The organism is Methylobacterium oryzisoli, from assembly GCF_046557895.1.
Taxonomy (GTDB): Bacteria; Pseudomonadota; Alphaproteobacteria; order Rhizobiales; family Beijerinckiaceae; genus Methylobacterium; species Methylobacterium oryzisoli.
Window position 1 is genome coordinate 29,345 of record NZ_JBKIBX010000030.1, and the last position, 41,534, is coordinate 70,878.

At 72.4% G+C, this 41,534-nt stretch carries 50 protein-coding genes and 1 pseudogene; 19 read left to right on the forward strand and 32 right to left on the reverse strand.

What is annotated here, in order from left to right; translation table 11 throughout:
* Nucleotides 1–9 precede the first annotated feature (9 nt).
* From ACKUB9_RS23515 to ACKUB9_RS23535, 5 genes are all read right to left on the reverse strand, one after another.
* Nucleotides 10–1,239 (reverse strand): flagellar hook protein FlgE, encoded by a 1,230-nt coding sequence (locus ACKUB9_RS23515; RefSeq protein ID WP_407527455.1) that lies wholly within the window; start codon nt 1,237–1,239, stop codon nt 10–12.
* A 93-nt stretch (nt 1,240–1,332) separates the two neighbouring features.
* Nucleotides 1,333–2,691 carry a flagellar protein export ATPase FliI gene (fliI, locus tag ACKUB9_RS23520; protein WP_407527457.1) on the reverse strand — a complete coding sequence of 453 codons (1,359 nt, stop codon included), beginning with the start codon at nt 2,689–2,691 and terminating at the stop codon, nt 1,333–1,335.
* Nucleotides 2,692–2,694: 3 nt separating this feature from the next.
* A complete protein-coding gene (gene flgF / locus ACKUB9_RS23525; RefSeq protein ID WP_407527460.1) occupies nt 2,695–3,420 on the reverse strand; it encodes a flagellar basal-body rod protein FlgF in 726 nt (241 codons plus the stop codon).
* Nucleotides 3,421–3,524: 104 nt separating this feature from the next.
* Complete coding sequence (locus ACKUB9_RS23530) at nt 3,525–4,796, reverse strand: DUF1217 domain-containing protein (RefSeq protein WP_407527463.1); 1,272 nt, start codon at nt 4,794–4,796, stop codon at nt 3,525–3,527.
* Between the two features lie 62 nt (nt 4,797–4,858).
* The gene (locus ACKUB9_RS23535) at nt 4,859–5,356 is read right to left on the reverse strand and encodes a hypothetical protein (protein WP_407527466.1); all 498 of its coding nucleotides are present in this window, start codon (nt 5,354–5,356) and stop codon (nt 4,859–4,861) included.
* A gap of 208 nt (nt 5,357–5,564) precedes the next feature.
* Between ACKUB9_RS23535 and ACKUB9_RS23540 the strand changes: the two genes are divergently transcribed.
* Nucleotides 5,565–5,894, forward strand: coding sequence for a PilZ domain-containing protein (locus ACKUB9_RS23540; RefSeq protein ID WP_407527469.1), 330 nt, complete (start codon nt 5,565–5,567; stop codon nt 5,892–5,894).
* Here ACKUB9_RS23540 and ACKUB9_RS23545 read toward each other — a convergent pair.
* On the reverse strand, nt 5,876–6,556 hold the full coding sequence (locus ACKUB9_RS23545) for a response regulator transcription factor (protein ID WP_407527472.1): 681 nt from the start codon (nt 6,554–6,556) through the stop codon (nt 5,876–5,878). The genes ACKUB9_RS23540 and ACKUB9_RS23545 overlap by 19 nt on opposite strands.
* Before the next feature lie 548 nt (nt 6,557–7,104).
* Here ACKUB9_RS23545 and ACKUB9_RS23550 point away from each other — a divergent pair.
* Nucleotides 7,105–8,022 (forward strand): DUF3616 domain-containing protein, encoded by a 918-nt coding sequence (locus ACKUB9_RS23550; protein ID WP_407527475.1) that lies wholly within the window; start codon nt 7,105–7,107, stop codon nt 8,020–8,022.
* Between the two features lie 72 nt (nt 8,023–8,094).
* Here ACKUB9_RS23550 and ACKUB9_RS23555 read toward each other — a convergent pair whose 3' ends face one another.
* The 9 genes from ACKUB9_RS23555 to ACKUB9_RS23595 form a co-directional block, all read right to left on the reverse strand.
* Nucleotides 8,095–8,400, reverse strand: a complete 306-nt coding sequence (locus ACKUB9_RS23555; protein ID WP_407527477.1) for a hypothetical protein — start codon at nt 8,398–8,400, stop codon at nt 8,095–8,097.
* 262 nt (nt 8,401–8,662) lie between these two features.
* Nucleotides 8,663–9,988 carry a bifunctional folylpolyglutamate synthase/dihydrofolate synthase gene (locus tag ACKUB9_RS23560; RefSeq protein WP_407527479.1) on the reverse strand — a complete coding sequence of 442 codons (1,326 nt, stop codon included), beginning with the start codon at nt 9,986–9,988 and terminating at the stop codon, nt 8,663–8,665.
* A 58-nt stretch (nt 9,989–10,046) separates the two neighbouring features.
* Entirely contained in the window at nt 10,047–10,175 is a 129-nt protein-coding gene (locus ACKUB9_RS23565; protein WP_407527482.1) for a PIN domain-containing protein, read from the reverse strand.
* A 73-nt stretch (nt 10,176–10,248) separates the two neighbouring features.
* The gene (locus tag ACKUB9_RS23570; RefSeq protein ID WP_410825922.1) at nt 10,249–10,518 is read right to left on the reverse strand and encodes a hypothetical protein; all 270 of its coding nucleotides are present in this window, start codon (nt 10,516–10,518) and stop codon (nt 10,249–10,251) included.
* Nucleotides 10,519–10,579: 61 nt separating this feature from the next.
* The gene (gene accD / locus ACKUB9_RS23575) at nt 10,580–11,479 is read right to left on the reverse strand and encodes an acetyl-CoA carboxylase, carboxyltransferase subunit beta (RefSeq protein ID WP_407527487.1); all 900 of its coding nucleotides are present in this window, start codon (nt 11,477–11,479) and stop codon (nt 10,580–10,582) included.
* Nucleotides 11,480–11,489: 10 nt separating this feature from the next.
* Nucleotides 11,490–12,329 carry a tryptophan synthase subunit alpha gene (trpA, locus tag ACKUB9_RS23580; RefSeq protein ID WP_407527490.1) on the reverse strand — a complete coding sequence of 280 codons (840 nt, stop codon included), beginning with the start codon at nt 12,327–12,329 and terminating at the stop codon, nt 11,490–11,492.
* 81 nt (nt 12,330–12,410) lie between these two features.
* Nucleotides 12,411–13,361: an ABC transporter ATP-binding protein gene (locus ACKUB9_RS23585; protein WP_407527493.1), complete on the reverse strand. Its 951-nt coding sequence runs from the start codon at nt 13,359–13,361 to the stop codon at nt 12,411–12,413.
* Between the two features lie 16 nt (nt 13,362–13,377).
* Nucleotides 13,378–13,734: a hypothetical protein gene (locus ACKUB9_RS23590; protein ID WP_407527496.1), complete on the reverse strand. Its 357-nt coding sequence runs from the start codon at nt 13,732–13,734 to the stop codon at nt 13,378–13,380.
* A gap of 45 nt (nt 13,735–13,779) precedes the next feature.
* Complete coding sequence (locus ACKUB9_RS23595) at nt 13,780–14,664, reverse strand: LysR family transcriptional regulator (RefSeq protein ID WP_407527499.1); 885 nt, start codon at nt 14,662–14,664, stop codon at nt 13,780–13,782.
* Between the two features lie 113 nt (nt 14,665–14,777).
* On the opposite strand from ACKUB9_RS23595, the gene ACKUB9_RS23600 reads away from it, so the two are divergent.
* From ACKUB9_RS23600 to ACKUB9_RS23610, 3 genes are all read left to right on the forward strand, one after another.
* On the forward strand, nt 14,778–15,383 hold the full coding sequence (locus ACKUB9_RS23600) for a cysteine hydrolase family protein (protein WP_407527502.1): 606 nt from the start codon (nt 14,778–14,780) through the stop codon (nt 15,381–15,383).
* 63 nt (nt 15,384–15,446) lie between these two features.
* Nucleotides 15,447–15,782, forward strand: a complete 336-nt coding sequence (locus ACKUB9_RS23605; RefSeq protein WP_407527505.1) for a DUF2293 domain-containing protein — start codon at nt 15,447–15,449, stop codon at nt 15,780–15,782.
* Nucleotides 15,783–15,863: 81 nt separating this feature from the next.
* Nucleotides 15,864–18,053 (forward strand): primosomal protein N', encoded by a 2,190-nt coding sequence (locus tag ACKUB9_RS23610; protein ID WP_407527507.1) that lies wholly within the window; start codon nt 15,864–15,866, stop codon nt 18,051–18,053.
* Between the two features lie 10 nt (nt 18,054–18,063).
* Here the strand turns inward: ACKUB9_RS23610 and ACKUB9_RS23615 are convergent, their stop codons facing one another.
* Entirely contained in the window at nt 18,064–18,267 is a 204-nt protein-coding gene (locus ACKUB9_RS23615; RefSeq protein WP_238236292.1) for a Trm112 family protein, read from the reverse strand.
* 74 nt (nt 18,268–18,341) lie between these two features.
* Nucleotides 18,342–18,707: a flagellar biosynthesis regulator FlaF gene (gene flaF, locus ACKUB9_RS23620; protein WP_407527511.1), complete on the reverse strand. Its 366-nt coding sequence runs from the start codon at nt 18,705–18,707 to the stop codon at nt 18,342–18,344.
* 174 nt (nt 18,708–18,881) lie between these two features.
* Between flaF and ACKUB9_RS23625 the strand changes: the two genes are divergently transcribed.
* Nucleotides 18,882–19,127 (forward strand): hypothetical protein, encoded by a 246-nt coding sequence (locus ACKUB9_RS23625; protein WP_407527514.1) that lies wholly within the window; start codon nt 18,882–18,884, stop codon nt 19,125–19,127.
* 55 nt (nt 19,128–19,182) lie between these two features.
* Here ACKUB9_RS23625 and ACKUB9_RS23630 read toward each other — a convergent pair whose 3' ends face one another.
* The 10 genes from ACKUB9_RS23630 to ACKUB9_RS23675 form a co-directional block, all read right to left on the reverse strand.
* Complete coding sequence (locus ACKUB9_RS23630) at nt 19,183–19,329, reverse strand: hypothetical protein (RefSeq protein ID WP_407527516.1); 147 nt, start codon at nt 19,327–19,329, stop codon at nt 19,183–19,185.
* A gap of 95 nt (nt 19,330–19,424) precedes the next feature.
* Nucleotides 19,425–19,736, reverse strand: a complete 312-nt coding sequence (locus ACKUB9_RS23635) for a hypothetical protein (protein ID WP_407527519.1) — start codon at nt 19,734–19,736, stop codon at nt 19,425–19,427.
* 148 nt (nt 19,737–19,884) lie between these two features.
* Complete coding sequence (locus tag ACKUB9_RS23640) at nt 19,885–20,406, reverse strand: metallophosphoesterase family protein (RefSeq protein ID WP_407527522.1); 522 nt, start codon at nt 20,404–20,406, stop codon at nt 19,885–19,887.
* A 25-nt stretch (nt 20,407–20,431) separates the two neighbouring features.
* Nucleotides 20,432–21,451 (reverse strand): TonB family protein, encoded by a 1,020-nt coding sequence (locus tag ACKUB9_RS23645; RefSeq protein WP_407527526.1) that lies wholly within the window; start codon nt 21,449–21,451, stop codon nt 20,432–20,434.
* 7 nt (nt 21,452–21,458) lie between these two features.
* Complete coding sequence (gene tolR, locus ACKUB9_RS23650) at nt 21,459–21,923, reverse strand: protein TolR (protein WP_407527529.1); 465 nt, start codon at nt 21,921–21,923, stop codon at nt 21,459–21,461.
* Between the two features lie 117 nt (nt 21,924–22,040).
* Entirely contained in the window at nt 22,041–22,727 is a 687-nt protein-coding gene (locus ACKUB9_RS23655) for a MotA/TolQ/ExbB proton channel family protein (RefSeq protein ID WP_407527532.1), read from the reverse strand.
* Nucleotides 22,728–22,784: 57 nt separating this feature from the next.
* The gene (locus ACKUB9_RS23660) at nt 22,785–23,255 is read right to left on the reverse strand and encodes a Tat pathway signal protein (RefSeq protein ID WP_407527534.1); all 471 of its coding nucleotides are present in this window, start codon (nt 23,253–23,255) and stop codon (nt 22,785–22,787) included.
* A gap of 280 nt (nt 23,256–23,535) precedes the next feature.
* A complete protein-coding gene (locus tag ACKUB9_RS23665; RefSeq protein WP_407527537.1) occupies nt 23,536–24,636 on the reverse strand; it encodes an ROK family protein in 1,101 nt (366 codons plus the stop codon).
* 106 nt (nt 24,637–24,742) lie between these two features.
* Nucleotides 24,743–25,099 carry a photosystem reaction center subunit H gene (locus tag ACKUB9_RS23670; RefSeq protein ID WP_407527539.1) on the reverse strand — a complete coding sequence of 119 codons (357 nt, stop codon included), beginning with the start codon at nt 25,097–25,099 and terminating at the stop codon, nt 24,743–24,745.
* A 174-nt stretch (nt 25,100–25,273) separates the two neighbouring features.
* Nucleotides 25,274–25,687: a response regulator gene (locus ACKUB9_RS23675; protein WP_407527542.1), complete on the reverse strand. Its 414-nt coding sequence runs from the start codon at nt 25,685–25,687 to the stop codon at nt 25,274–25,276.
* A gap of 237 nt (nt 25,688–25,924) precedes the next feature.
* Between ACKUB9_RS23675 and ACKUB9_RS23680 the strand changes: the two genes are divergently transcribed.
* From ACKUB9_RS23680 to ACKUB9_RS23700, 5 genes are all read left to right on the forward strand, one after another.
* Nucleotides 25,925–26,938, forward strand: a complete 1,014-nt coding sequence (locus ACKUB9_RS23680; RefSeq protein WP_407527545.1) for a WD40 repeat domain-containing protein — start codon at nt 25,925–25,927, stop codon at nt 26,936–26,938.
* 4 nt (nt 26,939–26,942) lie between these two features.
* Nucleotides 26,943–27,230: a hypothetical protein gene (locus ACKUB9_RS23685; RefSeq protein WP_407527548.1), complete on the forward strand. Its 288-nt coding sequence runs from the start codon at nt 26,943–26,945 to the stop codon at nt 27,228–27,230.
* Nucleotides 27,227–27,946 (forward strand): glutathione S-transferase, encoded by a 720-nt coding sequence (locus ACKUB9_RS23690; protein ID WP_407527550.1) that lies wholly within the window; start codon nt 27,227–27,229, stop codon nt 27,944–27,946. The genes ACKUB9_RS23685 and ACKUB9_RS23690 overlap by 4 nt, the downstream gene beginning before the upstream one ends.
* Nucleotides 27,947–28,048: 102 nt before the next feature.
* Nucleotides 28,049–28,801, forward strand: a complete 753-nt coding sequence (gene map / locus ACKUB9_RS23695; protein ID WP_407527553.1) for a type I methionyl aminopeptidase — start codon at nt 28,049–28,051, stop codon at nt 28,799–28,801.
* 112 nt (nt 28,802–28,913) lie between these two features.
* Nucleotides 28,914–29,873 (forward strand): DMT family transporter, encoded by a 960-nt coding sequence (locus ACKUB9_RS23700; RefSeq protein ID WP_407527556.1) that lies wholly within the window; start codon nt 28,914–28,916, stop codon nt 29,871–29,873.
* A 60-nt stretch (nt 29,874–29,933) separates the two neighbouring features.
* Here ACKUB9_RS23700 and ACKUB9_RS23705 read toward each other — a convergent pair whose 3' ends face one another.
* Nucleotides 29,934–30,806 carry a tetratricopeptide repeat protein gene (locus ACKUB9_RS23705; protein WP_407527559.1) on the reverse strand — a complete coding sequence of 291 codons (873 nt, stop codon included), beginning with the start codon at nt 30,804–30,806 and terminating at the stop codon, nt 29,934–29,936.
* A 74-nt stretch (nt 30,807–30,880) separates the two neighbouring features.
* Complete coding sequence (gene mutM / locus ACKUB9_RS23710; RefSeq protein ID WP_407527562.1) at nt 30,881–31,774, reverse strand: bifunctional DNA-formamidopyrimidine glycosylase/DNA-(apurinic or apyrimidinic site) lyase; 894 nt, start codon at nt 31,772–31,774, stop codon at nt 30,881–30,883.
* A 129-nt stretch (nt 31,775–31,903) separates the two neighbouring features.
* On the opposite strand from mutM, the gene ubiE reads away from it, so the two are divergent.
* The 6 genes from ubiE (at nt 31,904) to ACKUB9_RS23740 (ending at nt 36,637) form a co-directional block, all read left to right on the forward strand.
* Nucleotides 31,904–32,662 (forward strand): bifunctional demethylmenaquinone methyltransferase/2-methoxy-6-polyprenyl-1,4-benzoquinol methylase UbiE, encoded by a 759-nt coding sequence (ubiE, locus tag ACKUB9_RS23715; RefSeq protein WP_407527565.1) that lies wholly within the window; start codon nt 31,904–31,906, stop codon nt 32,660–32,662.
* A gap of 28 nt (nt 32,663–32,690) precedes the next feature.
* Entirely contained in the window at nt 32,691–34,244 is a 1,554-nt protein-coding gene (ubiB, locus tag ACKUB9_RS23720; protein ID WP_407527568.1) for a 2-polyprenylphenol 6-hydroxylase, read from the forward strand.
* Between the two features lie 138 nt (nt 34,245–34,382).
* The gene (locus ACKUB9_RS23725; RefSeq protein WP_407527570.1) at nt 34,383–34,793 is read left to right on the forward strand and encodes a type II toxin-antitoxin system RelE/ParE family toxin; all 411 of its coding nucleotides are present in this window, start codon (nt 34,383–34,385) and stop codon (nt 34,791–34,793) included.
* A complete protein-coding gene (locus tag ACKUB9_RS23730; RefSeq protein ID WP_407527572.1) occupies nt 34,790–35,098 on the forward strand; it encodes a helix-turn-helix transcriptional regulator in 309 nt (102 codons plus the stop codon). The genes ACKUB9_RS23725 and ACKUB9_RS23730 overlap by 4 nt, the downstream gene beginning before the upstream one ends.
* A gap of 15 nt (nt 35,099–35,113) precedes the next feature.
* Nucleotides 35,114–36,334: a bifunctional phosphopantothenoylcysteine decarboxylase/phosphopantothenate--cysteine ligase CoaBC gene (gene coaBC / locus ACKUB9_RS23735; RefSeq protein ID WP_407527575.1), complete on the forward strand. Its 1,221-nt coding sequence runs from the start codon at nt 35,114–35,116 to the stop codon at nt 36,332–36,334.
* A gap of 96 nt (nt 36,335–36,430) precedes the next feature.
* The gene (locus ACKUB9_RS23740; RefSeq protein ID WP_407527578.1) at nt 36,431–36,637 is read left to right on the forward strand and encodes a hypothetical protein; all 207 of its coding nucleotides are present in this window, start codon (nt 36,431–36,433) and stop codon (nt 36,635–36,637) included.
* Between the two features lie 13 nt (nt 36,638–36,650).
* Here the strand turns inward: ACKUB9_RS23740 and ACKUB9_RS23745 are convergent, their stop codons facing one another.
* Together ACKUB9_RS23745 and ACKUB9_RS23750 are read right to left on the reverse strand one after the other, a co-directional pair.
* Nucleotides 36,651–38,177 (reverse strand): malonate--CoA ligase, encoded by a 1,527-nt coding sequence (locus ACKUB9_RS23745; protein WP_407527581.1) that lies wholly within the window; start codon nt 38,175–38,177, stop codon nt 36,651–36,653.
* Nucleotides 38,178–38,269: 92 nt separating this feature from the next.
* Nucleotides 38,270–39,679, reverse strand: a complete 1,410-nt coding sequence (locus ACKUB9_RS23750; protein ID WP_407527614.1) for a malonyl-CoA decarboxylase — start codon at nt 39,677–39,679, stop codon at nt 38,270–38,272.
* A gap of 344 nt (nt 39,680–40,023) precedes the next feature.
* Here ACKUB9_RS23750 and ACKUB9_RS23755 point away from each other — a divergent pair, with 344 nt between their 5' ends.
* Nucleotides 40,024–40,680, forward strand: a complete 657-nt coding sequence (locus ACKUB9_RS23755; protein WP_407527583.1) for a GntR family transcriptional regulator — start codon at nt 40,024–40,026, stop codon at nt 40,678–40,680.
* 6 nt (nt 40,681–40,686) lie between these two features.
* Here the strand turns inward: ACKUB9_RS23755 and ACKUB9_RS23760 are convergent, their stop codons facing one another.
* On the reverse strand, nt 40,687–40,890 hold the full coding sequence (locus ACKUB9_RS23760) for a hypothetical protein (protein WP_407527586.1): 204 nt from the start codon (nt 40,888–40,890) through the stop codon (nt 40,687–40,689).
* Between the two features lie 330 nt (nt 40,891–41,220).
* Between ACKUB9_RS23760 and ACKUB9_RS23765 the strand changes: the two are divergent.
* Nucleotides 41,221–41,534: pseudogene (locus ACKUB9_RS23765) on the forward strand (MFS transporter); the annotation flags it as partial.

Sequence of the window (41,534 nt, forward strand, 5' to 3'; positions counted from 1 at the left end):
CGCGGCGCGTCAGCGCTTCAGGTTCATCAGCGTGTCGAGCATCTCGTTGCTCGTCATGAACACCTTGGAGTTGGCCGTGTAGACGGTCTGCGACTCGATCATCGCGGTCAGTTCGGTGCTGACGTCGACGTTCGACTGTTCGAGCGCCCCCGACTTGATCGTGCCGCGCCCGCCCGCCGTAGCGAACCCGACCTGCACCGAGCCTGATTCGGGCGTGGCCTCGAACACGTTGCCGGCCCGCGGCGTGAGGTTGTCGGGGCTCGCCACGTCGCCGAGCGGCACCTTGAAGGCGGCGACCCGGCTGCCGTCCTCGTAGATGGCGTAGACGGTACCGTCCGATCCGAACTCGGTTCCCTTGACGGCGCTCGCCGCGCTGCCGTTGGCTTGGCCCTTCAGGTCGTAGGCAGCCGCGAGCTGGGTGACGCCCGACATGTCGAGGGCGACCGAGCGGCCGCCAAGGGTGATGGTCGCGGTGCCGGCCGAGGTCAGGCGGCCGTCCGCCCCGAAGGTCAGCGCCGTCGACCCGGCGAGCGGCGTCGCCGGGAAGCTGGCGGGATTGGCCGAGTCGTAGATGCTCGCCGACCACGTGTTGGCGGCGGTCTTGGTGAGATAGACGTCGAGGATGACCTTGCGGCCCTGGGGGTCGTAGGTCGCGAGCTGCGTCTTCTTGCTGTAGGCCGTGCCCGCGGGCGGCGCCGTGCCGGCCGGGATCGCCGGCGCGTCGGCCGGGAGGTTGCCGGTGATCTCGCCCTGCGTCGAGGGCTTGGCCTGCATCCCGAGCGAGGCCAGATTCACCGGGACGAGGCCGTCGAAGGTGTTGAGCGTCGGGGTCGGCTCGCCGTTGGCGAGGCTGTAGCCCATCAGCGTGAAGCCGCCCGCATTGACGAGGTTGCCGGTGGGGCCGTCGACCACGAAGTTGCCCGCGCGGGTGAGGTAGGGGCGGTTGCTGCCGTCCTGCACCACGAAGAAGCCCTTGCCCTGGATGGCGAGGTCGGAATTCGACGTGGTGGCCGCGATCGGCCCGTCATCGCCGATCGACCGCCGCAGGACGGTCTCGACGGCGCCCGAGTTGTAGACGCCGCTGTCGGAGCCCTCGATCAGCAGCGAGGAGAACTCGGTGGAGGTGCGCTTGTAGCCGGTGGTGCTGGAGTTCTGGACGTTCTCCGAGATGGTACCGATCCGGTTCGACTGCGCGTTCATGCCGGACACGCCGGTCCGGAGCACGCCAAAGAGACTCATGCTGCTGCCTCGAAGGTGGGAGCGTTGGGACGCACTAGACGGAAGGTGGCTTGCGCGGGGCTTGGATGGCGGCCGGGCCGGGGTCCGGCGGCCTCACGCGCGCAGCGCCTGGGCGAGTTCGAGGAAGGCGTCGCGGCTCGGCGCCCCGCCGGGCTCCTGGCGCAGCGCCTCGTAGATGCGCGGCACGAGCCCGACGGCCTGGTCGAGGTCGGCATCGGTGCCGGCCCGGTAGCCACCCATCAGGCGCAGGTCCCGCGTCTCCTCGAAGCGCGCCATCATCCCCTTGAGGCGGCGCACGAGTTCCCGCTGCTCGGGGGACCAGACGTGCTCGGCCAGCCGCGAGATCGAGCCGAGCAGGTCGATCGCCGGGTAGCGGCCCTGGTCGGCGATGGCCCGGTCGAGGACGATGTGGCCGTCGAGCGTGCCCCGGATGCTGTCGGCGACCGGATCGTTGTGGTCGTCACCGTCCACCAGCACCGAGAAGATTCCGGTGATGCTGCCCTGGCCGTCGCCGCCGGGGCCGGCCCGTTCGAGGAGCCGGGGCAGGTCGGAGAAGACGCTCGGCGGGAAGCCGCGCGCCACCGCAGGCTCGCCCGCCGCCAGCGCCACGTCGCGGGCGGCATGGGCGTAGCGCGTTACCGAATCGACGATGAGCAGCACCGCCTCGCCCCGGTCGCGCAGGTGCTCGGCCACCGCCATCGCGACCTTGGGCGCTTGGCGGCGCATCATCGGGCTCTCGTCTCCCGTGGAGACCACGATCACGGCGCGCGCGCGGCTCCCGGCCAGCGGTCCGTCGAGGAACTCGCGCACCTCCCGGCCGCGCTCGCCCACCAGCGCCACCACCACGCTGTCGAAGCCCTCGGCGCCCGCCAGCATCGCCAGCAGGGTCGACTTGCCGACGCCCGACCCCGCGAAGATGCCGATGCGCTGGCCGGCGCAGAGCGGCGTGAACAGGTCGATCGCCCGCACGCCGGAGCGCAGGGGCTGGCGCAGCCGCGCCCGGCCCATCGCGGCGGGCGGGTCGGCATCGAGCGGCACCGGAGCCGGCCCCGGGGTGAGCGCCCCGGCCCCGTCGATCGGCCGGCCGAGGGCGTCGATGACGCGCCCTTTCCACGCGGGATCGGGACGCAGGGCCGCGGCGCCGAGCCGGAAGGCGCGCGTGCCGATCCCCGCCTCGATGCGGGCCTCGAAGGGCTTGAGGGTGGCGCCCGCGGCATCCACCCGCACCACCTCGCCGATCTGCACGCGGCCACCCGCCTCGAAGCCCATGCGGTCGCCGAGCCGCACGAAGGGCGCGACACCCCCGACCCGGCAGGCGCTGGCCGTGACCTCGCGGATCGGGCCGCCCACCCGCACGAGCGGCACCTCGGCGCGGGCCGCCGCCAGGGCGGCGTCGAGGCGCGAGAGGGCGTCGGCAGGGGACTCGCAAGGGATCTCGGAAGGGGTTTCCACGCGTCAGCTCGCCGAGCCGAGGGAGCGGATGGCGCTCTGCAGCGAGGATTCCGATTCCGCGACCGTCGTGGCGGCGTTGTCGAAGGCCCGCTGGATGCCGATCAGCTTGGTGAGTTCGAGCACCGGGTTCACGTTGGCGCCCTCGATATGGCCCTGGATCACGCCCAGCCGGCTGAAATCCTGCACCGGACGGGCCGGCTGGCTCGACGCCACCGCGCCACTCGCCGCGCGGGTCAGGCTGCTCGTCGCGTCGATGGTGAACAGGCCCACCGCGCCCACTTGGTTGCCGTTCTGCTGGATGCTGCCGTCGCGGCCGATCACCGGCGGGCCGGCCAGGGGATCGAGCAGGATCGGCGATCCGCCCGGATCGAGGATCGGCTGGCCGGCCACGCTGCGCAGGCGGCCGTTCGCGTCCATCGTCATGCGCCCGTCGCGCGTGTAGAGCGGCCCCTTGGGCCCTTGCACGGCGAGCCACGCGTCGCCCTGCACCGCCACGTCGAGGGGCGCGTCGGTGCGGATCGTCGGGCCGGCGCGGCGCGAGATGTAGCTGTCGCCCGCGGTGGCGAAGGCGACCGGTCCGGTCTTCGACCCGGCGAGGATCTGCTCGAACTTGGTCTCCTCGGCGCGGAAGCCCGCCGTCGCCGCGTTGGCGACGTTGTGCGCCACGGTGGTGAGGCGTTTTTCCAGGGCCATCTGCGCGGAGAGCGCGACGTAGAGTCCGGTCTGCATGGCGAGAGGATCGTCCGACGGAGGGGTCACCGGTTCGTCGCAGACAATGCGACGCTATCGAAAGCGTGGGGCAGGCGCCGATCGCCGCGCGACCGGAGCCTGCCCTAGAGTCTCGCCCGGCTGCGCTGCAGGCCGAGCAGCAGCGCGGCGTCGCTCCCGCCCCCCGAGAACAGGGCGGTGACGGGCGAGTCGCCGGCGTTGTTCTGCGCGTCCCAGATCGCCGCGAAGCGGCGCACGAAGGCCTCCACCTTGGCCGGGTCCCTGAAGCTCGCGACGTCGATCTTGGCGGAGATCAGCGCCGCGCGCCGGGCAAGGGATTCCTGCGTCGCCGCGCCGCTCGTGGCGGGAAGGCCGATCACCGTGTTGGCGACCTGACTGAGCGCGGGGTCGCCCAGGATGTCGTAGGCGCTCTTCAGGCCGGAGGCCTGCCGGGCGAAGTAGAGGGCGAGGCGCACGCCCGTATCCTCGACGCCCGCATCGGTCTCCAGGGTCTGGCGCAGGTAGGCGTCGGTGACGGCCTTGGCCTTCGCGTCCGGCGCGAGACCGGTGCCGAAGCCGATGTCGAGCGCGGTCTGGTCCTGGCCCGAGAGCGGCAGGTTGCGCACGGCGAGCGTGCGGATGGTGCCGCCCGCCGGATACGGCGAGATCACGGTGTCCGCCGTGACGATCTCGGTCCCGGTGAAGCCTCTGGTCTCCATGAACAGGCGGCCGGACACGCCGATGCCGACTTGGACCAGCCCCTTGAGCCCGGCCTCGCCGGAGGCCTCGATCTGCGCGTTGATCGCCGCGACGAGCTCGGTCGGCGACACCCGGGAGATGACTTCGGCGGAGGGAGCGAGGGAGGCCTTGTTCAGCACGATCGTGACCGACTTGGTCGTGCTGGCGTCGAGCCGCGAGGAGATCGAGAAGCGCACCTCGGCGGTGCCCGAGAAATCGAAGGTCTCGGGCAGGACGACCCCGCCGTTGAGCTGTGCGGGCGTGCCGGCGAGGAGCCCGGCATTGGCTTCGCTCGTGGCCGTGATCGTCTTGTCGGCGCCGGTCGCGCTCGCTCCCGTGGCGAAGTCGAAGGCCCGCGCGAAGGCGACGTAGCGGGCATCGGCGAGGCGGTTGGCGAAGCTCGCCGGCGAGGCGGAGCCCTCCGTCAGCACCTTGCGCATCAGCGCCTTGGCGTAGGTCATCTCCTCCAGGCCGTACGCCTTCATCGCGTAGGTGTAGAGGCGCGTGTCCTTCATGAAGTCGTCGATCGACTTCACCTTGCCGATATTCGCCTGGAAGTAGGCGGTGTCGCGCGCGATCACGGGATCGGCGGCCTTGCGCTTGAGCGAGGCGCCGAGATCGCGGGCGATGAGCTGGTAATTGGTGAGGGTCGAGGCCATGCGCGGTCTCCTGGGGCGGGCTTAGGGAGCCACGCTTGCCTCGGGCTTGTCGGGGAGGGCGGTCACGGCCCGGCGGCGATGATGGTCTGCGAGGTGACGACGACCCAGCCGGTTCCGGCCGGCAGGATCGACAGGACCCGCCCGGCCCCGGGCAGCTCCGTGCCGGGGACGGCCTGCAGCGTGCGCCCGGCCCCCTCGATCAAGGCGACGCCGCCCGCCACGGCCTTCAGCCGGTAGCGGTGCTCGGCCGGTCCGGCATCGGGGCGGGGCGGGGCGGCGGGGGGCGGCGCCTCGGGCAGGGAGCCGGTGATCATCGGGTCGAGATCGGTCAGATCGTCCTGTGCCGCGACACCCTTCTTCCAGGCCATCGGCCCGATTCCGGCCGGCACCACGGCGCGCACCGCGTAGGGGCGCACGCCCCCGGCGATGGTCACGGCCGCGAAGCTGCCGGACACGAGCGCGAGGGACGCGACGAGGGCGAAGGCCGTCCGTTCCGCCGCGGCGTCGCGCGCACGGCGCAGCAGCGCGGCGGCGGTGAGCGGCGAGTCGCGCTCCGGCACGGGCGCCCGCGGCGAGGGGCGGGGAGGGCGCCGAGGGGAGGACGGGAGGGAGGACATGGCCGCCGGAACCGTGGTTCGGGAACGAAGCGGGGGATCAGCGAGGGATGAGCGGATCGGGTGAAGGTCGCGTTAACCCTGTGCGGCTACCTCTGCGGGCGGGCGAGGCCGCACGCAGCCCGTCGGCAGGATGGCAGCACGGCAGGCGGGCATGGACGCGCAGACCACGCAGAGGACCGGGACGGCGCGCGATCCGCTGGCCGGGCGGCGCCACCGGGTGATGCTCCAGGGCCGCGCCCAGATCGCTCCCGACCACTTGGTCCCGTGCGTGGTGCGCGACCTCTCCCGCGCGGGGGCCAAGATCCGCATCGAACGAACCCTGCCGCTGCCGGAGCGCTTCGCCCTCTACATCGCCGGGCACGACCTGCGCAGCGTCTCGGCGGCGCTGCGCTGGCGGCGCGGGGATTTCGCGGGCGTGGCCTTCGCGGATCCGCCAGAGGGCGAGCCTGAGGGGCACCTGCGTCAGCCGACGAAGCTGTAGCCGACCATGCGCTTGGCATCGATCGGATCGCGGCCGAGCCGCATCCGCAGCTTCTTGCGCAGCTTGCTGACGTGGCCCTCGACCACGCTCTCCTCGACGTCGCTCGCGAGATCGCCGTAGACCGCCGCGAAGATCTGGCTCTTGGTCAGCCAACGACCGCGGTTGCGGGCGAGGTATTCGAGGATGTGGCGCTCGCGCCGGGGCAGCATCATGCTGTCGCCGTCGACCTCGGGGTCGCGTCCGTCGAAGTGCACCACGAGGCGCTCGGCCTGCTGCGGGGCGGCCACCCGCGTCTCGGCCCGGTTCATGCGGCGGCGGATGGCCTCGGCCCGGGCGAGGATCTCGCGCACGTGGACGGGGCGGCGCACCACGTCGTCGATGCCGGCGGTGAAGAGGTCAAGGGTCTGGGCCAGGGACCGCGTCTCGCTGAGCGCGATGATTGGCGCCTGCGTCAGCCGGCGGATCGTCGCCGTGTGGGCGGCGCGCTCGCCGCACTCGCCGAGCAGGAAGCCGTCTACGTCCCGGACGTCGCCCTCGGCATGCGCGCCGAGCCAGGCGCCGAACTCACCCGCGCCCACGCCGCGCGAGGCCACACCCTGTTCGCTGAACCCCGCCACGTATTCAGCGGCAACCCCCTGCCGCTCATCGACGACGATGTACATTCCCGCTGCCCCCGGAGCCTCTTCGAGACTTGAGATGCCTCCGGAGCCTCGCCTGTTCTTCGGCGTTCCCGGTTCCGGAGGAAGGACGACGCGCCGGACCCGCTGCGTTGCCGGCCTGGACCTGTCGAGATCTTCAGGCGGCCGATGACGCGCGGGATGACGCGACGTCCCCTCTTTCGCGTGGCGTGGTTAATTAATGGTTAACGATGCGACCCGGGCCTTAACAGGCGCGACACCGGCAGTCCCTTGCTCGGACAGGTGCTGCAAATCGGCAGCACATCGTGGCCTCCTGACCCTGCGACGGCAGCGGCAGTCCCGATCGGATAGCGTGCGGGACGCCTCGCAGGAACGACGAATAGGGTCGCGCCCGTCGACAACATCGCGACATCGTTCGAAAGACTTATGCCCTTGGTCTGATCCGAAGACATCGGCCGCGGACGCGACCCTTGCCTCGTCGGCATTCCGGGCCGCCTGCTCTCAGCATGACAAGAAATTGATTGACTTAGATCGGCCATTTTGGCCTAATCCGAGCAATGGGGAGGGTCTGTATGATGTTGTCGCGCATCCTGATCACCCTGATCATTGCCTGCCAAGCTGGTGAGGTCGCTGCGGAAGCCAGCCGTTATCATGGTCTGTGCGAGGCATCCGCCGCTGCATACCTCGATGAGAAGCGCTTTGCGGTTGCCAGCGATGAGACCAACCGCATCCTGATCTATGAACGCGGCAGACCGGAATGGATTGACGTCGTCGATTTCGAGGAGTTTACGGGACTCGACAAATCCGATCTTGAAGGCGCCGCCGTGGTCGGCAAGCGCATCTATTGGATCAGTTCCCATTCCTTTAACAAGGACGGCGAGGACAAGCCGAAGCGCAAGCTGCTGTTTGCGACCGACATCACGGGATCCGGCAGCGCCTCGCCCCTCAAGCCGGTCGGCAAGGCGTACGGAGCCCTGCGCGACCCGCTCGCGAAGGCGGCGATGCTCAAACCCGCCGAGATCGATATCGAGGGCTTGGCAGCCGCGCCTGGCGGCGGCCTGTTCATCGGGTTCCGCAGTCCCTTGCAGGACAAGAAGGCGCTCGTCGTGCGCCTCGACAACCCGGGCGGCGTCATCGACGCGGGCGAGGAGCCGCGCTTCTCGCCCCCGCAGGCTCTGGATCTCGGCGGCAGGGGCATCCGCAGCCTGGAGCGTGTCGACGGCACGGGTTCGTACCTGATCGTCGCGGGCCCGGTCTTCGACGCCGCGGGCGGCTTCGCGCTCTACCGGTGGTCAGGCAAGGACGGCGCACCTAAACTGATCGAAGGCGACCAGTTCGACAAATTGATACCCGAGGCCTTGCTGGCCGTTCCCGGCACCTCGACCGTGCAGGTGCTCAGCGACGACGGCAAGGGCTGCGCCGGCAACGACGAGAAAGCGCCGCGCGCCGAAAACACCTTCCGCAGCATCGACATCGACGTGAAGCCCTGAAGGCCCGCGGAGCCCAGAATGCGGCTCCGTCGCGGGACGATCCGGGCTGCCGAGGCCGGCTCAGGGCCGCTCTCAGGGCGCCTTCTGCCAGCCGCTGCGGCCCTCGCCGAGACCGTGCATGCGATAGTGCACCAGCGGGTTGATGCCCGCCGCCGCGACGTCCGGGTTGGCCGAGAGATAGCCCGAGGTGCTGAACTGCGCGGAGGGATCGCGCCCCTCCTTCCAGCCGAAGACGAGGTAATGCTCGAGCGGGTCGCAGCCGTGCGCCGCGACGTCCGGATAGGTGTCGAGATAATAGACCGGGTCGAAGCCGCCCATCGCCCAGGACGCGCGGGACAGTGCGGCGGATTTCGGCTTGCGGCCCAACAGGGAGATCATCGGCTCACTTTCATCCGGCTGTGCTGCGTAGCCCCGGCTTGCTGAACGGGCTCTGACTGAATGGGCCCGATCCCGCCGCGTGGCCATGCGGTTCGCGTTCGCCCCCGGCCATCACCGTAGGGCAGATGCGGGCGGCAGACCATACGCACGAAGGACGCGCGGCTCCGGCCCGTTCCAGCCCGAGCCTTCCCTGCGCAGGGAGCCCTGCCGGTTCATTGCGGCCGAGGTGAGGCGGCTGGGCGCGATCCGCAACGCGCGCCGTTCAGGTCGGCGGCGTGCCGTTGGCGGTCAGGACCGCCCCCGCGAGGTAGAGCGAGCCGCAGATCAGCACCCGCGGCGGGCGTTCCCAGGCCCGGTTCTCCAGGGCGACGAGCGCGGCCTCGATGCTCGGGGCGGTCTCCGCCGCGAGGCCGACGGAGGCGGCGATCGCCGCGACCTCCTCGGCCGGCCGGGCCGCGATCTGGCTGCCGATCGGCACGGCGACCACGAATCGGGCGAGGCCCACGAAGTTGCGCAGGAAGCCCTCCGCGTCCTTGGTGCCGAGGAGCCCGGTCACGAGGACGAGGGGCGCGTCGCCGCGCTCCTGCAGGTCGGCCATCGCGGCGGCCAGGATGCGCCCGCCATCGACGTTGTGGCCGCCGTCGAGCCAGAGTTCGGCGCCCGCCGGCATCAGGCCGGCGAGGCGTCCGCGGCTCAGGCGCTGCAGGCGCCCCGGCCAGTCCACCTGGGTCAGGCCGGTCTCGTAGGCCGCCGTGCCGAGATCGCCGAAGCCGGCCGCCCGCAGGGCCGCGATCGCCGTGCCGGCATTGACGATCTGGTGGCGCCCGGCGAGGCGGGGGCGCGGCAGGTCGAGGAGACCGTCCTCGTCCTGGTAGACGAGGCGCCCGTGCTCCTCGTGGACCGAGAAATCCTGGTTGCCGACCAAGACCGGCGCGGCCCGCACCGCCTCCGCGCGGGCGCAGAGCACCCGGTCCGCTTCCGGGTAGTCCTGCGGGGCGATCACGGCCGGGCAGCCGCGCTTGAAGATGCCGGCCTTCTCGGTCGCCACCGCCTCGACCGTGTCGCCGAGGTACTCGGCGTGGTCGCGCCCGATCGGCGTCACCACCGCGGCGGCCGGCTGATCGATCACGTTCGTGGCATCGACCCGCCCGCCGAGCCCGACCTCCAGCAGCAGCACGTCCGCCGGGCACTCGGCGAAGAGCATCAGGGCCGCGGCGGTGGTGATCTCGAACACCGTGATCGGCTCGCCCGCATTGGCGGCCTCGCAGCGCGCGAAGGCCTCGGCGAGACGGTCCTCGGGGACGTAGCGGCCGCCGCCGACCCGCCCCAGGCGGATGCGCTCGTGGAAGCGCACGAGGTGGGGGGAGGTGTAGACATGGGCCGCCAACCCGCCCGCCTCCAGGATCGCCCGCATGGTGGCGATGGTCGACCCTTTGCCGTTCGTGCCCGCCACGTGGATGACCGGCGGCAGCCGCCGCTCCGGGTGGCCGAGCGCCGCGAGCAGCCGCTGGATGCGACCGAGCGACAGGTCGATCGTGCGCGGGTGTAGGGCCAGGAAGCGCGCCATCAGCGCGTCTGAGGACTCCATCGGTCGGTCTGTCTCGCAGTGGCGGAGCGAAGAAACGCGCTATCGGCCCGATCGCCGATCAGGTCCAGATGCGGATCACACCCAAGCCATCCCAACCCGTTTCGAGCGACACGACGGCGAGGTTCTCGATCAGGGCCTGGGCGACGATCATCCGGTCGAAGGGATCAGAGTTGCCGAATTCCAGCAAGCCCGACTTGAGGGCGTGGGCTGCCGTGATCGATCATTCCGCCAGAGCAGGGCATGGGTGATGATAAGGAGCCTCAAGGCTCTTCCCAACAGCGCAGATCCTCGTCGGTGAGCGGATCGAAGAAGGATTCGCCGATTCTGAACCGGCCCGCGAGAGCCCCGAACGGACGCGGCGACGCCTCGCGGCTCTCGGGCGCGGCGTGGCGTTCGGGCAGAGCCGGGGAGGCGCCCGCTTCCTGCAAAGCCGCCGCGATGCGCCGCAGGTCATCCGCGAGATCGTGCAGGGCCGGGCCGGGCGCCTCGACGCCGGTTCCGTGGTGCCCGTGCTGCTTCTCGTCCATCATGGCGGCAAGTTGGTCGGGTCCGCCCCGCTTTGCAACGCCGGGCGACCGCGATCCGGATGGCCTATGCCGGCACCGGCTCCGTCCCGGCCGCCACCTCCGCCGGGGCCTGCATCAGCAGCCCGCACAGCCGCGCGATGGTCGCGCGCAGGTCGCGGCGGTGCACGACCTGGTCGATCATGCCGTGCTCCTTCAGGTACTCGGCCCGCTGGAACCCGTCCGGCAGCTTTTCGCGGATCGTCTGCTCGATCACCCGCGGGCCGGCGAAGCCGATCAGGGCGCCGGGCTCGGCGAGGTGGATGTCGCCCAGCATCGCGTAGGAGGCGGTGACGCCGCCCGTGGTCGGGTTCGTCATCACCACGAGGTAGGGCAGGCGCGCGGCGTTGAGGCGGCGCACCGCCACGGTGGTGCGCGGCATCTGCATCAGCGACAGGATGCCCTCCTGCATCCGCGCGCCGCCCGAGGCCGCGAACAGCACGTAGGGCGTGCGCTTGTCGAGGGCGGTCTCGGCGCCGCGCACGAAGGCCTCGCCCGCCGCCATGCCGAGCGAGCCGCCCATGAAGCTGAAATCCTGCACGGCGAGCGTCATCGGCAGGCCGCTGACGCGGCCGAAGCCGATCTTGAAGGCGTCCGTCATGCCGGTCTTGGCGCGGGCGTCCTTGAGGCGGTCGACGTAGCGCTTCTCGTCGCGGAATTTCAGCGGATCGGTCGCCACCTCGGGCAGCGGCACGTCGAGCCACGTGCCCTGGTCGAACATCATCTTGAGCCGCTGCTGGGCGGTCATCCGCAGATGATGCTCGGAGCCCGGGATCACGAAATGGTTGGCCTCCACCTCCTTGTGGAAGACCATCTGCCCCGTCTCCGGACATTTCACCCAGAGGTTTTCGGGGGTCTCACGCTTGAACAGCGTCTTGATCTTCGGACGAACGACTTCCGAGATCCAGTTCATCGGCTCGACCTTCATGGCCGTCTCCTCACGCCGCCTGTCCGTTGCGTCCCTCGCGCACGCCGGCCGCGAGGTCGCGCACGAGGGCCGTCACCGCCGACACGCTGCCGGAGGTCGCCCGGCCGTCGAGGTCGAGCGAGCGGGCGAGCGCGTCCACGAGGGCCGAGCCCACCACCACGCCGTCGGCGGCGCGGGCGATGGCCGCGGCATGCGCCGCGGTCTTGACGCCGAAGCCGACCACCACCGGCAGGTCGGTCCGTGCCCGGATGCGGGCGACCGCCTCCGCCACCTCGCTGAAATCCGGGGTCGCCGCGCCGGTAATGCCGGTGATCGACACGTAGTAGACGAAGCCCGCGGTGTTCGCGAGGACGGCCGGCAGGCGCTGCGCGTCCGTGGTGGGCGTGGCGAGGCGGATGAAGGCGAGGCCGGCCGCCCGGGCCGGCAGGCACAGCTCGTCGTCCTCCTCGGGCGGCAGGTCGACGACGATCAGGCCGTCGATCCCGGCCGCCAGCGCGTCCGCGAGGAAGCGCGCGACGCCGTACGTGTAGAGCGGGTTGTAGTAGCCCATCAGGATCAGGGGCGTTTCTCGGTTCTCCTCCCGGAAGCGGCGCACGAGATCGAGGGTCTTGGTCACGGTCTGGCCGGCCTTGAGCGCGCGCAGGCCCGCCGCCTGGACCGCCGGGCCGTCCGCCATCGGGTCGGTGAAGGGCAGGCCGAACTCGATGACGTCCGCCCCGGCCGCGGGCAGCGCCCGCAGCACGGCGAGAGAGGTCTCGGGATCGGGATCGCCCGCCATCACGTAGGTGACGAGGGCGGCGCGCCCATCCGCGCGGCAACGGGCGAAGGTGTCGGCGAGGCGGGTCGTCATCTCATGATTCCTCGGGCGTCCCGGGCGGTCCGGCCCGTCGCGCGGCCGCCGAGCGGCCAGGCAGCACGCCGCGCTACACCATCAGGCGCGCGAGGTGAAGCCGCCGGATTCCCGCGCCGCCTCCCGCACCCCGTCGAGGGTCAGGATGCCTTCTGCCCCCTCGATCACGGCTGCCGCGGCCCCGCTCGCCAGGAGGAGCGTCAGGGCGTCCTTCAGCGAGGCGTCGGCGGGCAGGCGCGGCGCCTGCGCCTGCGCCCCCGCTTGGCAGGCCGCGCGGGCGGGGATCAGCGCGAGGCGCCGCAGCAGCCGGTCGCCGCCCACGAACTCCGCCGCGAAGGCATCGGCTGGCTGAGCGAGCAGGGTCTCCGGCGGGTCCGCCTGGACGAGGCGGCCCGCCCGCATCAGCGCGACGCGATCGCCCATCCGCACCGCCTCGTCGATGTCGTGCGTCACCATCAGCACGGTCTTGCCGAGCCGGCGCAGGATGGCGCGGATCTCCCCCTGGAGGCGCCCGCGCACCAGCGGATCGACCGCGCCGAACGGCTCGTCCATCAGCAGCACCGGCGGATCGGCGGCGAGCGCCCGGGCCACCCCGACGCGCTGGCGCTGGCCGCCCGACAGCGCGTCCGGCCGTCGGTCGCGGAAGGCGGCGGGGTCGAGCCCGACGAGGTCGAGCATCGCGTCGACCCGCTCGGCCACGCGCCGGGCCGGCCAGCCGAGCAGGCGCGGCACCGTGGCGACGTTCTGAGCGACGCTGTAATGGGGAAACAGCCCGATCCCCTGCAGCACGTAGCCGATCCGGCGCCGGAGCCCGATGGGGTCGAGCCCCGCCACGTCCTCGCCCGCCACGCACACCCGTCCGGCGCTCGGCACGACGAGGCGGTTGACCATGCGCAGGGTCGTCGATTTGCCGCAGCCGGACGGGCCGATGAGGACGCAGGTGCTGCCCTCGGCCACCGCGAGGTCGAGCCCGTCCACCACCGGCCGGTCGACCCCCGGATAGGACTTGGCGACGCCCTCGAAGCGGATCATGCCCGCGGGCCGCGCCTCAGCACCCGGAGCAGATCGAGCCGAGGGTGCGCTTCATGCGCTTGTCCCACGCCTTGTCGCGGTCGGCGGCCTTGCGGGCCGCGGCGGCCGCCTCCTTGTTCACGGCATCCCTGCGGGCGCTCGCCTGCGCCGCGGTGGGGGCCGGGGCCGGCGCAACGGCGTCCGGGCGGGGCTGGCGCCGGCCCGGCGCGCCGGCGGCGGCGGGCGGCGGCGAGAGGCCGGGCGGGCTCCCGGTGGTCGGCTGTTGCTGCACGAGGCCCGGCGGGCTCTCGGGCGTCGGCTGCTGCGCGTGGACGAGACCCGGCAGGGCCGCGAGCCCGAGGCCGATGATGGCCTTGGCGAGAGAATGACGCATGATCTCGGCTTCTTCCTCGGGCGGAGCGCCGCGGAACTGGGGTATTCATCCTACTGGCATGTCGCCCCCAGGGCCAGCGGTGGACCCGGCAAACAGCCCCTCGATCCAGGCCGCCACCGCGCGCACGGCCGGCGCGTCCGCATCCTCCGGGTGGCCGATGAGGTAGACCGGCCGGCTCACCGCCGGACCGTCCCCGAGGCGCCGCAGCCGCGGATCGCCCGCCGCCATCACGTCGGGCAGCACGCTGCGCACCCCGCCCGCCAGCGCGAGGCGGCGCAGGGTCTCCAGCCGCGAGGCCCGGTGCCGCGGTCCGGGGCGGCCCGCCTGACGCTCGGCATGGCGGACCTCCGGAAGGTGGCCCTGCGCCGCGTCGAGCGCCGCCCAGGGCAGGCGCTCCGGCGCGGCCGCGCCGGCCGCCGCGTAGACGCCGTAGTCGAGGCGGCCGATCTCGCGGGCGCCCGGATGCGGCGCGGTGAGCGGCCCCAGGCGCACCGCGAGGTCGGCCTCCCGTCGGGTGAGGCTGAGGTTGCGGTCCTCGGCGATCAGTTCGAGCCCGAGGGCGGGGCGGTCGGCGACGAGGCGCGGCGTGGCGGGGGCGAGGAGGTGGTCGCACAGCACCGCCACCGCAGTCACCCGCACCACGCGCCAGCCCGGGCCGTCCGCCGCCTCGGGGTCGCGGCGCAGGGCCGCGCCGGCCTCGCGCAAAGCCCGCTCCGCGGTCTCCAGGCCCGGCAGGAGGTCGCGGCAGGCCTGGGTCGGGACGAGAAGCCCGCCGGCGCGGCCCAGCAGCGGGCGCCCGAGATCCGCCTCAAGCCGCCGCACCCGCCGCCCGGCGGTCGTCGCGTCGACCCCGAGCAGGGCCGCGGCCGTCGAGAGCCGGCCCGTGCGCGCCACCGCGAGCAGGGTCCGCCACGCCTCCCAATCCTCCATCGATCGCCCCCGGCAGGAGCTGCATCCATGCAGCTCTCGCGCCGGATCTTGCCGCTGGTCGGGCACGAATGCACGTGGCACCTCTTGCGCACACACCGGAATGGAGCCGAGCCGTGAGCGAACCCAGAACCCTGCTGCAGATGGCGGGCGCCTCCCTCGACCCGCCGCACCTCGCCGACGCGGTGCTGGTCGTCATCGACGCGCAGGGCGAGTACGCGCCCGGCGGCGGCCTGCCGCTCTACGGTTTCCTCGCGGCGCTCGCGCGGTGCACGGACCTGCTGGAGGCCGCCCGGGCGGCCGGCGCCCCCGTGCTCCACGTGGCGCACCGGGGCCGCAGCGGCGGATTGTTCGACCGCGAGGGCCCGGGCGGCGCGATTCGCCGCGAGGCCGCGCCCGCGCCCGGCGAGCCGGTGGTTGAAAAAACGCTCCCCAACGCCTTCGCGGGCACCGACCTGCAGGAGCACCTCGCGGCGCTGGGGCGGCGGGAGCTCGTGCTCGCGGGCTTCATGACGCACAATTGCATCAGCTCGACCGCCCGAGCCGGGCTCGACCTCGGCTACCGCGTGACGGTGGCGAGCGACGCCACCGCGACCCGCGCCCTGCCGGACCCCCTCGGCGGCCCGCCGCTCTCGGCCGCCGAGGTGCGGCGCGCGGCGCTGGCGGGCCTCGCGGACCGCTCCGCCCTCGTCGTGACCACGGCCGCGCTCCTCGCCGCCTGAGCGCTCGCGCTGGCGGGCGAAGGCCCTATGATGGGCCGGACCACGCCCGCGACGGAAGCCCGGATGAGCGCCAGCCGCAAGCCGCCCCACGGCGTCGATCGCCGCCGGATGGTCGCCGACGCCCTCGACCGGCTGGCGCCGCGGCTGCCGGAGTTCGAATCCGAGGCGATCCTCGACCGGGCGCTCGCGAGCCCGGGCCTGCGGGGCGCGGCACCCGAGACCGCGGCCTGGCTCGGGATGGTGGCCTATGCCCGGCACGTCTTCACCGAGTACGACGCGCTCCTGGACGAGGGCTACGACCAGGACAGCGCGCGCCATTTCGTGCTCGACGACCTCAACGCCGTCCTGGCGGAGTGGGGCGTGAAGCGGCGCATCGGCGAGGAAGCGGAGGAGGCGTGAGGCGCGGGCGCGCGAGCGCGGCCGTCCCTATATAGGGAGGGCACCCGTGTGCTCCCGCACCCCCTCCCAGAAGCCCCCCTCATGAGTGTCGCGGTCGCCGAAATCCTGATCCCGCTCGCCCTCGACACGGCCTACAGCTACGCCGTGCCGGCCGGGCTCGACCTCGCCGAGGGCGACGTGGTGCAGATCCCGCTCGGGCCGCGCGAGACGGTCGGCGTGGTCTGGTCTCTGCGCGAGGGAGCCTCGGGCGGCAACCTACGGCGCGTCACCGCCAAGGTGACGGACGAGGGCCTGCGGCCCCCGCTGCGCCGCCTCGTGGACTGGATCGCCCGCTACACCCTGGCGCCGAAGGGCTCGGCACTGGCGATGGCGCTGCGCCTGCCGGAGGAGGGGGCGCGCACCGAGATCGCCCGGATCGGGGTGCGGGCGACGGGCGCGGCCCCGAGCCGGATGACACCCGCGCGGGCCAAGGTGATCGCCGTGGCGGCGGACGGGGCGGTGCGCGGCAAGCGGGCGCTCGGACTGGAGGCCGGGGTGAGCGCGAGCGTGGTCGAGGGGCTGATCGACGACGGAGTGCTCGAAACCGTGGCGCTGGCGCCCGAGCGCGTCGCGGAGCCGCCCGATCCCGACCATCCGCACGCGCCCCTCTCGGGGCCACAGGGCGAAGCGGCGGCGGCGCTGATCAGCACCCTCACGGCGCCCGCGCCCGACGGCACGGCCGGGGAGGGGGGCGTGACCCTCCTCGAAGGCGTGACCGGCGCGGGCAAGACCGAGGTCTACTTCGAGGTCGTCGCCGAGGCGGTGCGCCGGGGCGTGCAGTCGCTCGTGCTGATGCCAGAGATCGCGCTCACGGCCCAGTTCCTCGACCGGTTCGCGGCGCGGTTCGGGGTGCGGCCGGCCGCGTGGCACTCGGGCATCGGCGGGCGGCGGCGCGAGCGCATCCGGGCCGGGGTCGCGGCGGGCGAGATCCCGGTGGTGGTGGGCGCGCGCTCGGCCCTTTTCCTGCCCTTTCGCACGCTCGGCCTCGTCGTCGTCGACGAGGAGCACGAGGCCGCCTACAAGCAGGACGACGGCGTCTGCTACCACGCCCGCGACATGGCGGTGGTGCGCGCCAAGCTCGAGAACGCCGCCGCGGTCCTGGCCTCGGCCACGCCCTCCATCGAGACGCGGGTCAACGCCGCGCGCGGGCGTTACCGCCGGGTGCTCCTGCCGGAGCGCTTCGGCGGCCGGCGCCTGCCCGAGATCGCGGCCGTGGACATGCGCCGCGAGGCGATGCCGCGCGGGCGCTACCTGTCGCCAACTCTCACGGCGGCGATCGCCGAGACCAACGCGCGCGGCGAGCAGGCGCTGCTCTTCCTCAACCGGCGGGGCTATGCGCCGCTCACCCTGTGCCGGGCCTGCGGCCACCGCTACCAGTGCCCGAATTGCTCGACATGGCTCGTGGAGCACCGCTTCCGTCGGGCGCTGGTCTGCCACCATTGCGGCCACGCGGAGCGGCGGCCGGAGGCCTGCACCGCCTGCGGCACCCTCGACAACCTCGCGGCCTGCGGCCCGGGGGTCGAGCGCATCGCCGAAGAGGTCGCCGCCACCTTCCCGGACAGGCGCGTGATCGTGCTCTCCAGCGACTTCCCCGGGGGCGCCGAGCGCCTGCGGGCGGAACTGCAGACCGTGGCGGAGGGCGGCTGCGACATCGTGGTGGGGACGCAACTGGTCGCCAAGGGCCACAACTTCCCGCACCTGACCCTGGTGGGCGTGCTCGACGCCGATATCGGGCTCGCCTCGGGCGATCCGCGCGCCGCCGAGCGGACCTTCCAGCTCCTCCAGCAGGTGACGGGCCGCGCCGGCCGCGGCGAAAAACCCGGCCGCGCGCTGGTGCAGACCTACCAGCCCGAGCATCCGGTCATCGCGGCGCTGATCTCGGGCGATGCGGAGCGCTTCTACGCCGAGGAGACGGCGGCCCGGGAAGTCGCAGGCCTGCCCCCCTTCGGCCGGCTCGCGGCGCTGATCGTCTCGGCGGCGGAGCGGGAGGCGGCCGAGGCGCATGGCCGGGCGCTGGCGCAGGTCGCCGATCCGCCGCCGGGCGTGATGGTGCTCGGCCCCGCGGAGGCGCCGCTCGCGCTGGTGCGCGGGCGCCACCGCTTCCGCCTCCTCGTCAAGGCCGAGCGCGAGGTCGACATCCAGAGCTACCTGCGCGACTGGCTGGCGCGCGGACCGAAGGTCCGCGGCAGCGTGCGCGTCGGCATCGACGTCGACCCGCAGAGCTTCCTTTAGGGCGCCTTCGCTACTCGGCGAGCGGCCGCGCCTCTTCCGGCAGCATGATCGGGATGCCGTCGCGGATCGGGTAGGCGAGCTTGGCGGAGCGGCTGATCAGCTCCTGGCGCGCGGAATCGTATTCCAGCCGGTCCTTGGTCAGGGGGCAGACCAGGAGTTCGAGCAGCTTGGGATCGATCCGCGTCGGTTCGACGGGCAGCGGCGTATCGGCCATCGGGCGTGTCCTCGTGGGCGGCCCGCGCCTCCTAGAGCATTCCCGGCTGCGAGGGAACGGGAGGCCGGCGCCCCTCAGGGCGTCCCGCGCAGGCCGCTGGCGAGTTCGCGGTTGATGCGGATCAGCGCCGTGAGCTTGTCGGCCGCGGGCTCCACCATCGTGTCCATGGTGCGCGTGAACACGAAGGCGCCGAGGCGGGCCATCGACTGCTTGAGTTCGGCGGGCAGGGGAGCTTCGGGCTCGGTGGCGGCGGTCGAGAGCACGGTCCAGACCTTCTGGTTGAAGCCGAGCGCGTCGTTCAGTCCGGCCTGCTGCTCGGTCCAGTTGTCTTGGATCAACTGGAGCCGGGCGGCCGCCTTGATCAAGACGGCGGCCTCGGCCTCACGCGGCGACAGCGCCGCTTGCGAGACCTTGGCGTAAGCATTGGCCGCGTAGCTCATCCGTGCAGATCTCCTGGCGGGCGCCCGGACTCGCGCCGCTCCCCGCGGTGTCGCACGGAAATCTTAAGCATGAGTTGTTACGCCTCGGACAGTTCGGCGGACCGGCAAGCGGCCCCTCTGCCCTGAAACCGCTACGATGTCGGCCCAAGGATGGTCGGTCCTGTTGAACCTGCCATGATGAACTTCGTTCTCGGAACCATCGCCGGTGCCATGATGGCCGCCATCGCGACGATCGCGGCGGTCCGCAATCCGGACGTCCAAGTCCGGCTGGGCTTGGTGCGGCCGGAGGTGCCGGTGGTCGCTGTGCGGCGCCCGGACCCCGTCTGTCCGCCCGCGCCGTCGGTGCTGGCGGGAGCGCCGGTCGGTCATCCCGACCTGCTGTTCGCCAAGCGCCGGTTCTGGTCGGTGGCGCCGAAATAGGCCCTCGGAGGGGCCTTGCGGCGGGCCAGCGCCGGGTCGCGTCCGACGAGCCGTGTCACATCGCGCTGAGCAGCACCATCACGACCGTGGTCGCCGCGGTGGAGCCGAGGAAGCCGCACAGGGCCGCCTTGAACGAGTGGGGGCCGGCCACGGCAGCGTCGGTGCGGGCGGCGGTCTCGGTGCGGACGGTGGTGGAGGTCATCGGTGTCGGGTCCTGAAAGCTGTGGGCTGCGGGGCAGCGCGTGATGACAGTGATGGGCGAAGCAGGCTCGGCCTTATGTGCGGGACCGCACGCGGTCAGTCGCAGCGGAAGGCGCGCTTCTCCTGGCGCACGGAGCGCAGGGCGCCCCTGAGGTCGATGGCGGCGAGGGCGAGGCCGCAATCGTCGAAGCGGTCGCGGGCATCCTCGTAGCGGTCCTCGACGTCCCCGAGGGTGTCGCAGACCCGGTCGCGGTCGCCGAGTCGCGCCTCCTGGCGGGCCTGGAAGCGCAACGCCGCCGCCTCATCGAGCTTGCGCTGGGCCGGGACGCAGGCCGGCTGGGCGAGCGACGGGGCCGCTGCCGCGACGACAAGCGCGGCCGTTAGCGGGCACAAGAAGGAACGTGACAAACACCACATCGGCGATACTCGTCGAGATCTGGGATGCGCAGTGCGGCGTCTCGGTCTCTTCGCTGGAGACCTGCGGCACTGCTCGAACTGGCATCCGAGAAACGGCGCCGTGCCGAACGGGTTCCGCGCAAAGCTGCCCAGAAGTTGGTCAGGCCGAGCTTGCGGCCGGACGCCGCCGCCGGGCCGCCAAGATCGTGCCGAGGGCGACCGGCCGGTACTCCCAGGCATCGACGCCGACGTCGTATTGCCGGGTCACGGGCTTCAGCTTGCCGTGCGAGTGGCCGTGCAGGTTGATCACCCCGCGCCCCATGCGGTTCCACGTGCGGAAGGCGTAGTGGCACAGCACGAGGTGATGCTCGTCGACGTCGATCTCGGCGTAATGCGCCACCGAGGCCCAGCCCGGCGCCGCGAGGGTGGCCGGGCCGTCGTTGTTGCCGATGATCAGGTGCTTCTCGCCGTGCAGTCCGGCCAGGAGGGTGGCGATGCGCTCAGGGGCCGGACCGAGCGCGACGTCGCCGAGGTGCCAGACGGTGTCGCCCGGCGCCACGGTCTCGTTCCAGCGCGCCGTCAGCGCCTCGTCGTGCGCGGGAATGTCCGGATAGGGCCTGCGGTCGATGCGCAGGACCCGCGGGTCGCCGAAATGCGTGTCGCTGGTGAAGTAGACGGCCATGCCGGCAGCCTATCGGCTCGCCGCGCTACTGGAAGCGCAGCGGCACCGAGAAGCTCTGCTGCGCCACCGTGACGCCGTCGGGCGCGGCCGGCAGGGAGCCGCTGGCGGCCGCCAGCGCCGCCGCGTCGAGGCTGCCGTTGCCGCTGCTGCCGACGAGCGAGGCGCCGAGCACGCGGCCAGAGCGCGCCACCGTGAAGCGGATCGTCACCGTGCCGCCGCCGCCGCCGGGATTGCGCACCCGGCCGCGAATCGCGCTCTGGATCTGCTGGCCCCAGATCCGCATCGCGCCCGGATCGGCCGCGGCGGGCGCGGCGGCGCTGCCGGCCGCGTTCTGGCGCGACGCGTAGGCGGTGCTGCGGCGCTGGCGCTGCGGCTCCGTCGCGCGCTCGGCGGCGGGCTTGGGCGGATCGCGGCGCACCTCGCGCACGGGCTTCGGCGGCGGGGGCTTCTTCGCCTCCACGGGCTTCGGCACGGGCTTGGGCTTGGGCGGCTTCGGCGGCTTGGGCTCTTCCACAGGGCGCGCGACCATGGCCGGCGGCGGCGGGACCGCGGCCTGCGCGGCCTCGCTGGTGGAGGTGATGACCTGCTCCTGCGGCGGCTCCACCGCCTGCACGGCCTCGGGCGGCACCTCGGCGACGGTCTCGGGCGGCCTCGTCTCGGTCACGGGCTCGGGCGGGAGCGCCTCGGTCACCGTCTCCGGGGGCTTCGTCTCGGTCACGGTCTCCGGAGGCGTTTCGGCCACGGTGTCGGGCGGCTTGACCTCGCTCAGCTCGGTCGGCGGCTCGATGGGCTTCTGCTCCGTCACGACATCGGCCGGGGGCGGGGTCGATTCCGTGTCCTGGGCCTCGCTCGGGACCTCCACCGCTTCGAGGGGCGGCGCGAGGTCGATCGTCACCTCGTTCTCGCCGGGCGGCGTCGGGGGCGCGCCGCGCCAGTAGGTGATGACCCCGAGCGCACCGGCGTGCAACAGCAGGGCCACGAGGAAGGCCAGGGCGAGGCCCGGTCCCGGCTGCTGCGGGCCGTCCGTCGTCGCGCGGGTGGACATGCGGAACCTATTGGGGGGAGGGGGCCGGCAGCGTTGCCCCGCCGGGCGCGTTGGCGATGAGGGAGACCTTCGCGAAGCCCGCCTGGCCCACGAGGCCCATCACCTCCATCACCTTGCCGTAGGGCACGTCCTTGTCGCCGCGCACCAGCACGGTCTGGCCGGGATCCTCCGCCGCCACGGCCTTCAGGCGGGCGAGCGCGCCCTCGGGGGGCAGGGCCTCCTTGGCCAGGAAGGCGTGGCCGTCCTTGTCCACCGAGACGACCACGGGCTTCTTGTTCTCCGAGGTCTTGGCCGCGGCGGTCTTGGGCAGCTGCACCGGCACGCCGACCGTCATCAGCGGCGCGGCCACCATGAAGATGATCAGGAGCACGAGCATCACGTCGACCATCGGGGTGACGTTGATCTCGGAGAGCGGGGCGGCGTCGAAGTCATCCTCGTCGCCGGCGCCGCTCTGCAGGGGTCCCATGCCCATCGGGCGGTCTCCGGACTCTGAGCATCACGCGCCGGCAGGGTCACCGGTTCGGCGGCGCGATGATGCGGAACAGGAAGCTCAGCGGATCCGCCTCCGGGCGGGTCCGTGCGGCGGGGCTTACTCGGCGGCGCTGCGGGCGTGATGACTGCGGTCGCGCGCCAGCCGGTTGCCGAGGGTGCCGATGGCGGCCACGAAGGCGCCCTGCACCTTGGCGAGATCCCCCGAGAGCTTGTTGTAGGCGACCACGGCGGGAATCGCGACGACGAGGCCGATCGCGGTGGCGAACAACGCCTCGGCGATGCCCGGCGCCACCACCGCGAGGCTGGTGTCCTGGCTCTTCGCGATGGAGGCGAACGAGTTCATGATGCCCCAGACGGTGCCGAACAGGCCGACGAAGGGCGCCGCCGAGCCGGATGTGGCGAGCAGCGGAAGGCCGGTCTGCAGCCGCTTCAGGTCCTGGGTCAGCGCCGCGCGCATCGCCCGCTCGATCCGCTCGCGCCGCTCGGCGCGGGTCTCGGTCGGGTCCTGGTCGCGCCACGCCTCCTGGGCGGCGGCGACGACCCGCGCCGCGAGGCCGCGGCGCCCCTCCTCAAGGCCGCCGCCATTCGCCACCATCGCGGCGAAGGCCTTGGCCTGGCGGCGCGCCGCCGCGATCCGCACCATCTTGTCGATCACCACCGTCCAGCAGGCGATCGACGCCAGGACGAGCAGGATCATCACGCCCTTCACGATCGGGTCGGCCTGCAGGAAGAGGCCGACGAAGCTGAGGTCGTGGGCGGCGGCCGGGGCGGATGTCGGATCCATCGCGGATCTCCTCGAAGGCGGTGTGGGGACGCGGGCGCGAGGCCGCGGGAGGGGCGATCAGCGCACGAACGGCGCGGCGCCCTTGGCGGAAGCCGGCTCGATGCGCTCCAGGCAGGATTCGCGGCTGAGGTCGGCGCCCTCGCAGGCGACGACGTCGTTGAGGAGCAGCCGGCCGACCTGGGTGCAGGGCGCGGGGGCGATGTCGAACTGGCGCAGCACCGTCTTGCGGGCGGAGAGCGGCCCGAGTTCCACCAGCACCCGCTTCTGGGCGACACCGTCCGTATCGAAGGCGTAGAGGTCGAGCTTCATCGACTTGATCGGCCCGCCCTTGCCGTTCTCGACGAGGAGGACGGCGCGGCAGGCATCGCCGACGGTCTCAAGCTTGTTCAGCTCGACGCGCAGCGGCGTCTCCGGACCCTGAGCGAGGGCGGAGGCGACCATCACGACCGAGATCGCGAGGCAGAACAGGAGATCGAGGGCGAAGTGCCCGACCCGGGCACGGAACCACGGCATCCCTTGCGTGAACACGTCTGTCGTCTCCCCTCCGAGCCAGCCGGCATCCGGAGGCCCGTCCATCGGAAATCAGCACGCACGAAGCGTCCCGCGCCGCGCCTTCCCGATCCGGAAGAGGCCGCAGGTCCCATCCACCGGTCACAGGCCGGCAGCGCGCTCCGCTCTCGTTCGTGGGCCGGCCGGTCCGTCCCCCGGGCCGTCGGCGGGGATGCACTAGCCGAGATGGGCGCGCGGGATCAAGTCTCGCAGCGAAACTCAGAGTAGTTCCAGACTGTTATTGCGTCAGGCAAGGGTGTCAGGCGTGGCCGTTCGATTTCGCCCGGTTGCTGAACCGCGCGTTGCCGAGGCCGGTGCCGATGGTGAGAACGCCCCAGCGGGCGACGTCCCGCATGAACGGCACCTCGCTCAGGCCTTGCACGACCGCGTCATTGTGCATCACCACCATCACGGGATGGCCGCCGATGGGCGGCAGCCGCTCGCGCAGGGCCTCCGACAGGTTGAAGCGGCTGCTCTCCCAGTTTCCCGGCAGGTTCTGGCCGCCACGGCTGATCCGCCCGTCCGGCTCGATCAGGCCCGGGCAGCCGACCCCGATGAAGGGGGCGAGTCGGAGGCCGGCCTTGACGGCGCGGGCGACGAGGTCCTCCAGCATGGCGGCGAGCCGGGCCACCGCCACGTCGCGGTCGGGCGGCGGATCGTCGTCCCGGTGACGCCAGAGGGCCGAGCGCCAGACCGCGGCCCGGGACAGATCGGGCGCCTTGCGCAGGTTCGTGGCGACGATCCCGGCCCGGATGTTGGTGCCGCCGATATCCACCGCCACGAGGCTGTCGTAGCCGGAGAAGATCCACGATGGCGCGAGATGCACGGCACCGATCAGCCCGCCCTCGTCGTGGTGGTGCCGGATCGGCACCAGCGCGAGGTCGAGGCCCGCCGCCTTGAGGAGCACGCTCGCGCGGCCGATGGCGAGGCGCCCGACGCGGGAATCGCTCAGGCCCCCGCCGACCACGATCCGCTCCGTGTCGCGCCAGCCCTTCTGGCGCAGGAAGCGGCGCACCACGGTGGCGAGTTCCTGGGCAAAATCCTCCACGGCGCCCTGGACAACGCCCGCGGCCTCGGGCGGTCCCTCCAGGAGGAAGCGGTCGAAGGTCTTCTTCGCCATCGTCCGGCTCGGCTCCGGGCCGAGGGGATCCTCGCCGGTCCGGCGCAGGCGCTCGCGCCAATCCTCGATCAAGTCGCGGAAGGCGCCCTTGGTGACCCGGTCGCCGATGAAGCCCTCATCGTCGGGCTGGCGCAGCTCGATGTTGTAGCTGTCGACGAGGACGGCCGGCAGGCGGGCCGCCGCGTGGGGAATGTCCGACGCGACGACATCCTGGCTCGCGGCGTTCTGGCGTGCTGCCATCGGGCGTGCTGCCGTGCAGGAGGGCTGTCGGCCCCACGCCGGCCGGCGGGCGCCCGAGGCATAACGGGCGACCCGCGGAACGGTTCAGCTTGACGAGAGGCGCGCGTCATTTCTTCCCGGGGGACTTCGGGGCGCGCGATTCCTCGATCGCCTCGGCCTTGTCCTCGTCGGTGTCGCCCCCCTGGCCGATCGCCTTGCGGGGATTGTCGAGGAGGTCGCGCAGGATCGCGGCGACGCGCGCGCACTCGGCCGGATAGCCGAAGGCGTCGAGCACGATGCCGGCGTCGCGCAGCGTCCGCAGGTCGCGCACGGTCTGCTCGTTGGCGGGCTCGCGCAGCTGCGGCGCCTTGGCGATCTCGTCCTCCAGGCGCAGCCCGGCCACCGGACAGGCGGCGGGGGCCGGCTGGGCGGAGGCGAGCGCCGGGGCGAGGAGGCAGCCGGCGAGGACAAAGAGGGCGCGCATGGGACGTCGAGGCTCCGCGATTGGGCATCATTCACCGACGTGGCCACCGGTGCGGCGGCGAGAACGATGCAGGACCAGAGATCTTCGCGGAACGGCCCGGCCGTTCCTGCTCTAAGTCATTTCTATTCTTGAATTTTCTGCGACGAACCGGCGACCGCTTCGTCGGAGAATGTCTTAGTGATGCCCGAGGATGCGGTTGGCGAGCGCCGCGACCTCGCTCGGGCGGTAGGGTTTCGGCACGAAGACCGAATCGGCCACCGCCTCGCCCTCCGCCAGCCTATGCCGCCCTCCTGACGTGTAGACAACCGGCAGGTCCGGCCTGTGGCGCCGCGCCGCGCGCGCCAGCGTGACGCCGTCGGTGTTGCGGGCGAGGTCGATGTCGGTGAACAGCATGTCGACCCGCTCGCGCTGCAGGATGCGGCCGGCCTCGTGGGCGTCGGCGGCGGTCAGCACCCGGTAGCCCTCATCCTCGAAGGCGGCGGCGGCGAGTTCGCGGATCACGGGCTCGTCCTCGACCACCAGCACCGTCTCGGGTGCCGCGGTGCGGATCGGGGGCGGGATCAGGGCGGCGCAGGCAAGCTGGATCATGACGCAACTCCGACTCCAGACGGCGACGACCGCCTCGACCGTCGCCTGAGGAGAACGGCGACGCTCGCGGACCGTTCGAGGCCGATCCATCGAATTGCACCGGTGTGGTGAGCGAAGCCTTAACCCTGCGGGCCGGGCGGTTAAGCGCTGCCCTCCGCGCGCGCCCTCACCCTTGCGCCCCGCACGCCCATGTGACAGGCCGGTCGCCCCGACCCTTCGAGCGCGAGACCGCAGAGCATGAGCGCCACCGCCGCCCCGTCCCTGACCCAGGCCGTCACCGGGATCGCGGCCGGCGCCCACGTGACGGGCGCACACTGGCTCGGCGACACGGCCGCCCTGTCGCTCGGCGACGGGACGGTGCTGCTCGTCGCGCCCGGCGGGGAGGCACGGCGCGTCGCGGCCCATCCCGACGCCGGCATCCTGGTGGCCGCCGCGGACGGCCGGCGCCTCGTGACCGGGGGAGACGACGGCCGGATCGCCGTCACCACGGCGGATGGCGCCACCGACACGCTGGCGAGCGCCAAGGGCAGCGCCTGGATCGACGCGCTGGCGCTGCACCCGGACGGGGCCGTCGCCTTCGCGGCGGGCAAGCGGGTCACGGCGCGCGACGCCAAGGGCCGCGAGCGCCTCCACGAGGCGCCCTCCAGCGTGCGCGGCCTCGCCTTCGCGCCCAAGGGCTACCGGCTGGCGCTGGCCCACTACAACGGCGCCACGCTCTGGTACCCGAACCTCGACGCCACGCCCGAGGCGCTGAGCTGGAAGGGGTCGCACATCGACGCGACGTGGTCGCCGGACGGGCGCTTCGTCGTCACCACCATGCAGGAGAACGCGCTGCACGGCTGGCGCCTCCAGCCCGACCGCGGCCACATGCGGATGAGCGGCTACCCGGCCAAGGTGCGTTCCTTCGCGTGGTCTTCGGACGGGCAGTGGCTCGCCACGAGCGGGGCGGAGGCCGCGATCGTCTGGCCCTTCGACTCGAAGGAGGGCCCCACCGGCAAGCAGCCGCGCGAGTGCGGCGTGCGCCCGGCCCGGGTCTCGCGGGTGACCTTCCACCCACGCGCGCCGGTGCTGGCGATCGGCTACGAGGACGGCTGCATCCTCCTCGTGCGCTTCACGGACGCCTCCGAACTGCTGGTGCGGCCGGCCGTGAAGGGCAGCGGGGTCACGGCACTGGCCTGGGACGGGCGCGGCGACCACTTGGTCTTCGGCTGCGCGGACGGGGAGGCGGGCCTCCTGACGCTGCCGCGCTGACGAGATGGGCCTCCTCGACGCCTTCCGGCGCGCGCGGCCCGACGCCGCCGCGCGCGGGCGCGTGGCCGAGGCCGCGCGGCGGCTCGGCGGCTTCGGCCCCGAGGTCGCGCTCACGGTGAACGAGATCGTCTGTGCCGACCCGGCCTGCCCGGGCACCGAGACCGTCATCCTGATCCTGCGGCCGGGCGCGCGGGCGCAGGCCGTGAAGGTGGGCAAGCCCGTCGAGGGCGTGACCGAGGCGGATGTCGCGGCGGCGCTCGCGCCCCGCCCAGGCCGGGAGGCGGATCCATGACCTACGACCTCTACTACTGGCCCGGCCTCCAGGGGCGGGGCGAGTTCGTGCGCCTCGCCTTGGAAGAAGCGGGCGCGCCCTACCGCGACGTGGCGCGCTCGCAGGAAGCCGGGGGCTTCGAGGCCCTGCACGACCTCCTGGCCGAGGACGGCCCGCGTCCGGCCTTCGCCTGCCCGATCCTGCGGGACGGCGAACTGCTGATCGGCCAGACCGCCGCGATCCTGTTGCATCTCGGGCCGCGCCTCGACCTCGCGGGCGAGGGTGCCGCGGAGGCGATCCGCACGCATCAGATGCAGCTCACCATCGCGGATGCCGTGGGCGAGGTGCACGACACCCACCACCCGATCGCCGTGAGCCTGGCCTACGAGGAGCAGAAGCCCGAGGCCGCCCGGCGCGCCAGATCCTTCCGCGAGGAGCGGCTGCCGGCCTTCCTCGGCTGGTTCGAGCATGTCTTGAGGACGAACCCGGCCGGCCCCGGGCACCTCGTCGGCCGCCGCCTCACCTACGCCGACCTGTCGCTGTTCCAGCTCGTGGACGGGCTGCGCTACGCCTTTCCGGCCGCGACCGCGCGGGTGCTCGCCGGCACGCCGCACGTCGCGGGGCTGCACGAGGCGGTGGCCCGGCGTCCGCGCCTCGCCGCCTACCTGGCGAGCGCGCGGCGCGAGCCCTTCAACGAGCACGGCATCTTCCGGCACTACCCGGAACTCGACGGTTAGGCCGGAGCCAGGTCGAGGCGGCGGGCGGGGCTTCGCCAAGCGCCGCCCTGATGGCAGAAGCACCCGAAGAGGCCGCTTCCCGGCCTCGCGAAAGGACACGGCATGACGGTGTCGAGCGACGACGACCTGACCGGGCTGCAGCAGATCGGGCGCATCGTCGCCGACGCCCTGGAGGCGATGGGCAAGGCCATCGAGCCCGGCATGACCACGCGCGACCTCGACCGGATCGGGCGCGGCGTCATGGAGGCGGCCGGCGCGCGCCCGGCCCCGGAGATGGTCTACGGCTTTCCCGGCGCGACCTGCATCAGCGTCAACGAAGAAATCGCGCACGGCATCCCGGGCGACCGCGCGATCCGGCCGGGGGACTTGGTCAACATCGACGTGTCGGCGGAGAAGGACGGCTACTTCGCCGATACCGGGGCCTCGTTCGCCGTGCCGCCCGTGACGCGCGCGGCCGAGCGGCTGTGCAAGGACGGGCGCCGGGCGATGTGGACGGGCCTGCGTCAGGTCGGGGCCGGCAAGCCGCTGGCGGGCATCGGGCAGGCCGTGGGCGCCTTCGCGCGCAAGAACGGCTACACCCTGGTGCGCAACCTCGCCAGCCACGGCGTCGGCCGGTCGCTGCACGAGGAGCCGACCGAGATCGCCACGTGGCCGGACGCCTCCGAGCGCCGGATCATGACGGACGGGCTCGTCTTCACGGTGGAGCCCTTCCTGTCCCTCGGCGCCGAGTTCGCCGGGGACGGCGACGATCCCTGGACCCTCTACAGCCGGCCCCAGGCCCTCACGGTTCAGTACGAGCATACCGTCGTCGCCACCCGCGACGGGCCGCTGATCCTCACCCTGCCGGCCCGTTAGGAGCGCGGTCGCGCAGCCCCGGACCCTTTGGTTCTCCGACCCCTTGCGAAACCTGCCCGCCGCTGTCACTGCCCCGAGGGCCGGACGGAGGATCTGTGGTGGAGTACGGGACGTGAGGGTCGCATCGGTGATCGCGGAGCGCGTGGCCGTGCCGGCGGGGGCGGCCGGCGGCGTCGCGATGATGCTGCTCGGCGTGCTGCTCTTCGCCATGAACGACACGATGGGGAAGTGGCTGGTCGGCACCTACGCGGTCGGCCAGATCATGCTGGTGCGCAGCGTGTCCGGCCTCTGCATCATGGCCCCGGCCATCCGCCGCGCCGGCCTCGGCGCGTTCAAGGGGGCGCCGCGCCCGGGCCTGCAGGTGCTGCGGGCGGCCTGCTCCACGCTCGAAGCGTCGCTCTTCTTCTGGGGCGTCAGCACGCTGCCGCTGGCGGAGGTCATGACCTACTACATGGCGGGTCCGATCTACGTCACGGCCCTGTCGCCCCTGCTGCTCGGCGAGCGCGTGGGCTGGCGGCGGTGGGCGGCGGTCGTCGGGGGCTTCGGCGGCGTCGTGCTCGCCCTGCATCCCTCGCCCGGCTCGATCTCGTTCGGCGCCGTCTGTGCCCTGGCCGGCAGCTTCTTCTACGCGCTCTTCCTCATCACCACGCGCAAGCTGGCGGAGGTTCCCGGGACCGTCCTGATGACGGGCCAGCTCGTCTCCGCCCTCGTCTTCGGCTCCGCCCTGGTGCTGGCGTATGGCTGGGCCTCGCCGAGCGCCCTGGATCTCGCGCTGATGCTCCTCCTCGGCGTCGGGTCGCTGTTCGGCAACCTCTGCGTCAACCAGTCCCTGCGCATGGCGCCGGCCACGACCGTGGTCCCCTACCAGTACACCCTGATCCTCTGGGGGATGCTGTTCGGCTACGTCTTCTTCGGCGAGGTGATCGGGCCGCTCACCCTCGCGGGGGCCGGCATCATCGTGGCGAGCGGCCTGTTCATCTTCCTGCGCGAGCAGCAATTGCTGCGGCGCGAGCCGGGCCGGCGTCGGACCGCTCTCCCGCCGACGATCGCGAAGACGCATGATCTCGACTGACCGGGCGTCCGCGTCCGCACCGGCCGCCGGGCGGTCATTGCGGCGTGCGGGTGCCACGCCTCAAGGATCGCGCAGCTCCGGATGGGCCTCCAAGAGATCGTCGGCCCACTCGCCCGCGCTCTCGTGGCCCAGTTCCTCCGCCTGCCGGAAGCGCCGGTAGGCCTGGCGCGGGTCGGCCGCGACACCCTGCCCGTCGAGGTGCTTGCGGGCGAGCCAGTAGGCGGCCGACGCGCTCCCGAGGCAGGCCGCCCGCTCGTAGAGGCGCACCGCCCGTCCGGCATCCGGCAGCACCGTCTCGCCGTCGTCGTACTGGACCGCGAGGTTGTAGACCGCCCGCCCGTCGTCGCAGGCGGCGGCGCGGCGGTTCCAGTACAGGAAGCGCAGGGCGCTGCGCCGCAGGTGCGTGCCGGTGGCGTAGGCGTGGGCGAGGCCGAGCATGGCGTCGGTGTCGCCGCGCGCCGCCCCCTTGCGCAGCCACGCGAGGCCTGCGGCGGGATCCTTCGGCACGCCGCCCTGGCCCGCGAGGTAGAAGCGGCCGAGATTGTTCATCGCGGTGCCGCAGCCGAGCGCCGCGGCGCGCTCGTAGTAGCGGCGCGCCATGTCGAGGCTGCGCGGCAGCTCGTGCCCGTGCTGGTACATGCTGCCGATGTTGTTGAGGGCGTCGGGCTGGTCGGCCTCTTCCGCGAGGCGGTACCAGTGCAGTGCGCGGCGGCGGTCGCAGGGCATCCCGTCGTAGCCCTGGTCGAAGATGTCGCCGACCACGTAGGCCGCCTCGCCGTCGCCGTCCTCGGCAAGCCGCATCACCTCCTCGATCGGCCGCGCATAGAGCGGATCCCAGGGCGGCGTCGGCGGCGCCGCGAAGCGGAGGCGCTCCAGCACGCGGTCGGCCAGGGTGTTGACGAGCCTCATGGCGCGGATGGCTGCGGCGGGCACGGGGCCCGATCCCGCCAGGATGCCGAGGTTGCGGCGGGGATCAACCCCGCCGAGGTGGTACCGTGTGTGCCCGCTCACGCGCGCGGCTGGCAGGTCTCGCAGAAGAAGGTGGAGCGCCCGCCCTGCACCAGCCGCCGGACCACCCCGCGGCAGCCCCGCGCCGTGCAGGCCAGCCCCTCGCGGTCGTAGACCCGGAAGGTGTTCTGAAATTCGCCCTTGCTGCCGTCCGTGTGGGCGTAGTCCCGAAGGGTGGAGCCGCCCGCCGCCACCGCCTCGGTGAGCACGTCTCGGATCACCGTGGCGAGGCGGCCCGCCGCCTTGGTCGGGCGCCCGGCCGCGTCGGCGAGGCTGCCGGCCGGCGCCTCCGGATGCAGCCGCGCCCGGTGCAGCGCCTCGCAGACGTAGATGTTGCCCAAGCCCGCGATCAGGCGCTGGTCGAGAAGCGCCGCCTTGAGCGGGGTGCGCTTGCCCGCGAACAGGCGCGCCACCGTCTCGCCCGACAATTCATTGCCCAGCGGCTCGATGCCCATGCCGGCGAAGTGGCGGCAGGTGGCGAGGTCGGCCGAGGAAACAAGGTCCATGAAGCCGAAGCGGCGCACGTCGTTGTAGGTCACGCGCGCGCCGTTCGAGAGCCCGAAGATGACGTGGTCGTGCTTGGACTGCCCGAGCGCCCCCTCGAGGTAGAAGTCGCCGGGCGAGACCTGGCGCCCGTCCGGCAGCGTCACGTCGAAGCGCCCGCTCATGCCGAGGTGCATGATCAGCGCCTCGCCCGACGAGAGGTCGGCGATCAGATACTTGGCGCGCCGCGACAGGGCCTCGACCCGCCGGCCGGTGAGCCGCGCGGCGAAATCCGGGGGGAGGGGGAAGCGCAGATTCGGCCGGGCGAGGCGCACCTCGGAGAAATGCGCTCCGACTAGGGCGGGTTCGAGGCCGCGGCGCACGGTCTCGACTTCGGGCAGTTCGGGCATGGCACTCCGGGACGAACGTGTCGGGACTGGCGCGAAGAACCGCACCCGCCGGCCTGCGCCCTAGATGGTGATTCCGCCGCTCACCCGCTATGGAGGCGGCGGCGAGAGGACGGCGAGGGGACCAACACCATGGCTGCCGACGAGAGCCGGACCGATTTCGGCTTCACGCGCGTGCCCCTCGACGAGAAGCAGGGGCGCGTCAACGAGGTCTTCCGTTCGGTCGCCCAGCGCTACGACCTGATGAACGACCTGATGTCGGGCGGGCTGCACCGGGCCTGGAAGAGCGCCCTGATCTCGACCCTGCGTCCTTCGCGCACCCGGTCCTTCGATCTCCTCGACGTGGCGGGCGGCACCGGCGACATCGCCTTCCGGGCGCTGGAGGCGGGCGGTCCCGACACCCGCGTCACCGTGCTCGACATCAACGACGCGATGCTCGGCGTGGGGCGCGAGAGGGCGGGCGGGCGATTCGGCGGGCGCATCGCCTTCGTGGCCGGCAACGCCGAGGCGCTGCCGCTGCCGGACCGGTCCTTCGACGCCTACACCATCGCCTTCGGCATCCGGAACGTGCCGCGCATCGAGCGGGCGCTGGCGGAGGCCCACCGGGTGCTGCGGGTCGGCGGGCGCTTCCTGTGCCTCGAATTCTCGCATGTCGACGTGCCGGGGCTGGACCGGATCTACGACGCCTACTCGTTCCGGGTGATCCCCCGCCTCGGCGAATGGGTGGCGGGCGACAAGGAATCCTACCGCTACCTCGTCGAATCGATCCGCCGCTTCCCGACGCCCGGCGCCTTCGAGGGCCTGATCGCGGAGGCGGGCTTCGCGCGGGTCAGCCATCGCCGGCTGAGCGGCGGCATCTGCGCCATCCATTCGGGCTGGAAGCTCGCGTGAGCGCCCGTCCGATCGGAGTCCGCCCGTCTTGCTGAGCGCCGTCATCCACCTCGTGCGCGGCCTGTGGGTCGGCTGGGTGATGGCGCGCGAGGGCGCCCTTGCCTTCGTCGACGCCGCCGCCCTGCCGCCGCACCTGCGGGTCTTCCTGCGGCTCGGCCGCCGGCTGGAGCGTCGCGGCCTCGGCCCCACCGCGCGGCTGCCCGCCGCGCTGACGCGGCTCGGCCCGTCCTACGTCAAGTTCGGGCAGTTCCTGGCGACGCGCCCCGACATCGTCGGCGTCGCCGCCGCGCGGGACCTGGAGCGGCTGCAGGACCGGGTGCCGCCCTTCCCGCAGGCGATCGCGGTCGCCACGGTGGAAGAGGCGCTGGGCCGGCCGATCACCGCCCTTTTTCTGTCCTTCAGCGAGCCGATCGCCGCGGCCTCCATCGCCCAGGTCCACAAGGCTCAGCTGCGGGAGCCGAACGGGTCGGAGCGGACCATCGCCGTGAAGGTGATGCGGCCGGGCGTCCGCGAGCGCTTCACCCGCGACATCCAGGCCATGCGCTTCATGGCGCGGGTCATGGAGCTCCTGCGCCCGGAGGCCGAGCGGCTACGCCCGCGCGAGGTTGTGGAGACCCTGGCCCGGTCCGTGGCGATGGAGATGGACCTGCGCCTGGAGGCGGCCGCCCTCTCGGAATTCGCCGAGAACATCAAGGGCGACACCGACTTCCGGGTGCCCCAGCCGATCTGGGAGCTGACCGGCCGCGACGTGCTGGCGAGCGAGTGGATCGACGGCATCCGCCTCAACGATCGGTCCGCCATCGTGGAGGCCGGGCACGACGTGGCGGCGCTCGGGCGCACGGTGATCCAGTCCTTCCTGCGCCACGCGATCCGGGACGGCTTCTTCCACGCCGACATGCACCCGGGCAACCTGTTCGTGGACCCGATGGGCCGGCTCGCGGCGGTGGATTTCGGCATCATGGGGCGGCTCGGCATCAAGGAGCGCCGCTTCCTCGCCGAGATCCTGCTCGGCTTCATCCTGCGCGACTACCGGCGCGTGGCCGAGGTGCATTTCGAGGCGGGCTACGTGCCCGGCCACCACTCGGTCGACGATTTCGCGCAGGCGATCCGCGCCATCGGCGAGCCGATCCACCAGCGCCGGGCCGACGAGATCTCGATGGCCAAGGTGCTGACGCTCCTGTTCGACGTCACGGCGCTGTTCGACATGAGCACGCGCACCGAACTGGTGATGCTGCAGAAGACCATGGTGGTGGTGGAGGGCGTGGGGCGCTCGCTCGATCCGCGCCTCGACATGTGGACGACCGCCGAGCCGGTGGTGCGCACGTGGCTCGCCCGCAACCTCGGGCCGATCGGCCGCGTGGAGCAGGTGGGCCGCGCCGCGCTGACGCTGGCGGACGTGCTGGCGGACGCCCCCGACCTGTCGCAGCGCCTCAAGCGCCTGCTGATTCGCCTCGACGAAAACGCCCCGCGCGAGGGCGTCCGGCTGGAGCGGCGGTTGCGGGCCGAGGCGCGGCGGGCGGTCTGGTCGACGCTCGGGCTGTGGGCCATCGCCGGGGCGGTGCTGCTGCTCGCCCTGCGCTGAATCCGCCGGGCGACGGTGATCCTTGGCGGCTCGGTCGCTGGATCGGAATTCGGCGGATCCGCACAACCTCCCCTCAGGCGACGAGCGGAGCCTGGCTTGCTGATGGCATATCAGCCTTGATATAACAGGCGGCGTGTCGTGACGGGCAAGCATCGGCCGCTCAGGCGGCTCATCTTCATCGCGTCGAGCCGCAAGGACTTGATCGGGTTTCCGGACGAGGCCCGCCAGGATGTCGGCCACGCCCTCTACCTCGCCCAGGCGGGAGAGCGAGCGCCGGCCGCCAAGGTCCTGAAGGGTTTCGGTGGGGGAGGCGTGATCGAGATCGTCGAGGATCACGATGGCGACACCTACCGCTGCGTCTACACGGTCCGCCTGGAACACGCGGTTTATGTCCTGCATGCGTTCAAGAAGAAGTCGAAGCGCGGAGCCAAAACGCCGAAGCCCGACATGGACCTGATCCGGTCGCGGCTCCGCGAGGCCGAGGAGTACGATCGGACCGCATTCCCGCCGTCGAAGGCCGCCGAGACGCCGGAGAGGAGCACGTCATGAGCACTGAGGACGCCCCGAGCGCCTTCCATGAACTCGGGCTGCCGGATGCCGACGAGTTGGTGGCGAAGTCGCGTCTCCTCCGGTTCGTCGCCGAAGAGATTCGGCGCCGCGGTCTGACGCAGAAGGAAGCCGGAGACCTGCTCAGCCTCGACCAGCCCAACGTCTCGGCCCTGATGAACGAGAAGCTCAGCCGGTTTTCCGTGCAGAAGCTCATGCGGCTCGTCGGCCGCCTCGGGTACAAGGTCTCGATCCACGTCGAGGGCAGCGGTGTCGCCTTCGATGTGCCTTATCCGGAAGCCGCCTGAGGTGCGACGACTCGCATGACCCTGCCCCTCGCGAACCGGCGGGTGCTGCTCGTGATCGGGGGCGGCATCGCGGCCTACAAGTCGCTCGATCTGATCCGGCGCCTGCGCGAGCGCGGGGCCGCGGTGCGCTGCGTGCTCACCAAGGGCGCGCAATCCTTCGTGACGCCGCTGGCCGCCGGCGCGCTGTCGGGCGAGCGGGCGCATACCGACCTGTTCGACCGCGAGGACGAGGCCGATATCGGGCATATCAGGCTCGCCCGGCAGGCCGACGCCGTGGTGGTGGCGCCCGCCACCGCCAACATGATGGCGCGAATGGCGGGCGGCCACGCGGACGATCTCGCGGCGACGGTGCTGCTCGCCACCACCCTGCCGATCCTGATCGCCCCGGCCATGAACGTGCGGATGTGGCTGCACCCGGCGACGCAGCGCAACCTCGCGCTCCTGCGCCAGGACGGCGTTGCGGTGGTGGGGCCGAATATCGGGGCGATGGCGGAGGCCGAGACCGGGCCGGGCCGCCTGGCCGAGCCGCAGGAGATCGTCGCGGCGCTGGTGGCGATGCTGGAGGGCCGCGCCGCGCCGGCTCAGCTCGCGGGCCGCCACGTCCTCGTGACCTCAGGGCCGACCCACGAGCCGATCGACCCGGTGCGCTACATCGCCAACCGCTCGTCCGGCAAGCAGGGCCACGCCATCGCGGCCGCGGCCGCGGAGGCCGGGGCGCGCGTCACGCTGGTCTCCGGGCCGGTGACCCTGCCCGATCCGGCCGGCGTCGCCGTGGTCCGCGTCGAGACCGCGCGGGCGATGCTGGCGGCCGTGGAGGCGGCCCTGCCGGCCGACATCGCGGTCTTCGCCGCGGCCGTCGCCGACTGGCGCCCCGCCGCCGAGACGGGGGAGAAGATCAAGAAGGGACCGGGCGGGCCGCCCGGCCTCGCGCTCACCGAGAATCCCGACATCCTGGCCACCATCGCGCAGCGCGCCGCGGGGCGCCCGCCGCTCGTCGTCGGCTTCGCGGCCGAGACGCAGGCGGTGGTGGACAACGCGCGCGCCAAGATCGCCCGCAAGGGCTGCGACCTGATCGTCGCCAACGACGTCTCGGCGGCGACCGGCGTGATGGGCGGGGACCGCAACACCGTGCTGCTCGTCGGCCGCGACGGGTCGGTGGAGACCTGGCCCACGCTCGACAAGGACGAGGTCGCCCGCCGCCTCGTCGCGCGCCTGGCCGCCCTCGCGGGCGCCTGAGGGAGCGTGCGGGCGATGCACTATACCGCAGGCGGCGCGGGTTGGCGCAGGCCGGCGCGGGATTAGCTTTCGGGACTCGCGTGCGCCGGAGGCTCCATGCCCGTCATCCTCGTCGTCGCCCTCGTCTGCGCCTCCTCGATCGCCGCGAAGGACTGCACCCGCGAGACCGCGCAGGACGTGATCACCGCGCCGGCCCACACGCCGCAGGAATGCCTGCTGATGGGGCCGACGCTGGTGGCCGGCGCCGGCCGCAGCGAGGACCGGACCACCTACGTCAAGACGCTGTGCGAGCGCCGGCGCTGACCGGCGCGCTGGGTCAACCGACCCCGTACAGACCCTTGTGGGCGTCGCGCAGCAGGTTCTTCTGCACCTTGCCCATGGTGTTGCGGGGCAATTCGTCGGCGAACAGGATGCGCTTCGGCAGCTTGAACTTGGCGAGCCGCGCCTCCAGGGCCTGCAGGATCTCGGCCTCGCTCGGGCTCGCGCCGGGCCGGCGCACCACCACGGCGGTGACGCCCTCGCCGAAATCCTGGTGGGCGAGCCCGATCACCGCCGATTCGAGCACGCCCGGCAGCGCATCGATCTCGGTCTCGATCTCCTTCGGGTAGACGTTGTAGCCGCCCGTGATGATCAGGTCCTTGCCGCGCCCGACGATGTGGACGTAGCCGCGCGCGTCCACCTTGCCGAGGTCGCCGGTGATGAAGAAGCCGTCGGTCTTGAACTCGGCCGCTGTTTTTTCCGGCATGCGCCAGTAGCCCTTGAACACGTTGGGGCCGCGCACCTCGATCATGCCGACTTCTTCGGCCGGCAGGGCCGCGCCGGTCTCCGGATCGACCACCCGCAGGTCCACGCTCGGCAGCGGGAAGCCGACCGTTCCCGCCACCCTGTCCCCATCGTAGGGATTCGAGGTGTTCATGTTGGTCTCGGTCATCCCGTAGCGTTCGAGGATGGCGTGGCCGGTGCGCTCGCGCCACTCGCGGTGGGTCTCGGCGAGCAGCGGCGCCGAGCCCGAGACGAACAGGCGCATCCGGCGCGTCGCCTCCGGCGTCAGGCCCGGCTCCTTGAGCAGGCGGGTGTAGAAGGTCGGCACGCCCATCATCACGCTCGCCCGCTCCATCAGCGCGAGCATGCGCGGCGGATCCAGCCGGGGCAGGAAGATCATCGCGGCGCCGGCCATCAGCACGGTGTTGGTCGCCACGAACAGGCCGTGGGTGTGAAAAACCGGCAGGGCGTGGATCAGCACGTCGTCGGCGGTGAAGCGCCACGTCTCGACGAGCGTCAGGGCGTTCGACGCGAGGTTGTCGTGGCTCAGCATGGCGCCCTTCGAGCGCCCGGTGGTGCCCGAGGTGTAGAGAATCGCCGCGAGGTCGTCGGGGCCGCGCGCCACGTCGGCGAAGGCGCCAGTCTGCCCGGCGGCCTCGGCCGCCATCGTGCCCTCGCCCGCGGCGTCGAGCGTGCCGACCTGCGGCACGCCGGCCGCCTGCGCCACCGGCTTCATCGCGTCGAGCCGGCCGGGATCGCACACGAACAGGGCGGGCTCGGCATCCCCGAGGAAGTAGGCGATCTCGGCCGGCGTGTAGGCGGTGTTGAGCGGCAGGAACACCGCCCCCGCCCGCACGCAGCCGAGATAGAGCGCCAGCACGGCCGGGCTCTTTTCCACCTGCACGGCGACCCGGTCGCCCGGCTTGACGCCGAGACCCGCGAGCGCCGCGGCGTAGCGCGCCGAGGCCGCGATGAGATCGGCGTAGCTCCAGCGCAGGCCCTCCAGGGTCTCTAGGAAGGGCCGCGAGGACGGATCGCCCGGGAGGCGGGCGCGGATGAGGTCGAACAGATGGTTGCTCATGGAGGGATCCGGGTCTGGGCCGCCGCGCGGGCGGGCGCGGCGTCCGTCTGTGGCTCGGCATCCCCTCTCCCCGCCCGGGGGAGGGGGGCGCATCAGGCGTCGGCGAGTTTGTCCGCCTTGGCGGGCGGCAGGTTCTGGCGCAGCTCGCGGTTGACCGCGATCGAGGCCGAGACCGTGCCGAGGTTGGCGTAGGTCTCGTGGTTCTTCTCAATCGCCGCGAGATCGTAGAGGTAGTTCACCATCAGGCCGTGCGACTGCGCGAGCCCCTTGGGCGAGACGTCCCCGAGGTGGTTGAGCCGCTCCAGCCGGGCGCCGTTGCCGAGGTGGAAGCGGGCCACCGGATCCACCGGCTTGCCGCGCGGCGTCTTGGCGCGCAGGAAGTAGTAGGCGGCGGCCGGGATCAGCGCCTTGCGCACCGCCTCGGCGCTCGCCTTGTCGGCGTGCCAGCCCGGTCGGTCGAGGAGGCGCAGGGTCTCGGCGTCCTCCCGGGTGAGGCCCTGGGGCGCCTCCGCGCGGCGCTCGCGGTCGAGCCAGGTGCCGAAGCCCGGCACCGGCGAGAGCGTCACGAAGGTCTTGAGCGCCGGCATCTCGCGGCAGAGATCCTCCACCACCTGCTTGATCAGGAAGTTGCCGAACGTGACGCCGGCCAAGCCCTTCTGGCAGTTGGAGATCGAGTAGAAGACCGCGGTGGTCGCCTCCCGCGAGGCCATCGGCTGGCGCTCGCCCGCCAGGATCGGGCCGATCGCCGAGGCGATGCCGGTGGTCAGCGCCACCTCGACGAAGATCAGCGGCTCGTCCACCAGCGCCGGGTGGAAGAAGGCGAAGCAGCGCCGGTCCGAGGGCTCGATGCGGCGGCGCAGGTCGTCCCAGCCGGAGATCTCGTGAACGGCCTCGTAGCGGATGATCTTTTCCAGGATGTGGGCCGGCGTGGTCCAGTCGATGCGGTGCAGGACCAGGAAGCCGCGGTTGAACCACGAGGCGAACAGGTGCTCGTAATCCGAGTCGAGGCTGGCGACGGCCTCGACGAGGGCGGCATCGCGCTCCTTTCCGGTCTTCAGGGCGTCGCGCAGGGTGAACAGGTCCTCGCGCATCCGCACCAGGGCGAGCGTCCCGTCCCGGGCGAGGTTGAGGCGGCGGATCAGCTCCTGCGAGCGCGGCTCGGCCGCCTCGTGCAGGCGGCTCAGGGCCGCGCGGGTCGGGGCCGCCCGATAGGCGACGATGGCGCTCTCGACCTCGGTCGCATCCGCTCCGAAATCGACCGCGATCCGGCGCAGGAAGTCGTGCCGCTCGGCCGGCGTGAAGGTGGCGTAGCGGTCGAGGATGATGCGCGCGAGCGCCACGCCGGACGCCTCGCCGCGCCGCGAGATCAGGTCCTCGCACAGCTTCACGAGGTCGGGGACGCTCGCCCGCGAGAGCACCTCGCCGCGGCCGAACGGGATCAGCCCGCGGCCCCGGTCGGTGATGCTCTGGAGGAGGTCGCCGAGGAAGGAGATCGCCACCATGTCGCCCTGCTGCCATCCCTGCCGCTTGCCCGTCGCGGGCACGTCTCCTGCCGGGGGTTCGCCCCCGGACAGATAGGGCTCCGCCTCCGCGGCGGAGGGGGGAGGCGCGCGCCGTCCCCAGAGTTTCGCTGCCCGGTCTGTCATCGGCCGACTCCCTGCCGCCCGGCGGGCGAGGCCCGGGCAGCCGCATCGCGATCCGGAACGGACGCGGAGCATCGCGATTCTGTATGTGCCGGTCGCGCTTCACACCGTGCTGCGCGATCGCCCTGCACACACAAAAGACCGGTCTTGCATATTTTGTCAACCGGCGCGCATACTCAAAGCCGAGAGGGAGGCGGACCCGCATGAACCACACGCAGCGCCTGCGGCAGACGATCGAGGACGAGATCGTCGACGGCGTCAGGACGCCCGGGGAGCGCCTCGACGAGGTGCAGCTCGCCGAGCGGTTCGGCGTGTCGCGCACGCCGATCCGCGAGGCGCTGCTGCAGCTCGCGATGACCGGATTGATCGAGGTGAAGCCGCGCCGCGGCGCCGTGGTGAGCACGCCCGATCCGGCGCGGCTCCTGGAGATGTTCGAGACGATGGCGGAGCTGGAGGCGGCCTGCGCCCGGCTCGCGGCCCGGCGCCTCACCCCGCCGCATCAGGCGGAGCTGACCGCCGCGCTCGAGGCCTGCCGGCAGGCCGCCGAGACCGGCGACACCACGGCCTACTACGCCGAGAATACCGTCTTCCACGCGGTGATCTACCGGGCGTCGCGCAACGGCTTCCTGTGCGAGCAGGCCACGGCGCTCAGCCGCCGGCTCGCCCCGTTCCGGCGCATCCAGCTGCGGGTGCGCAACCGGCTCGGCCAGTCCTTCGCCGAGCATGCGGCTGCCGTAGAGGCGATCCTGGCCGGCGACGAGGCGCTGGCCGCAGAGCGCATGCGCGCGCACGTGATCGTGCAGGGCGACCGCTTCTCCGATCTGATCCTGGGCCTGCGCCGCGACAGCGCGGCCGCCTGAGGGGGTTCACTCGTCCCGGTCGGGGAGGGGGCTGAGCTCGATCCGGTCGGCGCGCTCGCGCCAATCCTCGACGCCGTGATGGCGGGCGAACCGGATCGCGGCCGCGCGCTGGGCGCGTTCCGCGTTGCGGGCACGGGTGATCTCGACCGTTCCGACCATGAACGGCACCCCCATGATCTCCTTCGCGAACAGAACGCGGTATTGCGACATCGCCCGACCTCTCGCAGACGGAGATCGCGTCGACGGCGGGGCCACCTTCCCCAGGGTTTCCCCTCTCGCGGATCCTCGGCCGACTGGCGGGTCCGCGCGGACGGCTGCCCGGCCGGTCGCGATCGTGAAAAGTATCGGCGCAACACGCGCCGGGACCAAGCGAAATTTGCGTCCGTGGCCCGACACCCATCTGGTGACGATCCTGCCGGTGCGCAACCGCACGCGCCGATGCGGGGCAGCCATGCCGCCCGGGCGGGTGGGCCGCGCGCCCCGGGCCGGAGCCGGGCGGGTGCGGCGCGCTATTCTCCGGAGCACCTCCCGGGATCCCGCATGCCGTCCTTGTCCGCCGCGGCCTCCGCCGCGCCCGCGCCGCTCACCGCCGCCACGCGCCTCAGCCTCAGCCTGATCGCGGGCGGAGCGGTGGCGAACATCTACTACAACCAGCCGCTGCTCGCGGTGCTGGCGCAAGAATTCGGGGCATCGGCGTCGAGCCTCGTGCCCACCGCGACGCTCGCGGGCTACGGCCTCGGCATCCTCGGTCTCGTGCCGATGGGAGACCGCTACCCGCGCCGCAGCCTGATCGTCGGACAACTGCTCGTGCTGGCGGCGGCCCTGCTCGCCGCCGCCGCCGCCCCGGGCCTGGG

What these genes read in the sequence shown, in the direction of transcription:
- coaBC (WP_407527575.1), top strand. Translation starts at nt 35,114, where the DNA reads ATGACCCTGCCCCTCGCGAACCGGCGGGTGCTGCTCGTGATCGGGGGC.
- ACKUB9_RS23625 (WP_407527514.1), top strand. Translation starts at nt 18,882, where the DNA reads ATGATGAACTTCGTTCTCGGAACCATCGCCGGTGCCATGATGGCCGCC.
- mutM (WP_407527562.1), bottom strand. Translation starts at nt 31,774, where the DNA reads ATGCCCGAACTGCCCGAAGTCGAGACCGTGCGCCGCGGCCTCGAACCC.
- ACKUB9_RS23755 (WP_407527583.1), top strand. Translation starts at nt 40,024, where the DNA reads ATGAACCACACGCAGCGCCTGCGGCAGACGATCGAGGACGAGATCGTC.
- ACKUB9_RS23665 (WP_407527537.1), bottom strand. Translation starts at nt 24,636, where the DNA reads ATGGCAGCACGCCAGAACGCCGCGAGCCAGGATGTCGTCGCGTCGGAC.
- ACKUB9_RS23530 (WP_407527463.1), bottom strand. Translation starts at nt 4,796, where the DNA reads ATGGCCTCGACCCTCACCAATTACCAGCTCATCGCCCGCGATCTCGGC.
- ACKUB9_RS23540 (WP_407527469.1), top strand. Translation starts at nt 5,565, where the DNA reads ATGGACGCGCAGACCACGCAGAGGACCGGGACGGCGCGCGATCCGCTG.
- ACKUB9_RS23605 (WP_407527505.1), top strand. Translation starts at nt 15,447, where the DNA reads ATGAGCGCCAGCCGCAAGCCGCCCCACGGCGTCGATCGCCGCCGGATG.
- ACKUB9_RS23640 (WP_407527522.1), bottom strand. Translation starts at nt 20,406, where the DNA reads ATGGCCGTCTACTTCACCAGCGACACGCATTTCGGCGACCCGCGGGTC.
- ACKUB9_RS23685 (WP_407527548.1), top strand. Translation starts at nt 26,943, where the DNA reads ATGGGCCTCCTCGACGCCTTCCGGCGCGCGCGGCCCGACGCCGCCGCG.
- ACKUB9_RS23545 (WP_407527472.1), bottom strand. Translation starts at nt 6,556, where the DNA reads ATGTACATCGTCGTCGATGAGCGGCAGGGGGTTGCCGCTGAATACGTG.
- ACKUB9_RS23610 (WP_407527507.1), top strand. Translation starts at nt 15,864, where the DNA reads ATGAGTGTCGCGGTCGCCGAAATCCTGATCCCGCTCGCCCTCGACACG.
- ACKUB9_RS23570 (WP_410825922.1), bottom strand. Translation starts at nt 10,518, where the DNA reads ATGATGGACGAGAAGCAGCACGGGCACCACGGAACCGGCGTCGAGGCG.
- accD (WP_407527487.1), bottom strand. Translation starts at nt 11,479, where the DNA reads ATGAAGGTCGAGCCGATGAACTGGATCTCGGAAGTCGTTCGTCCGAAG.
- ubiE (WP_407527565.1), top strand. Translation starts at nt 31,904, where the DNA reads ATGGCTGCCGACGAGAGCCGGACCGATTTCGGCTTCACGCGCGTGCCC.
- ACKUB9_RS23680 (WP_407527545.1), top strand. Translation starts at nt 25,925, where the DNA reads ATGAGCGCCACCGCCGCCCCGTCCCTGACCCAGGCCGTCACCGGGATC.
- ACKUB9_RS23555 (WP_407527477.1), bottom strand. Translation starts at nt 8,400, where the DNA reads ATGATCTCCCTGTTGGGCCGCAAGCCGAAATCCGCCGCACTGTCCCGC.
- ACKUB9_RS23675 (WP_407527542.1), bottom strand. Translation starts at nt 25,687, where the DNA reads ATGATCCAGCTTGCCTGCGCCGCCCTGATCCCGCCCCCGATCCGCACC.
- ACKUB9_RS23630 (WP_407527516.1), bottom strand. Translation starts at nt 19,329, where the DNA reads ATGACCTCCACCACCGTCCGCACCGAGACCGCCGCCCGCACCGACGCT.
- ACKUB9_RS23615 (WP_238236292.1), bottom strand. Translation starts at nt 18,267, where the DNA reads ATGGCCGATACGCCGCTGCCCGTCGAACCGACGCGGATCGATCCCAAG.
- ACKUB9_RS23595 (WP_407527499.1), bottom strand. Translation starts at nt 14,664, where the DNA reads ATGGAGGATTGGGAGGCGTGGCGGACCCTGCTCGCGGTGGCGCGCACG.
- flaF (WP_407527511.1), bottom strand. Translation starts at nt 18,707, where the DNA reads ATGAGCTACGCGGCCAATGCTTACGCCAAGGTCTCGCAAGCGGCGCTG.
- ACKUB9_RS23745 (WP_407527581.1), bottom strand. Translation starts at nt 38,177, where the DNA reads ATGAGCAACCATCTGTTCGACCTCATCCGCGCCCGCCTCCCGGGCGAT.
- ACKUB9_RS23560 (WP_407527479.1), bottom strand. Translation starts at nt 9,988, where the DNA reads ATGGAGTCCTCAGACGCGCTGATGGCGCGCTTCCTGGCCCTACACCCG.
- map (WP_407527553.1), top strand. Translation starts at nt 28,049, where the DNA reads ATGACGGTGTCGAGCGACGACGACCTGACCGGGCTGCAGCAGATCGGG.
- ACKUB9_RS23750 (WP_407527614.1), bottom strand. Translation starts at nt 39,679, where the DNA reads ATGGTGGCGATCTCCTTCCTCGGCGACCTCCTCCAGAGCATCACCGAC.
- ACKUB9_RS23550 (WP_407527475.1), top strand. Translation starts at nt 7,105, where the DNA reads ATGATGTTGTCGCGCATCCTGATCACCCTGATCATTGCCTGCCAAGCT.
- ACKUB9_RS23740 (WP_407527578.1), top strand. Translation starts at nt 36,431, where the DNA reads ATGCCCGTCATCCTCGTCGTCGCCCTCGTCTGCGCCTCCTCGATCGCC.
- ACKUB9_RS23645 (WP_407527526.1), bottom strand. Translation starts at nt 21,451, where the DNA reads ATGTCCACCCGCGCGACGACGGACGGCCCGCAGCAGCCGGGACCGGGC.
- ACKUB9_RS23690 (WP_407527550.1), top strand. Translation starts at nt 27,227, where the DNA reads ATGACCTACGACCTCTACTACTGGCCCGGCCTCCAGGGGCGGGGCGAG.
- flgF (WP_407527460.1), bottom strand. Translation starts at nt 3,420, where the DNA reads ATGCAGACCGGACTCTACGTCGCGCTCTCCGCGCAGATGGCCCTGGAA.
- trpA (WP_407527490.1), bottom strand. Translation starts at nt 12,329, where the DNA reads ATGACGACCCGCCTCGCCGACACCTTCGCCCGTTGCCGCGCGGATGGG.
- ACKUB9_RS23515 (WP_407527455.1), bottom strand. Translation starts at nt 1,239, where the DNA reads ATGAGTCTCTTTGGCGTGCTCCGGACCGGCGTGTCCGGCATGAACGCG.
- ACKUB9_RS23585 (WP_407527493.1), bottom strand. Translation starts at nt 13,361, where the DNA reads ATGATCCGCTTCGAGGGCGTCGCCAAGTCCTATCCGGGGGTCGACCGG.
- ACKUB9_RS23760 (WP_407527586.1), bottom strand. Translation starts at nt 40,890, where the DNA reads ATGTCGCAATACCGCGTTCTGTTCGCGAAGGAGATCATGGGGGTGCCG.
- tolR (WP_407527529.1), bottom strand. Translation starts at nt 21,923, where the DNA reads ATGGGCATGGGACCCCTGCAGAGCGGCGCCGGCGACGAGGATGACTTC.
- ACKUB9_RS23670 (WP_407527539.1), bottom strand. Translation starts at nt 25,099, where the DNA reads ATGCGCGCCCTCTTTGTCCTCGCCGGCTGCCTCCTCGCCCCGGCGCTC.
- ACKUB9_RS23655 (WP_407527532.1), bottom strand. Translation starts at nt 22,727, where the DNA reads ATGGATCCGACATCCGCCCCGGCCGCCGCCCACGACCTCAGCTTCGTC.
- ACKUB9_RS23730 (WP_407527572.1), top strand. Translation starts at nt 34,790, where the DNA reads ATGAGCACTGAGGACGCCCCGAGCGCCTTCCATGAACTCGGGCTGCCG.
- ACKUB9_RS23590 (WP_407527496.1), bottom strand. Translation starts at nt 13,734, where the DNA reads ATGCGTCATTCTCTCGCCAAGGCCATCATCGGCCTCGGGCTCGCGGCC.